General features: G+C 53.6%; 48 protein-coding genes, 1 tRNA gene, 2 rRNA genes and 1 pseudogene (1 of these 52 cut by a window edge). 33 read left to right on the top strand and 19 right to left on the bottom strand.

What is annotated here, in order from left to right:
* The 7 genes from MVK60_RS06275 to MVK60_RS06305 all read right to left on the bottom strand — a co-directional run.
* A 23S ribosomal RNA gene (locus MVK60_RS06275) occupies positions 1 to 1999 on the bottom strand; it reaches 1027 nt to the left of the window's first position.
* A gap of 120 nt (positions 2000 to 2119) precedes the next feature.
* Positions 2120 to 2196, bottom strand: a tRNA-Ala gene (locus tag MVK60_RS06280).
* A 52-nt stretch (positions 2197 to 2248) separates the two neighbouring features.
* Positions 2249 to 3734: ribosomal RNA gene (locus MVK60_RS06285) — 16S ribosomal RNA — on the bottom strand.
* Together the 16S and 23S rRNA genes with 1 tRNA gene alongside form the textbook arrangement of a ribosomal RNA operon.
* 378 nt (positions 3735 to 4112) lie before the next feature.
* Positions 4113 to 4379: a hypothetical protein gene (locus MVK60_RS06290; RefSeq protein WP_297437562.1), complete on the bottom strand. Its 267-nt coding sequence runs from the start codon at positions 4377 to 4379 to the stop codon at positions 4113 to 4115.
* Positions 4379 to 4606, bottom strand: a complete 228-nt coding sequence (locus tag MVK60_RS06295; RefSeq protein ID WP_297437564.1) for a hypothetical protein — start codon at positions 4604 to 4606, stop codon at positions 4379 to 4381. Before MVK60_RS06295 ends, MVK60_RS06290 begins: the two co-directional genes overlap by 1 nt.
* 75 nt (positions 4607 to 4681) lie before the next feature.
* Entirely contained in the window at positions 4682 to 5521 is an 840-nt protein-coding gene (locus MVK60_RS06300; RefSeq protein ID WP_297437566.1) for a ribose-phosphate diphosphokinase, read from the bottom strand.
* Positions 5522 to 5593: 72 nt separating this feature from the next.
* Complete coding sequence (locus MVK60_RS06305; RefSeq protein ID WP_297437670.1) at positions 5594 to 6295, bottom strand: DUF1614 domain-containing protein; 702 nt, start codon at positions 6293 to 6295, stop codon at positions 5594 to 5596.
* Between the two features lie 105 nt (positions 6296 to 6400).
* Between MVK60_RS06305 and MVK60_RS06310 the strand changes: the two genes are divergently transcribed.
* Together MVK60_RS06310 and radB are read left to right on the top strand one after the other, a co-directional pair.
* Positions 6401 to 7036: an MBL fold metallo-hydrolase gene (locus MVK60_RS06310; RefSeq protein ID WP_297437568.1), complete on the top strand. Its 636-nt coding sequence runs from the start codon at positions 6401 to 6403 to the stop codon at positions 7034 to 7036.
* A 15-nt stretch (positions 7037 to 7051) separates the two neighbouring features.
* On the top strand, positions 7052 to 7765 hold the full coding sequence (radB, locus tag MVK60_RS06315) for a DNA repair and recombination protein RadB (protein WP_297437570.1): 714 nt from the start codon (positions 7052 to 7054) through the stop codon (positions 7763 to 7765).
* 64 nt (positions 7766 to 7829) lie between these two features.
* Here radB and MVK60_RS06320 read toward each other — a convergent pair whose 3' ends face one another.
* Positions 7830 to 9245, bottom strand: a complete 1416-nt coding sequence (locus MVK60_RS06320) for a ribonuclease E/G (protein ID WP_297437672.1) — start codon at positions 9243 to 9245, stop codon at positions 7830 to 7832.
* On the bottom strand, positions 9211 to 9957 hold the full coding sequence (locus MVK60_RS06325) for a hypothetical protein (protein ID WP_297437572.1): 747 nt from the start codon (positions 9955 to 9957) through the stop codon (positions 9211 to 9213). The genes MVK60_RS06320 and MVK60_RS06325 overlap by 35 nt, the downstream gene beginning before the upstream one ends.
* A gap of 124 nt (positions 9958 to 10081) precedes the next feature.
* On the opposite strand from MVK60_RS06325, the gene moaA reads away from it, so the two are divergent.
* The 8 genes from moaA to MVK60_RS06365 all read left to right on the top strand — a co-directional run bounded on the left by moaA (position 10082) and on the right by MVK60_RS06365 (position 16550).
* Positions 10082 to 11005: a GTP 3',8-cyclase MoaA gene (moaA, locus tag MVK60_RS06330; protein WP_297437674.1), complete on the top strand. Its 924-nt coding sequence runs from the start codon at positions 10082 to 10084 to the stop codon at positions 11003 to 11005.
* Between the two features lie 37 nt (positions 11006 to 11042).
* Positions 11043 to 11966 (top strand): DUF835 domain-containing protein, encoded by a 924-nt coding sequence (locus MVK60_RS06335; protein ID WP_297437574.1) that lies wholly within the window; start codon positions 11043 to 11045, stop codon positions 11964 to 11966.
* Positions 11932 to 12954: a class I SAM-dependent methyltransferase family protein gene (locus MVK60_RS06340; protein WP_297437576.1), complete on the top strand. Its 1023-nt coding sequence runs from the start codon at positions 11932 to 11934 to the stop codon at positions 12952 to 12954. Before MVK60_RS06335 ends, MVK60_RS06340 begins: the two co-directional genes overlap by 35 nt.
* Before the next feature lie 193 nt (positions 12955 to 13147).
* Positions 13148 to 13705 carry a hypothetical protein gene (locus MVK60_RS06345; protein WP_297437578.1) on the top strand — a complete coding sequence of 186 codons (558 nt, stop codon included), beginning with the start codon at positions 13148 to 13150 and terminating at the stop codon, positions 13703 to 13705.
* Positions 13706 to 13765: 60 nt separating this feature from the next.
* The gene (locus tag MVK60_RS06350) at positions 13766 to 14557 is read left to right on the top strand and encodes a hypothetical protein (RefSeq protein ID WP_297437580.1); all 792 of its coding nucleotides are present in this window, start codon (positions 13766 to 13768) and stop codon (positions 14555 to 14557) included.
* On the top strand, positions 14554 to 15351 hold the full coding sequence (locus MVK60_RS06355) for a hypothetical protein (protein ID WP_297437582.1): 798 nt from the start codon (positions 14554 to 14556) through the stop codon (positions 15349 to 15351). Before MVK60_RS06350 ends, MVK60_RS06355 begins: the two co-directional genes overlap by 4 nt.
* Before the next feature lie 10 nt (positions 15352 to 15361).
* The gene (locus tag MVK60_RS06360; protein ID WP_297437584.1) at positions 15362 to 15784 is read left to right on the top strand and encodes a hypothetical protein; all 423 of its coding nucleotides are present in this window, start codon (positions 15362 to 15364) and stop codon (positions 15782 to 15784) included.
* On the top strand, positions 15756 to 16550 hold the full coding sequence (locus tag MVK60_RS06365; RefSeq protein WP_297437585.1) for an ABC transporter ATP-binding protein: 795 nt from the start codon (positions 15756 to 15758) through the stop codon (positions 16548 to 16550). Before MVK60_RS06360 ends, MVK60_RS06365 begins: the two co-directional genes overlap by 29 nt.
* A gap of 109 nt (positions 16551 to 16659) precedes the next feature.
* Here the strand turns inward: MVK60_RS06365 and MVK60_RS06370 are convergent, their stop codons facing one another.
* Positions 16660 to 18102, bottom strand: coding sequence for a replication factor C large subunit (locus MVK60_RS06370; protein ID WP_297437587.1), 1443 nt, complete (start codon positions 18100 to 18102; stop codon positions 16660 to 16662).
* Positions 18103 to 18108: 6 nt separating this feature from the next.
* A pseudogene (locus MVK60_RS06375) lies at positions 18109 to 19083 on the bottom strand (replication factor C small subunit); the annotation flags it as partial.
* Positions 19084 to 19213: 130 nt separating this feature from the next.
* Here MVK60_RS06375 and MVK60_RS06380 point away from each other — a divergent pair.
* From MVK60_RS06380 to MVK60_RS06400, 5 genes are all read left to right on the top strand, one after another.
* Positions 19214 to 20401 carry a glycine C-acetyltransferase gene (locus tag MVK60_RS06380; protein WP_297437677.1) on the top strand — a complete coding sequence of 396 codons (1188 nt, stop codon included), beginning with the start codon at positions 19214 to 19216 and terminating at the stop codon, positions 20399 to 20401.
* A 258-nt stretch (positions 20402 to 20659) separates the two neighbouring features.
* Positions 20660 to 20947 (top strand): hypothetical protein, encoded by a 288-nt coding sequence (locus MVK60_RS06385; protein ID WP_297437590.1) that lies wholly within the window; start codon positions 20660 to 20662, stop codon positions 20945 to 20947.
* Positions 20948 to 21284: 337 nt separating this feature from the next.
* Positions 21285 to 21632: a hypothetical protein gene (locus MVK60_RS06390; protein WP_297437592.1), complete on the top strand. Its 348-nt coding sequence runs from the start codon at positions 21285 to 21287 to the stop codon at positions 21630 to 21632.
* The gene (locus MVK60_RS06395) at positions 21610 to 22143 is read left to right on the top strand and encodes a hypothetical protein (RefSeq protein ID WP_297437594.1); all 534 of its coding nucleotides are present in this window, start codon (positions 21610 to 21612) and stop codon (positions 22141 to 22143) included. The genes MVK60_RS06390 and MVK60_RS06395 overlap by 23 nt, the downstream gene beginning before the upstream one ends.
* A 150-nt stretch (positions 22144 to 22293) precedes the next feature.
* A complete protein-coding gene (locus MVK60_RS06400) occupies positions 22294 to 22719 on the top strand; it encodes a hypothetical protein (protein WP_297437596.1) in 426 nt (141 codons plus the stop codon).
* A 7-nt stretch (positions 22720 to 22726) separates the two neighbouring features.
* Here MVK60_RS06400 and endA read toward each other — a convergent pair whose 3' ends face one another.
* Complete coding sequence (gene endA / locus MVK60_RS06405; protein ID WP_297437598.1) at positions 22727 to 23242, bottom strand: tRNA-intron lyase; 516 nt, start codon at positions 23240 to 23242, stop codon at positions 22727 to 22729.
* On the bottom strand, positions 23239 to 23742 hold the full coding sequence (gene rimI / locus MVK60_RS06410; RefSeq protein ID WP_297437600.1) for a ribosomal protein S18-alanine N-acetyltransferase: 504 nt from the start codon (positions 23740 to 23742) through the stop codon (positions 23239 to 23241). Before rimI ends, endA begins: the two co-directional genes overlap by 4 nt.
* Before the next feature lie 158 nt (positions 23743 to 23900).
* Between rimI and herA the strand changes: the two genes are divergently transcribed.
* The 4 genes from herA to nurA are packed head-to-tail and all read left to right on the top strand — an operon-like array spanning position 23901 to position 31035.
* Entirely contained in the window at positions 23901 to 25676 is a 1776-nt protein-coding gene (gene herA, locus MVK60_RS06415; RefSeq protein ID WP_297437602.1) for a DNA double-strand break repair helicase HerA, read from the top strand.
* A 12-nt stretch (positions 25677 to 25688) separates the two neighbouring features.
* Positions 25689 to 27026, top strand: a complete 1338-nt coding sequence (mre11, locus tag MVK60_RS06420) for a DNA double-strand break repair protein Mre11 (RefSeq protein ID WP_297437679.1) — start codon at positions 25689 to 25691, stop codon at positions 27024 to 27026.
* Positions 27023 to 29692: a DNA double-strand break repair ATPase Rad50 gene (rad50, locus tag MVK60_RS06425; RefSeq protein WP_297437604.1), complete on the top strand. Its 2670-nt coding sequence runs from the start codon at positions 27023 to 27025 to the stop codon at positions 29690 to 29692. Before mre11 ends, rad50 begins: the two co-directional genes overlap by 4 nt.
* A gap of 2 nt (positions 29693 to 29694) precedes the next feature.
* Positions 29695 to 31035 carry a DNA double-strand break repair nuclease NurA gene (nurA, locus tag MVK60_RS06430; RefSeq protein ID WP_297437606.1) on the top strand — a complete coding sequence of 447 codons (1341 nt, stop codon included), beginning with the start codon at positions 29695 to 29697 and terminating at the stop codon, positions 31033 to 31035.
* Positions 31036 to 31058: 23 nt separating this feature from the next.
* On the opposite strand, the gene MVK60_RS06435 is transcribed toward nurA, so the two are convergent.
* Positions 31059 to 32987: a hypothetical protein gene (locus MVK60_RS06435; RefSeq protein WP_297437608.1), complete on the bottom strand. Its 1929-nt coding sequence runs from the start codon at positions 32985 to 32987 to the stop codon at positions 31059 to 31061.
* Positions 32988 to 33090: 103 nt separating this feature from the next.
* Here MVK60_RS06435 and MVK60_RS06440 point away from each other — a divergent pair, with 103 nt between their 5' ends.
* Genes MVK60_RS06440 through MVK60_RS06465 form a run of 6 tightly spaced genes read left to right on the top strand, consistent with a single transcriptional unit; the run spans position 33091 to position 38512 of the window.
* Positions 33091 to 34095 (top strand): iron ABC transporter permease, encoded by a 1005-nt coding sequence (locus tag MVK60_RS06440; protein ID WP_297437610.1) that lies wholly within the window; start codon positions 33091 to 33093, stop codon positions 34093 to 34095.
* Positions 34092 to 34811 (top strand): ABC transporter ATP-binding protein, encoded by a 720-nt coding sequence (locus tag MVK60_RS06445; RefSeq protein ID WP_297437612.1) that lies wholly within the window; start codon positions 34092 to 34094, stop codon positions 34809 to 34811. Before MVK60_RS06440 ends, MVK60_RS06445 begins: the two co-directional genes overlap by 4 nt.
* Before the next feature lie 45 nt (positions 34812 to 34856).
* The gene (gene psmB / locus MVK60_RS06450; protein WP_297437614.1) at positions 34857 to 35459 is read left to right on the top strand and encodes an archaeal proteasome endopeptidase complex subunit beta; all 603 of its coding nucleotides are present in this window, start codon (positions 34857 to 34859) and stop codon (positions 35457 to 35459) included.
* A 34-nt stretch (positions 35460 to 35493) separates the two neighbouring features.
* A complete protein-coding gene (locus MVK60_RS06455; RefSeq protein ID WP_297437616.1) occupies positions 35494 to 36582 on the top strand; it encodes a hypothetical protein in 1089 nt (362 codons plus the stop codon).
* 2 nt (positions 36583 to 36584) lie between these two features.
* Complete coding sequence (gene thrC, locus MVK60_RS06460) at positions 36585 to 37715, top strand: threonine synthase (protein WP_297437681.1); 1131 nt, start codon at positions 36585 to 36587, stop codon at positions 37713 to 37715.
* A 5-nt stretch (positions 37716 to 37720) separates the two neighbouring features.
* A complete protein-coding gene (locus MVK60_RS06465; protein WP_297437618.1) occupies positions 37721 to 38512 on the top strand; it encodes an extradiol dioxygenase in 792 nt (263 codons plus the stop codon).
* Here the strand turns inward: MVK60_RS06465 and MVK60_RS06470 are convergent.
* Positions 38509 to 38964: an alanyl-tRNA editing protein gene (locus tag MVK60_RS06470; protein WP_297437683.1), complete on the bottom strand. Its 456-nt coding sequence runs from the start codon at positions 38962 to 38964 to the stop codon at positions 38509 to 38511. The genes MVK60_RS06465 and MVK60_RS06470 overlap by 4 nt on opposite strands.
* 64 nt (positions 38965 to 39028) lie before the next feature.
* Between MVK60_RS06470 and MVK60_RS06475 the strand changes: the two genes are divergently transcribed.
* The 3 genes from MVK60_RS06475 (at position 39029) to MVK60_RS06485 (ending at position 41321) form a co-directional block, all read left to right on the top strand.
* A complete protein-coding gene (locus MVK60_RS06475; protein WP_297437620.1) occupies positions 39029 to 39466 on the top strand; it encodes an aminoacyl-tRNA deacylase in 438 nt (145 codons plus the stop codon).
* A gap of 178 nt (positions 39467 to 39644) precedes the next feature.
* Positions 39645 to 40991 (top strand): cyclic 2,3-diphosphoglycerate synthase, encoded by a 1347-nt coding sequence (locus MVK60_RS06480; protein WP_297437622.1) that lies wholly within the window; start codon positions 39645 to 39647, stop codon positions 40989 to 40991.
* Positions 40992 to 41051: 60 nt separating this feature from the next.
* Positions 41052 to 41321 (top strand): PLDc N-terminal domain-containing protein, encoded by a 270-nt coding sequence (locus MVK60_RS06485; RefSeq protein ID WP_297437624.1) that lies wholly within the window; start codon positions 41052 to 41054, stop codon positions 41319 to 41321.
* Between the two features lie 308 nt (positions 41322 to 41629).
* Here MVK60_RS06485 and MVK60_RS06490 read toward each other — a convergent pair whose 3' ends face one another.
* Together MVK60_RS06490 and MVK60_RS06495 are read right to left on the bottom strand one after the other, a co-directional pair.
* Positions 41630 to 42043 (bottom strand): secondary thiamine-phosphate synthase enzyme YjbQ, encoded by a 414-nt coding sequence (locus MVK60_RS06490; RefSeq protein ID WP_297437626.1) that lies wholly within the window; start codon positions 42041 to 42043, stop codon positions 41630 to 41632.
* Positions 42044 to 42077: 34 nt separating this feature from the next.
* On the bottom strand, positions 42078 to 42992 hold the full coding sequence (locus MVK60_RS06495; protein WP_297437628.1) for a thiamine-phosphate synthase family protein: 915 nt from the start codon (positions 42990 to 42992) through the stop codon (positions 42078 to 42080).
* A 122-nt stretch (positions 42993 to 43114) separates the two neighbouring features.
* Between MVK60_RS06495 and pyrB the strand changes: the two genes are divergently transcribed.
* Entirely contained in the window at positions 43115 to 44041 is a 927-nt protein-coding gene (pyrB, locus tag MVK60_RS06500; protein ID WP_297437630.1) for an aspartate carbamoyltransferase, read from the top strand.
* Positions 44042 to 44173: 132 nt separating this feature from the next.
* Positions 44174 to 44629, top strand: a complete 456-nt coding sequence (gene pyrI / locus MVK60_RS06505; RefSeq protein ID WP_297437632.1) for an aspartate carbamoyltransferase regulatory subunit — start codon at positions 44174 to 44176, stop codon at positions 44627 to 44629.
* 59 nt (positions 44630 to 44688) lie between these two features.
* Here the strand turns inward: pyrI and MVK60_RS06510 are convergent, their stop codons facing one another.
* Complete coding sequence (locus tag MVK60_RS06510) at positions 44689 to 45279, bottom strand: hypothetical protein (protein ID WP_297437634.1); 591 nt, start codon at positions 45277 to 45279, stop codon at positions 44689 to 44691.
* Positions 45280 to 45403: 124 nt separating this feature from the next.
* On the opposite strand from MVK60_RS06510, the gene MVK60_RS06515 reads away from it, so the two are divergent.
* Genes MVK60_RS06515 through MVK60_RS06525 form a run of 3 tightly spaced genes read left to right on the top strand, consistent with a single transcriptional unit; the run spans position 45404 to position 47348 of the window.
* Positions 45404 to 46204 (top strand): hypothetical protein, encoded by an 801-nt coding sequence (locus MVK60_RS06515; protein ID WP_297437685.1) that lies wholly within the window; start codon positions 45404 to 45406, stop codon positions 46202 to 46204.
* Positions 46201 to 46773 (top strand): AAA family ATPase, encoded by a 573-nt coding sequence (locus MVK60_RS06520; RefSeq protein ID WP_297437686.1) that lies wholly within the window; start codon positions 46201 to 46203, stop codon positions 46771 to 46773. The genes MVK60_RS06515 and MVK60_RS06520 overlap by 4 nt, the downstream gene beginning before the upstream one ends.
* The gene (locus MVK60_RS06525; RefSeq protein ID WP_297437636.1) at positions 46770 to 47348 is read left to right on the top strand and encodes a hypothetical protein; all 579 of its coding nucleotides are present in this window, start codon (positions 46770 to 46772) and stop codon (positions 47346 to 47348) included. The genes MVK60_RS06520 and MVK60_RS06525 overlap by 4 nt, the downstream gene beginning before the upstream one ends.
* A 4-nt stretch (positions 47349 to 47352) precedes the next feature.
* Here the strand turns inward: MVK60_RS06525 and MVK60_RS06530 are convergent, their stop codons facing one another.
* Positions 47353 to 48375: a hypothetical protein gene (locus MVK60_RS06530; RefSeq protein WP_297437638.1), complete on the bottom strand. Its 1023-nt coding sequence runs from the start codon at positions 48373 to 48375 to the stop codon at positions 47353 to 47355.
* Between the last annotated feature and the right edge of the window lie 387 nt (positions 48376 to 48762).

Here is a 48762-nt window from a genome sequence, read left to right on the forward strand (position 1 = left end):
CCGGTGCTTCACCCGGTTGAACCCGGGCTTCACATACCGGCACTGGGCAGGCGTCGGCCCCAGTACAAACCCTTTCGGGCTAGCTGGGACCTGTGTTTTTACTAAACAGTCGGGTCCTCCTAGTCACTGCGACCTGCGGATTACTCATCCGCAGGCACCCCTTCTCCCGAAGTTACGGGGCCAATTTGCCGAGTTCCCTCGGCTGGGTTTCCCCCGACACGCCTTAGGCTTCTCACCCAGGGGCACCGGTGTCGGTTCTCGGTACGGTCGCGGTGGATCGTTCCCAGAGGGCTTTTCACGGGCCCCAGGGATCGGCGGAACCCCCCTTACGGGAGGCCATTCGCGCTTTCATCCGGTTCTCGCCATTACGGCACTCCCCGGACTTATACGCTTAGCCGGCCTTGTGGACCGGTCCTCCTACCCCGAGGCGTCACCCCCCGGGCTTGCGTTGCCGCACCTACCACCGCGGTACGGGAGTATAAACCCGTTTCCCTTTTGCGGGCGCCGAGTTACGGACCCGCTTAGGACCGACTAACCCACGGCTGACGAACATTGCCGTGGAACCCTGGCCCCTACGGCGGCCGGGATTCTCACCCGGCTATGCTGCTACTACCAGCAGGATCCACAATACCGACGGGTCCACCGGACCTTACAGCCCGGCTTCCACCCCACCGGCACGCCCGCCTACCCGATCACGGACCAATCGGTCCGTGCGCCGGGGTATCGGCAGCCGGCTTTAGCCCCGTCCATTTTCGGGGCCCCTGACCTCGACGGGTGAGCTGTTACGCACTCTTTAAAGGATGGCTGCTTCTAAGCCTACCTCCCCGCTGTCTAAGGCCAGGGACACCCTTTGGAGTAACACTTAGCCGGCATTTAGGGGCCTTAACCCCGGTCTGGGTTGTTCCCCTCTCGGTTGACGGCTTACACCGTCACCCTACTCCGGCCATCTACGACGGCAGTGGGTTCGGAGTTTGACAGGGAGCCGGGGGATTTCTCCCCCTAAACCCCCAATCAGTGCTCTACCCCACCACCTACCTCCGACCGGGCTATCCTAGGGGATAATTCGGCGGGAACCAGCTATCGCCGGCCTCGATTGGCCTTTCACCCCTAGCCCGAGGTCACAGGAGCGAATTGCACGTCAGCATCCCTATCGGGCCTCCATCCCTCTGTTGAGGGACTTCACCCTGCCCCGGGCTAGATCGACCGGCTTCGGGTCTCATCCGAGCGACTCCGGGCGCTTTCACACCCCGTCCCTCGGCAGCGCCTGCGGACCTGTCGGTTTCCCTGTGGCTTCGGGGTTGATCCCCTTAACCTCGCCGCTCGGATGAACTCCCTGCCCCGTGATCCAAGACGGACGGTGCAACCCCGGTCCTCTCCCCTCGTACTCCACGGTCACCCGTGTTTCCTTCAGGGAGACTCAACCCTTTCGGGCCGCACCCACCTATCGCCGCCTGGTTTCAGGCTCTTTTCACCCCCTGCCAGGGGTGCTTTTCAGCTTTCCCTCACGGTACTAGTTCGCTATCGGTCTTGGGACGTATTTAGGGTTGGGAGCCGATGCCTCCCAGCTTCCCGCCGGATATCCAACCGACGGTACTCAGGGACACCGCAGGAACTCGGGAACTTACGCCTACGGGGCTCTCACCCTCTACGGCGCTGCGTTCCAGCAGACTTCGGCTTCGTTCCCAGGGTTCCTTCGCGGGCCCTGCTACACCACATCCCCTTCGGGTTTCCCTGAAGGGTTCAGTTTGCCCTGTGCCGCTTTCGGTCGCCCCTACTAACGGCATCGCTTTTGCTTTCTTTTCCTGCGGGTACTAAGATGTTTCAATTCCCCGCGTTCCCCCTCCCGACTGGGAGTGCGGCAAGAGCCGCGGGAGGTCCCATTCGGGAATCCCCGGTTCGACGGCTGCCTGCGCCTCGCCGGGGCTTATCGCAGCTTGCCACGCCCTTCGTCGGCGCCCCAAGCCGAGCCATCCACCAGATGGCTTAGGTTCTCTGCCCCCTACTCAGAGGGCTGGGCATTTTTTGGGTCAATCGGCCTATGCACGGTCCTCATCGTGACCCCTATTCGAGGCCTAGGACCCTTCCACCCCGAGCCTAGCTCAGGATGTGCACTTGTTCGTGGTGGACCGGCCGGGATTTGAACCCGGGGCCTCCGGCTTGCAAAGCCGGCGCTCTCCCAGGCTGAGCTACCGGCCCACAGAAGCAGGCCCGACATCCCTTAAACCCCCCGGACGGATTTTCCGGCGATAGGAGGTGATCGAGCCGTAGGTTCCCCTACGGCTACCTTGTTACGACTTCTCCCCCCTCACGGAGCCCAGACTCGACCCGACCTCCCCGAAGGGAGATCAGGCCTCATCCAGACCCCGCTCGGGTGGAGTGACGGGCGGTGTGTGCAAGGAGCAGGGACGTATTCGCCGCGCGATGATGACACGCGGGTACTAGGGATTCCAGCTTCATGCGGGCGAGTTGCAGCCCGCAATCCGAACTGGGAGCGGGTTTAGGGGATTCCCTTCCCCTTTCGGGGTCGGTTCCCATTGTCCCGCTCATTGTAGCGCGCGTGTAGCCCGGGGGTTTCGGGGCATACTGACCTACCGTCGCCCGTTCCTTCCTCCGGCTTATCGCCGGCGGTCCCCCCAGAGTGCCTCCTCCCCAACGGGGAGGACTGGCAACTGGGGGCGCGGGTCTCGCTCGTTACCACACTTAAGTGGACGCCTCACGGTACGAGCTGACGGCGGCCATGCACCTCCTCTCGGCGTGTCCGGCAAGACCTTCAGCCTGGCCTTCATCCTGCCGTCGCCCCCGGTGAGGTTCCCGGCGTTGAATCCAATTAAACCGCACGCTCCACCCCTTGTAGTGCTCCCCCGCCAATTCCTTTAAGTTTCAGCCTTGCGGCCGTACTCCCCAGGCGGCGGGCTTAACGGCTTCCCTTCGGCACCGGGCGAGCTCGAAGCTCACCCGACACCTAGCCCGCATCCTTTACAGCCAGGACTACCCGGGTATCTAATCCGGTTCGCTCCCCTGGCCTTCGTCCCTCACCGTCGGACCCGTTCCAGCGGAGCGCCTTCGCCACTGGCGGTCCTCCTGGGATTATAGGATTTCACCCCTACCCCAGGAGTACCCTCCGCCTCTCCCGGTCCCAAGGCCAGCAGTATCCCCAGCAAGCCCCACGGTTGAGCCGTGGGATTTCGCCAGGGACTTACTGGCCCGGCTACGGACGCTTTAGGCCCAATAATAGCGGCCACCACTCGGGCCGCCGGTATTACCGCGGCGGCTGCCACCGGCCTTGCCCAGCCCTTATTCCCGGAGCTCTTTACACTCCGGAAAAGCCGTGGCGATGCCACGGCACTGGGGGTCCCCCCGTCGCTCTTTCGAGCATTGCGGAGGTTTCGCGCCTGCTGCGCCCCGTAGGGCCTGGACCCGTGTCTCAGTGTCCATCTCCGGGCTCCCACTCTCATGGCCCGTACCGATCTTCGGCTTGGTGGGCCGTTACCCCACCAACTACCTAATCGGCCGCCGGCCCATCCTCGGGCGGTCAAAGACCCTTTCGGCCTGAGGACCTTCCAGTACCTCAGGCCTACGGGGGATTAGCCCCAGTTTCCCGGGGTTATCCCCCTCCCGAGGGTAGGTTACCGACGTGTTACTGAGCCGTCCGCCGGTGCGCGCAAGGCGCCCCATGACTCGCATGGCTTAGTCGGACCCCCATAGCAGTGGCCTCCGGCAGGATCAACCGGAATTGAGCAAGGAGTACGGCCGGTGGGACTTCCCTCAAGGGGAAGTACCAAATATCCGTCCGGGGTTTAGTCGGGATGTCGGGCCTGCCTTACCCCCAAGGGACCCTCCTTCCAGAGTTTCCTTGGGAGCGCATCGTGCTGTGCCCATGGTTGGAGGGCGGGGTTCATTGTGGGTGCTTCGCACCCTGTCCCCCCGACGCCGCCGTCTTGGCACCTGGGCTTTGTCGCACCCTATTCGGGCGCTCCACCCAATAGCGGTGAACCCCACTGATACAAAATTTTTGCAAAAGGATGTTCCAGGGAGATTTTTGAAAAAGAAACTGTTAAAAATCCCAATTATATTCATGAATTTAAACATAAAAACGGCAAAATTTTTGCGGGTTAAAGCAGAAAGAAGAGTATGAGTACGATACCAGAAACCACCGAAACAATGACACTCATATTGAGTGCATCGTCGTGGCTCAACCCAAGACCCTTTCCAGTTGACAACCCAACGTAGCCACCGAGGACCGCCGTTGGGATAGAGGCCACAAACGACAACCAGCGTCCCCCAAGCGGCATCAACCTGTTCACAAAGAGAACGAAATCAAGGGACGCCAGGAGTGTCATAAGGATGAATCCTATTATGTAAGGAAAGGTTCTCTTCATCAGCGACACCACCCGCAGGCACCCGGTACAGTTATGTAGAACATCGAGACGGAAAGAATGCCAACCAGAAGGGCAAGCTTTCTGGTGTCCTCTTCCTCTATACCCATAGAGAGAATAAGGCGCTTTGATACGAGTAGGATCACCATGAGCGAGAGAACTATGGAGAGTCCATTCGCGAAGGAGATTACCGAACCCAGATCGTCAACCACGAGGAAGGAAACCACCATGAGAAGTCCGGCTCCAAAAAACGTCAGAAATGTTAAGATAGCAGTGAGAGAATATATCCCGACCATCGTCCTGCCTCACAGCCTTACTATCTTCGGCACGATGCTTATTCTTGAGACCGGCGTCGGTATGGTGTTCGTGACCGCAAGCTCATCCACGGCTTGGCTCACCCTCTCCACCGCTCCCTCCGCAAAGACACCGTGAGTTGCTGCAACGAAAACCTTCTCCGCACCCATCCCCCTGAGCAGGTTCGCCGCCTTGATCATCGTCCCGCCCGTGCTTATGATGTCGTCAACTATCAGGACGTTCCTGCCCTCGATGTCCACATCGGCCGGCCTCATCTCGACTTCCGTCGGGGAAATGCGCTTCTTCTCGAAGTGGCTGTACTCGAGGCCGAGCTTCTCGGCGACCGCCCTGGCTCTACCGAAAGCACCTTTGTCCGGGGCAAGAACTACCCCCTCCCCAAGCCTCTCAGCGAAATAATCAGCTATCGCTCCAGCTGGAGACAGATTCACCGCTTTACCTGGGAAGAACCTGAGCGTTTCCGGGTTGTGAAGGTCGAAGACGTAGAGCTCGTCGTAGTAGAGACCAAGAGCCCGCATAACGGCCCTCACGCTTATGGGCTCCCCCTCCCTGATGACCCTATCCTGGCGCGAGTACCCGAAATATGGAATCACCACCCGAAGATTCTCAACCCCGCGCTCCCTGAGTGCATCGCCGATGAGCAGGAGCTCAACTATGTGCTCGTCTTGAGGGAAGAACGTTGAGCTCACCACCGTGACCTCCTCAGCGCTTCCCAGAACGCGGACATACTTCTCCCCGTCGGGGAACTTCCTAATTTCAATTCCACCGATCTCCCCACCGAGGGCCGCCAGCTCGTCCCTAAGATGAAGCGCACCTGAACCAACGACGATCATGATACCACCCCCATACTTAACATGGACATGTGGAAGGTTTATCCTTAAAAATCCAACTATGACACCAACACGTTAAACAAGTAGGAGTGCTATCAGCCCCGCCAAGAAGATGCCGTCGAAGGTTCCCGCGCCCCCTATACTAACCATTGGGGCACCAAGCCTCTTTATCCTGTCCCAGTTCATCAGATCAGCGCCTACGAGAACCCCCATCGTACCGCTGGTGTACGCAACGAGTGGGGGATTGCTCCCACCCAATATCAGAGCTAGACCCAGGGCAATAAGGGGCGGTATGAGGGTGGGGATCGCGATACCGAGTCCACGAACGGGACGGGAGAACGCGTGACTGAGGAACGCCGCAATAGTTACCGAGATAGCGATGTTGAGGAGGAGCCTTGTCTCCCCCAGTAAAGATACCCTGGTCAGCTCGTACAGGACCACACTAAGTGGGACGAGGGCACCCCCAACGTTAACAGCTATTACAACGCGATGCTCTTCCATATCAAGATAAGGAACGGGATACGGTATCCCCATGAAGACGACCTGCCTGACCCGCAGTACCGGTTCGTACGTCCGTTCCTCCGCTATGGGAATGTTGATGAAACTGCCAAGGATCGAGAAAAGAAACAGCATCAGGGCAACGGCCGGCGGGATCCCCAACTTTGAAAAAGCAGCCGCAACTACGCTAGAAAACAGGAAGAACAGGAGGAGGAGAGCGAGGAACATGAGACCAATAACCGGGAGGGCGACCGGGGGAATGAGGATGCGCTTATTCATCGCCGACATCACAGAAAAAAGAACGTTTCAGTTTATAAAACCAACGTGGGGGACCGGCAAAAACTTTAAGTCCACCTCCCCCAATGGAGATTGGAGGTATGCCCGATGAAGATTATCTGGTACGGACACGCGTGCTTCTGGGTCGAGACCAACGGTGTGAGAATCCTGATCGACCCATATCCAGATGTTGATGATGATCGGATAGGAAAGGTCGATTATATTTTAATCACCCACGAACACAGCGACCACTACGGGAAGGTTGAGCTCCTGTCCAGGCTCAGGGACGCCACCGTCATAGGGCCACCACCCGTTTACATGATGGCCGTGAGTGATGGAATCACCAAAGTTAAGGAGATACACGAGGGCCAGACGCTTGACCTTGGTAACGGGGTCAGGTTAACGGCGTTCTACATGGAGCACCCATCCAGCCAGTACCCACTTGGATACCTGATAGAAGGAGAGAAGAACGTCCTTCACACCGGCGATACCTATACAACGCCCCACATGGGGAAGCTGCGCGGTAAGGTGGACATCCTGATGGTGCCGATAAGCGGACGTTCAACCGCAAACGAGAGGGAGGCGGTCCAGATAATAGAGGATATCCGACCGCGCATAGTCATCCCCATGCACTACGGCGTCTATGGAACAGCAGATGTTGAGAGACTGCAGGAGGAGCTACGGAAGAAGCGTGTGTGGGTTCTCCTTAAGATCATGAAACCCTACGAAGAGTTTTCCCCCTGAAGCGATGGTGAGAGAATGCTCACCACAGGCGTTGAATCGCTCGACGAGCTGCTGGGGGGTGGCTTTGCCCCAGGGGTCCTAACACAGGTTTATGGTAGCTTCGCCACCGGAAAAACAACCCTTGCAGTGCAGGCCGCCCTCCTAAGCGGGGGGAAGGTGGCGTACGTTGACACGGAGGGAGGATTCTCACCGGAGCGGCTGGCTCAGATGTCCAAGGCCAGGGGACTGAACCCGGAAGAATCGCTTGGCAGGTTTCTCCTGTTCATCCCAATGGATTTTAAAGAGCAGCGACGGGTTATAGGGGGTTTGAAAAGAGTTATAAACCGAGAGTTCTCCCTTGTAGTCGTTGATTCAATAACCGCCCACTACCGAGTTGAGGAGTCCCGCAGGAACCTCACGGCAGACCTTGGCAGACAGCTACAGACCCTCCTATGGGTGGCTCGAAAACACGACATCCCCATAATCGTAATAAACCAGGTACACTACGACTCCCGGGCCGGACGGATGAAGCCCGTGGCCGAGCACACGTTGAACTACAGGTGCAAGGACATCCTCAGGCTGGACAAGCTGAACGGTGGAGGGATGAGGGCGGCGGTACTGGAGAGGCACCGCTTCCGGCCGGAGGGGGGCATGGTTTATCTCAGGATAACGGAGAAGGGAATTGAAGACGCCTTTATCGACCAGGGACAAAACCAAGCGGGGCAAACGCCAAGAGGCATATCTTCATAGGGGCCCGTCTCTCAACATCATTGCGCGGTGTGGATAAGCAGATAAAAAGAGAAGAAGCCCCCGCTTAAATCCTGTCGTGGACTTCTTGGGCTATCCTCAGAACGGCTTTGTAAAGCTTGTCGCTGATTATGCCCTCATCGTAGTGCTCCCTGAGCTTCTCCTGGTCTATTATCTCTTTCTTACCATCAGGCCATTTGACGACGTCTATCTCCATGTCAACGTAGCGGGCACGGTCGGGGTATATCTCCACGGGTGTGTTGATGTTGTAGTACTCACCCTTTAGGTTGCCATCGCGGTCGTAGTATCTGTGAACAAACCACCACTTACCGGCCTCTATCTCTGTTATCACGTAATCTCCTGTCTCTATCGGGATGTCTAATCCATCATAAAACTTGCCGGGCTTAAGACGGCGCCGCATCACTATCCGCAGGGGATTGGTGCTCATCTCCATGATCTCGCCCGGGCCTATCCGAATCCTCTGCCCGTCAGGTTTGCAGTGGTCCAGCGTAAAGAGCCATCCCCTTCTCGGCCCTTTCTTATCGATTAGGGTCTCCCAAAACCCCTGATCGACCTTGACCCTCTGTCCGGGCACCCTGGAGAGGATACCCTCAGCGATATCAACGGCAAAGCTGAACTCAACGTCGTACGCCTTGAGCTGGTGATGGCCGTCGACAGTCGGAACAACCCCATTCCTGATCTCATCCAGCTTCCTCTTCGCACCCCCTCCAAACTCAACCTCGTAGATGTTCCTGCCCTCGATGACCTTCTCCGGAGCGCTGTAGAGGTCGGCTTTCTGGAGCCTGTCCGCAAACTTTGAGAGCTCCTCTATCTCCCCCCTGAGAACGTCCCACTCCTTGTAGGCAGCGGCAGTCCTCCAGAGGATGCCCCAGTCTCCAAGGTCAACGCTGAGGCCCAGTATCCTAAGGCGCTCACGCTCCTTCGGGTCCCGGATCTTCCGGGATATCTTGACGTGTCTCTGGGCCCCAACGGGCTTGGGTATCAAAACCGCATAGTCCCCGGGTATCGTCAGCGTAACGCTCAGATGCGGGAGGAGGTTGTGTTTCTTCACCTGGACCAGAACCTCGTCCCCTTCAATGGCGTGGGGCAGTTCCTCCACGAAGAGCGTGCCTATCGCGCTACCAATGTCCACGTAAACGTGGCGTTCATCCCTCTTAACCACTATGCCCTTGTATATACCGTAGAGCTGGTACGGGAGTTTTCTAAAAAACACGTCTATGAGCTCTTCCTCAAGCACATCTCTAACGGCCTCAACGCCGGTTCCAACGAGCACCACTCCGTGCCGGTCTTTCTTGTCGTACACGTCCACATCGAACTCGTCATATGTTTTCTCAAGGTTCAGACGTTCAACGATTTTCTGGCTTGGCTGGCTTATGCTGAAGCCCCTCTCAAGAAACATCCTGGTAAGGGCCGTGCTGTAGATGCCCCTAACCCTGACTGAAAGTTCTGTGCCTGTAAACACCTTCACCACCCCTCATCTTCTTTTCCACCACTCCGATGAGCGCGAGTCCTTCCAGTATCTCGCCGGCGTCCTGCACACCACTCAGTTTCTCAACGTTTCTCGCCTCAACCCAGAGCAGGCCCCGGGAATGCCAGTCCTTGAGGGTCTCCTCGACTTTGTGAACATCACCGGGTTGAGTGTAGAGCCGGAACATAAACCTTTTTACAACCTCGAGCTCGCCCTCGATTTCATCGATTTTCCTGAGCTTGTCCATTATACTCGGGGGTACCTTTTTTTCCTTTTCGCCCTCCATCAAAAGGGTCAGCCCCTCTACCTCCGCGTCCAGAGCGCTTAAACTCCTTCCGACGGCGTAGTCATAAACCCTGTGAAATCTGGAGAGCCTGTCCATCGCGGTTCCGAACTTTATGCGGGCGTCGTAGTCCGTCGCCTTCGAGAGGAGCGAGAGAACCTCCTCAAGGCGGAACTTCATCTGGTGCTCGTTGCGGTGAATCTCCTTGGTCAGTCCCTCGACCCTTCCTCCTACTCGCGCAAGCTCCCGGTAGAGGGCCGACGCAAGTTCCAGCTTTTCCAGGATGAGCGAGTAAAGCTCCCTAACATTCATTAAAAGGGATTCGTAGTCGGTTTCCTCATACATGGCCGGGAATTTGCGCTCAAACTCCGCATGAAGTGCCTCAAGGCGTGCGACCTTTGCCTTGAGTTCGTCAACGTCCATCGCCACCCCCCTGTATCCTCTCCAACTCACACTACTTGTAGTTTTCGATGGGTTGGGTAAATTAAAGCATTTACCCACAAGCTTTTTTTAAGTTCATTATGTACTACCTCCGGTGCTCTCAATGGTGCTTATAGATCGCTTCGGCAGACCAGTTACAAACCTCAGGATTTCCCTCACGCTGGACTGCAACTACCGGTGCTTTTTCTGCCACCGGGAAGGGCAGACTTCTGGAACATCCCTGGAGATGACGCCCGAGGAGATAGAGAGACTCGTCAGGATAGCATCTCACCTCGGAATAAGGAAGGTTAAGCTGACGGGCGGCGAGCCGACGGTAAGGGATGACATAGTCGAGATCGTGAGGAGGATAAAGCCCCACGTTATCGATCTCTCCATGACAACTAACGGGAGCCGGATGAAGGAGCTCTCCCGCCCCCTTGCCAAAGCGGGGCTGGACCGGGTGAACATATCGTTGCACAGTCTTAAACCGGACGTTTATAGGCGCATAACAGGCGTTGATATGCTGAACGTCGTCCTCGAGGGAGTGGAGGAAGCGGTAAGGTACCTCCGCCCGGTTAAGCTGAACATGACCGTGATGAGGGGACTCAACGAGGGCGAGATATGGGACATGGTGGAGTTCGCCGCGAAGACCGGGACGGTACTCCAGCTCATCGAGCTTGAGACCCCAAGGGAGCTCGAAGAGACGGGCTTCTTCAGAAAGTACTTCTACCCCCTCAAGCCCGTCGAGAAAGAGCTTGAGAAACGAGCCACAGAGACTCACGAGAGAAGGATGCACAGGAGAAAGAAATACCTCATCCCCACCGACCACGGCATCGCAGAGGTTGAGGTTGTTCGCTCCATGCACAACACGGTTTTCTGCGCCAACTGCACCAGATTGAGGGCCACTTCCAGCGGCAGCTTCAAAACCTGTCTCCTGAGGAGGAACGACACGGTAAACTTCCTGACCGCGATGAGAAACGGTGCAAGCGACGCGGAGATCGTCGATATACTGAAGAGAGCAGTGTTGATGAGGGAACCGTACTGGCGCTGAGGTAAAGCTTTTATTGATGACTTTTCTAAGAAAGGATATGTTGAGCACCGCTCAGATAGTTCAACTGGTGGCGGGCGGTTTTCTGCTGGCCCTTGGAATCACGGGCATAGCCATCTCCTACCTGGCCTCATTCAGGATAAAAAAGCCAGCCGCGGAACTGGCCAAGAGGATAATTGTATCATTTTTCTTCTTTGGGATACTCGGGGGCGTCTCGGAGATCCTGACCGTGATATGGGACTCCAACATGTGGGTTCTTATAGCAGTCTCCGTTACACTGGGTTACCTTGTGATGGCCTTCGCCGCCCTCAGATACCTCCGCATCCTCAGCGGTATTGGAAGCGTGAAAAAGAAAGCCCCTGCCGCATCGAAGGAAAAACTGCCAATCCCCCAAACATTCATGGTTTCCACCCCTGATGAGGCAAAGTACCTGCTGGGCACTCTCAAGGGACAATATGGGAAAGCCCTCCTGGCCATAGGACGGGACCACCCCCACGTGTGGGAAGAGAAGTACGGGTTAAAACCTGACAGATATATCTGGCTCACAAGAATTGAGCACGAAGTTGCTGTAAGCCCCAGCAGCTTGCACGTAGTAAACGGGGAGATAGTGAAGTTCCTGCGCAACAACCCCGGAGGGATCGTGTACTTTGAAGGCATAGAGGTTGTCCTCCTGTACCTCGACTTCAACTCGCTTGCAAAATTCCTCCTGGGGGTTAAGGACAGAGTGCTGGTCGAGAGCGCATATTTTATACTCCTGGCCTCTCCCGAAACCCTGAGCGAGAGACAGTACTCAATGCTGCTCCGTGAGTTCAAGCAGCCTAACGTCAAAGAACTCCTTGAGCGGCTCGCAGGGGTGACCCTATTCGGGGCGGTGCCCCCCACAAAAGGAGCAAAGGATAAATACACGAAGGACACGGAAGGAGAGGAAGATGCCGGCGGTGAAAGTTCCAAGGAGAGAAGCTGAGACGGTGAAAAGAAAGCTCAAGCGACTTGGACTCTACGACGGTAAAAGGAGGCCGAAGAGGGGAGACGGATACGTTCTCCTCCCGGTTATTAACGACCCCCTGATTGAAGAACTCGACTACGAGGTTCTCCCGTTGGAGCTCTCTCTCAGACCGGAGAGACAGCTATACAAGAACCTTGAGGGCATCCTCGCCGGGAGACTGAGCAGAGAAGAGCTGGAGTATCTGCGGCGCTACGATGTGATAGGCGACATAGCGGTCATCCAGATACCGTCCGAGATAGAACACAGGACCGAGGATATAATCTGGGGCCTGCGGAAGGTTCACCCGTTCCTGAAGGTTATCGCCAGGAAGGGTTTTCACAAGGGAGCCTTCAGAATAAGGGAGTACTCGATAGTCTGGGGCGAGAAGAGGCTGGAAACCGTCCACAAAGAGAATGGAGTATGGGTAAAGGTGGACCTCTCGAAGGCCTTCTTCAATCCCCGAATGAAGGGCGAGCGCTATCGTCTGGCTCAGCTCGTCCGCGACGGCGAGAGGATTCTAATTCCCTTCGCCGGCGTTCTACCGTATGCCCTAGTAATAGCAAGATACAGGAGGGTTAAAATCACCGCCATTGAGTTGAACAGGGAAGCCTACAAGCTAGGCCTTGAGAACATAGAGCTGAACAGGGAAAAGCTGAAGGGTGAGATAGAATTCATCCACGGCGACGCGTTCAAACTCCTTCCAGAGTTACCGACCTATGACCGCGTCATAAGCCCCACGCCGAGGGGCGTCGATGCCCTTAGATTGACGCTGGAAAAAGCGAATGGGTGGCTCCACTACTACGACTTCGTCCACGAGGAGAGGGTTGACGCTTTCAGAAGGAGAATCATCGGGGAGTGCAGAAGGCTCGGAAGGGACTGCTCGGTGAGGATAAAGAAGGTGAGCGACTTCAAGCCCCACGTCTTCAAGGTCTGCGCGGATGTGGAGATTAGTGTAAGGTCTGACTAAAACCCAATGTTGCATCGTCATGCAACTCCATTACTCTGGCTTCTTTTTGAAAGTTCTAAGAGAAAAAACCTCCATTAGAATGAATTTACACTTGAAAAAAAAAAGGAAGAATCTATACTTTAAGTAAAAGGAAATGTTTATAAGGCGAAGTTGCATAATATTGGCTGCGAACAACCTCACGGAGGTGAACCACATGAAGTGGAAGTCGTGGTTTGCAGTCCTGCTGGGACTGCTGGTGGTTGGAGTGACGGCAGGGGGTACAGGTGCTACAGTGTGGGGGATGTCAGCAGGATACGAAACAGGAGCAACCTCTGCAGGAATAGACCCCCATATACAGGTTTCAGGTTCCTATGGGGGTGTAAGTGTAAGCTTCAGTGTTTCATGGAACGACAACAATGGTGCTGCTTGGGGGGTGTATCAATATGGAAATTACGATGATACGATCCACAAGTTCATTCTTTTTACCCATGGGAACAGACATGCTGTCAGAGATTACAGCACCCCAATAATTCCAATAACCCACATAACATACTCTATTTTAATTAGTATGGGGTATACGTCAACATCTAGGGCAAGTTACGGATACAATGTTATAACTCCCTACACAGTAGTTGTCACAAAGACAGTTTCTCATCCGTTTACTGGATCCACCACCAAAACGATAGTAAATGAACACGCATCGCTACAAGGGTATGTCCCCGATATCAGCAGGATCCAGAGCATCAATCCGATAAATACAGATGAAAGATAATTTTAAAAAATTTATAATTTGAATTTTTTAATAATTAAGATAGAAATAGGGGGTAACGTGATGAAGCGAAATCACTGCATGATCATGATCATTATGACAATGATAGTGCTGGGATACCTTTCATATGCCCCATATGTTGGAGCTACGAGTGCAAACATAAGCTGGAACGGGTGGGTGATGGCAACAGGGAATATAAACGAGGGATATTCCTATAAGATCACCAACATGACAATCGCAGACAACGGCTCGATCTACACCGCAGTTCTGTGGCTGAGCGTTTCAAGATGCACAAACTTAAATATCTCATGTCCGATGACAAAAAGAGTTACATTCATGGTCAAGAAGAGCACTAATACATTCATTCTCGGGGGAAAACCCGCCTTTTTTGCATTCTACTGGCCCAATTACACCCTATCCAGGAGCTTTTATAATCTGGGTAACGAGTTGAAACCTTCAATAACGGAGGTGTACTTGAATAACGAGAGCAAGAAAAACTACGTAGGAAAGGGAATAGATCTCATCGGCCACCCAAGAAGGATTGAAACGTGCACAGGGGTTTCCCCTCCTCCAAACCTTACGTGTCTTGAAACAGAAACTCAAAACTTCACTCCCGACCTAATTTTCAAGGGGCCGTATCCAATTTTCGTCCAAATTTACTACAACTCCGATCCATTTGGAGTAATAAAGAATCGTTCTGTGACCCTGGTAGAGAACGTCATAAACTCTCCCCAAACAAAGGAGTTTTTGAGGTCCGTCCCAGACGTTTCAGAGAATAGCCCCGTTAAAGTGTACCTGGCAATCGCAGGTGCAGTAGTCCTTGCTGGACTGATAATATGGAGGTTGAAAAGATGAAACCTCTCAAATTCGTTGGAGTCGAGCTCAGGTCAATACCCCAACTTATTGTTCTCCTATTATCAGTCCCAGCCATCATGGGGTATCTTGTGTGGGACAAGCTCGCCAGCGTAACCATAAGTGTAAGCTCCTCTGTTTTTCCGGTTCCAATAACCTCCAACGTTCAATCTGAGGTACTCCTCAACATCACCAAGAGAACGGACATTTTCATGAATTTTGGTTTTGCCCAGTGGAAGGCATTTTACAATGCGATCTCAACGGTTATACTCTTTGATTTTATTGTAGGCGGCCTGCTTGGGGCCTTCATCCTTGGGATACCAATAGTCAGGGGGACTATAATACATGACATAGCAACGCTGGGAAGCAAGAGAAGAACTCTTACCACAAGAACCCTCTTCCTAACTCTCTGTGCCCTACTGTTTGCGAGTTTCTCGGCAGTTTTCTTATACTATCTCCCACCGCTGTTTGGTATATCGCCGGACTCCAGGTTCTTCCTTGCTGTATTTGGAACATCTCTCTTGGCTATGCTCTCGGCCGCTATAATTGTCCTGTTACTGACAACAGTCTCAAGGGAGCTAGTGGTTCCAGTTACCGGAATTTTTGCCGTGCTCATCGTGTCCCTTGTCAGTACGAACACCAACCACCTACTACTTCCGTTCAAGGACTTCACGTTTGCATTATGGAATCCCGCCCAGTTTGGTCATCCCGACAACTACATGTACGCGGGTTTTGTGTTGTACGGTTTTCTCACCTTGCTCGCGATTAAAGCCTTTGAAGGGGGTGATTTTTATTAGGGGGTATTTTATGGTGCTGTTTATAATGGCCGCCATGCTCTCAATCGGGGTCATTGGCGTGCTGTATATTCAGTCAACATCTTCACCGGTTCAGACTAGGGCTCTGTTTCAGATTCCCACTATCGGCGGAAAACAGATCAACGAGGTCCAAGTTAGTAGTAAGGAAATTGTACTTCCCATAACGGGGGAATACTCCGTTAAGATGAGGGGCAAAGCTGAGCTATACATCCAAACTGACTCAAAACTCTATAGAAATCCTGAAAAGATCACCATTGACAAGGTCAGAATAATTAGAGTTATACTCCTCAACCAGAGCTCGGACGTTTACGTCGAGCTCAAACACAGAGGGATACCAGATTACAAACTGCCCCTCTTCCTTTTAATAGCCGGCGGGGTGATGGGCCTTGCTTTTAGAGTGTTCAAATTTGAGTAAATCCTATGGTGACGTTAAAGCACTGGATGGCACTTCATTTTCCCTTGCCGAAGGCCTTTCGCTCATCCTTGGCCCCAACGGCAGTGGGAAGACAACGTTCTTAAAGATATTATCGGGGGTGGTCGAACCTGACCGTGGAGAAATTCTCATTAAAGGCGTAGACTACAAGAGATATCCAACATACAGAGTTGGATTTTCATTCGAGAAAACACTAATGTCCCCAAGGGTTAGGATCAGGGAGTATCTCGAAGCCATTGCCGATTACCGTGGTAAGGATAACGTTGATGAAATCATCGAGATGTTTGGACTTGAGGGGTACCAAGGAGCCATGTTCAAAGAGCTCTCCCAGGGGTACAAGCGGAGGTTCCTGGTTGCCACGGCATTTGCCGGAGATCCCGACGTTGTCTTCCTGGACGAACCGTTTAGCAACTTAGACATAGTTTCAAAGGTTGAGCTTAGCAAGACGTTCCAAGAGATAAAACGGAAGGTCAGCATCGTTATAGTGTCCCACATAATCTCAGGGTTAAGGAAGCTTGATTCTATAGTCCTTTTACACAACGGCAGGGTTATCCTGAACAAAATAGGGGGTGACGCCGGCACAATAGGTGGATTCAGGGCACTATTCAGCGATGGAACCGTTGTAGAAAACAACGTTAACGAACTTGTGAACCTAATCAGGATGGGAAAAGAACCAACACGTATCGAGCCGGTAACCCCAGAGGATATAATGTATGGGAAGTTAACCCAAACGGAGGACAAGGGATAGTCAGAGCAATAAATAGATCTCCTAAGAAAATGGAAATCCCCGGAAAATCCCTTTGAGGCGTGTCGCCAAATATAAAACAGAAAAATTGACAATGGGGAGATACAACATCTCATTTCTTCAGGAAGTCAAAAAGCGTCGCTTGCTTGCCCTTCTTTTTTGAGGACTCTTCTTTACCTTTCCCAACTTCCTCAACGGCCTCAATCTCTTCCTCAGCCTTTTTCAGTTCTTCTTCGGTGACTTCCTCTCCCTTTCCAGTTGCCCCTGCGGCAGCAACGTGCTCCTCAAGTTGGTTTCTCTCCCCCTTGAGCTTCTTTTGAATGTTGAGGGTCTTCCCCCATATCCTCCGGGCCAGCTCTCCCTTCCCAGCTAGGAACTCCACCTCTTTCTCCGTCAGGTCGAGGTAGACGACGAAGTGGGCGGCCATCTCAGGGTCGTGCTCGAAGATGGACCTCAGATAGTTGATGGTTTCGAGGGCCTCAAGCTTGGCCATGTGCATCTCGGCCATGACCTTCTTTACTATAGAGTCCCTGAGCGTACGCTCTCCCTTGCTCTCGGTGAGGAGCTTAATCGTCTTGGGTGGGTAGATTCTGACGAAGCCCTTCTTCTTTACCCCTGCAACGGCAACCCCTGCCGTCATCATGTCTGTTGCGTATTTCCAGAGGCTGTAGTTCCCAGTTCTCTGCGCCCTGCCGAGGTGTATGTCGGCCCTGCTGAGTGCCTCATAGGCCCTCGCTATGTCCTCTGGTCTGTAGTAGACGTAGGGGAGGTTTTCGTCTATCCACTGGAGGAGCTCGTGGGGGAACATGTCAACGCCGAGAACAACCAGCTTGGCCTTCTTAGCGTTGTCGGTTGCGAAGAGCTGGGCCAAGGCCTGAAAGACGCTCTTCTCAACATCCCTGTAGGCAAGGACCTCCATAGCATCTTCCGTCCCACCCGTGACGACGGTTTGAAGGTCGTTGACCGCGGCCCTCAGGTCACCGCTGGCCCTCTTGGCTATCTCGTAGAGGAGCTCCTTGGGAACGGTCTTTTTTTCCGCGTGGAGTATCCGGACAAGGGCTTTTATCACGTCCCTCTGGGTCAAACGTTTGTAGTTCACCATCTGAACCTTTGCCCGTATCTCACGGGGAACCTCCCAGTAGCGGTTGGCGGCCAGAATTATGGGGTTCCTCGCACGGTCTATGAGCTTGCCTATCTCCCGCGCACCTCCCGGCTCGATATTGTCGGCCTCGTCGAGAAAGATGAGTTTTCTGTGCCGTCCCAGGATGTCCATGGTGTAAGCGGCCTGAACGTAGCGCTCTATCTTCTCGTACGTTCTCTCATCACTGGCGTTCAGTTCTATAACCTCAAAGCGGTGCTCGCGGGCAAGTGCGTATACCGTGCTGGTCTTTCCGGTCCCGGGAGGGCCCGCTATCAAAAGCGCCCGTTTTTTGGGGATCCCTCCCTTAAGCCACTCTTCAATCCACGCCCTGATGGCGTCCTTAGCTTTCTCCTGGTTGATAACGTCCGCCAGCTTCCTTGGCCGGTACTTCTCCACCCACGGAACCTCGGTCATGGCCTATCACTTGCCCATTATGGTGAACTGAGCCAGTAGGGCCTCAAGCTGTATCATCTCGTTGGCGCCCTCAACGAGTCTGAAGTTGTACTCCCCTATCTTATCCGCCAATGCCACTTTTTTGTCCTCGGGTATCGGGAGGTTGAACACCTCCTTGTGCATCTGGATGAGGACGTCCTCACCGCTTAGACCCTGTTTGAGCAGTATCTCCCTGAGCTTCTCCCTGGCCTTCAGGAAGTCGCCTTCGAGGGCAAGCTTCATCATATCACGCACGTCCTCGGGTCTCGCCCTACTGGCAACGAGGAAGACGTTTTCGTCGGTTATCGTCGTGTCCAGCGCAGCAGCGGCCTGCAGGACGTTTATTGCCCTTCTCATATCCCCTTCGGCAACGTACAGGAGGGCCTGGAGGCCATCTTCGGTTAGGGTAAGCCCCTCGCTCCCGGCTATGTACTCAATGCGCTCCGCCACGTCCTCGTCGTTGAGGGGTCTGAAGCGGAAGATGGCGCACCTGCTCTGGATGGGCTCGATTATCTTTGAGGAGTAGTTGCAACTGAGTATAAAGCGGACGTTGTTCGAGAACATCTCCATAGTCCTTCTCAGGGCCTGCTGGGCGTCTTGGGTTAGAGCGTCGGCCTCGTCCAAGAAGATTATCTTAAAGCTCGCTCCACCTATCGGCTTGGTTCTGGCGAACTCCTTCACCTTCTCGCGGATGACGTTTATACCGCGCTCGTCGCTCGCGTTAAGCTCAAGGAAGTTCGGCCTCCAGTGCTCACCAAAGAGCTCCCGTGATAATGCCAGAGCCGCCGTCGTCTTTCCGACTCCAGGGGGACCTGCGAAAAGCAGATGGGGCATGGAACCGGTTTTAGCGTAGTGCTTGAGCCTTTTGACGATGTGAGCCTGACCCACTATATCGTCCAGCCTTTCGGGCCGGTACTTTTCAACCCACGGTTTTTCGAGGATTTTAACCTCATTAACCTCTTCCGGCATATTCATCACCCTGTCTAAGCCCTATGGTACTTGGTGGTATTAAGCCTTTTGCTGTCCTGATGGACACATCGGTTCGGGTGCAAAACTTTTATACCTCAATGACCAAAAGTCATCGGTGGTTTTCATGGCCAAGCTTGACTGGATTACTGAGGAACTGAAGGAGCTTAAGGAGAAGGGCCTCTACGTGACTATAAGGAAGCTTGAGAGCTCCCAGGGCCCATGGATCGTTGTCGACGGAAAGCGCGTTCTGAACATGTGTTCGAACAACTACCTCGGCCTAGCCGCACACCCCAAAATAAAGGAGGCCGCCATAAGGGCCATCCTCGACTACGGCGTCGGTGCGGGAGCGGTTAGGACCATAGCCGGAACGATGGAGCTTCACGTGGAGCTTGAGGAGAAGCTCGCCAAGTTCAAGAAGAGGGAGGCAGCAATACTCTTCCAGAGCGGTTACAACGCCAACCTTGGAGCTCTTAGCGCCCTTCTAACCAAGAAGGATGATGGTGTCTTCATCAGCGAGGAACTCAACCATGCAAGCATCATAGACGGAATGCGCCTCAGCGGCGCCCCAAAGGTCATATACAAGCACCTCGACACAGAAGACCTTGAGAGAAGGCTCAAGGAAAACAGGGACAAGAAGAAGAAAATCATAGTCAGCGACGGTGTCTTCTCGATGGATGGTGACCTAGCGCCGGTTCCAGAGATGGCGGAGCTGGCAGAGCAGTACGATGCGATGCTCTACATAGACGACGCCCACGGTGAGGGTGTCCTCGGAGACAGCGGAAGGGGTATAGTTGACCACTTCAAGCTCCATGAAAAGGTTGATTTCGAGATGGGTACACTGAGCAAGGCCTTCGGTGTCATAGGCGGCTACGTCGCCGGACCGGAGGAGGCCGTAGAGTACCTCAGACAGAGGGGAAGGCCGTTCCTCTTCTCAAGCGCACCGAACCCGCCCGACGTCGCCGCGGCCATTGCAGCCGTTGAGATACTCCAGCACAGCGACGAGCTCGTCAAGAAGCTCTGGGACAACACCCACTTCCTCCAGAACGGACTTAAAGAGCTCGGCTATGACATAGGCGGGACCAAGCACCCGATTACACCGGTCATGCTCTACGACGAGAAGACCGCCCAGGAGTTCAGCAGACGGCTGTACGCGGAGTACAACATCTTCGCACAGGCGATAGTCTACCCGACCGTCCCGCTCGGAACCGCGAGAATAAGGCTCGAACCTTCCGCCGCACACTCCAAGGAGGATTTGCAGTACGTTCTGGATGCCTTCGAGGACCTCGGAAAGAAGACGGGCTTTCTGAAGTGAGGTTTTGTCGTTCTTCTTTTTACCCTCTCATTTTAGTCTACACACAGGCAGTTGTGGCCTAAGGATCACCGGTTGTATCACCATGCAGCTCCCTTACTCTGGCTTATTTTGACTCATTCTAAGAGGAAATATCAAGTTAGAATAAATTCACACTTGAAAGAAAAAAGAAATAAATCTTACTAATGATAAAAAGAAAAAGTTATAAAGCAGAGTTTAATAGCAGACATTACAGGGTACAAACCATGAGAGGGGGATACCATGAAGTCTAAGGTTTGGAACGGGCTTATAGCCGGGACCACGGGCTTTTTTCTCATTTTGTTCCTTTGTTCGCGAGAATACTTTATAAGGCATCATCTAATACCCGTCTCTTTTGCGGTGCTTGGAGTGCTCGGGTGCTTAAGGGCATATGAATCATACAAGTCCGGAAACAGTTCAAGACTCCAGCTGTATGGAACGCTCGTGTTGGCGGTAACTTTTATCCTCATTGGCATCTGGATGGGTAGTGTGGCAAACAGAGTATTACTGCATACAGGAGGCGGCACGTGAGAGGCGTTGATGTCCATCCAATCGGCTTTATGAGGTGAATTAAAATGCTATTTCCCATTTTTCTTGTGTCGATAATGATTTCGTTTACGCCGGCAACTGCTGTAATTGGTGGTATTACTGCATTCATAGTGTATCGGATAATGAAGAAGAAAGCACCTAATTTGTATACAGAAGTAGCCTCTATTATCGGGTTATTAGTTGGGGCGGGGACTGGAGTGCTGATTTATGGTAAGGATCAATACGTCCATCAATGGCACTCCCTGTGGTGGATACCAAGCCTATGGCTCATAGGGTCGCTGATCGGATTAATAGTAAGTCTAACAAGGAGGTAGCGAAAATGAAGAATAAACCAGAAAAGGCAATATCTTTCATTGAGGGATTTTTTGTTACCTCCAACCCCTGGCTCGCCATTATAGCGGGCGCAATGGCAAGTCTGACCAGGAGGGAGAACAGATACTACTCAAAAGAAGAAACAAGCATTGCCTTTCTTATTGGGACATTAAGTGGTTTCCTTTGCGGCTTAGTTGGGTTCAGAGGGAGTTATTTCCAATGGTGGAATCCCTATTCGAAAGGTATCCTATCGTCTCTAATCGGAGTCAAATTATGGATTCCTGCTGTCATGATTGGACTTGCACTCCGGGAAATCCTCAGGGGGCCCAAAGATGAAGATGAGAAGAGAGGTTAAATGGATGTTGGCCCTTTGGGCATTAGGTGAAGGGGTATACTCATACCAGCTCGTGGGCTTTTATTACCTGCTGAGGGTTTTTAACGCTCCTCTGTCCCGTTTGTGGTTACCCCTACTGATTAACGGCCTCAGATTTACCCTCCAATCACTAATTTTACTTGGAGTTTTAAATCTGGTCTTGAAGAAAGTGCCCTCTCTCAAGCTTTACGCGCTTTATTCAACTCCCCTGGCAATTGCAGGACTCAGCAGTGCAGTGCTCCGATTAAGCCTTCCCTCAGAGATAGGGCTTAGAACTCTTTTAGAGCAACTCCTATTGCTTGTAGGGTTTATCCTTCTAGTCATTGGACTAATCAGGTACTATTCTAAAGAATTTAAAGAAAAGAAAATTAATTGCACACATTACCACACCAATCTTGGCAATAGCGGCATTTTGGATACTTATACCAATCCCACTTTGAGGTTAGATCATGAAGCGCTGGGAAAATATTTTCCATCCATTACTTCCTCCTGATGGCGTTCGCCTTTGACTTCTCACAGGAAGTAATCGCCAGAGGACATTGATTCGACGGTAACTCATCCAATTATCAGAAGGGGAAACCTCTTTATATCCTCAGCAACTCAGTCCACATTGAAGAAGCATACGTCTCATCGGGTGATAAGAATGGGGAGGGCTAATACCTTAATTTTCTCCTTTTTTCTCATTTCCATCCTCTGCACAGGTACTTACCTTCACTGGACGAATCAAAACTCCCAATTCAACTCCCTCATCGGCCAATACCCACACTTCCTCGGCGGGATTTTCACGGGGAATTCTACATACTACGAGTACTACCAGGTAAACGCCAGCGGGAAAGAGCGTTATTACCTCGTCGTCAGGGCAGAGAACAGCAAAGTGCTGAAAATCCGGGAGATTTCGTACAGCGACTACCTCGTCTACACCGGCAGAGCATTGGATATGGCGCGCTCATACGTTGCTGGAATAGTCACGGTTGATTTAAGCTCGGGAAACGTCACTCTAAAAGAAGTTCCCTTCGACGAACTCCCAAAATGGGTTCAAGGGGCCGTGAAAGTTCTGGGCGGAAAATAAAAGTGTTTCAAAACTTCACCCACTCCACCTTGTAGTACACAACGTCGTTGTCCTCGTCAACGACGGCCATCACCATGTTCTTCCTGACGCCGTGGGCAACCCTCACGCGCGCCGTTATATCATTGGGGCTAAAGCGGAGGTTCTCCGGAACCACCCAGATGAGCCACTGGGAATGCTCGTCCATCCCCCTCCTGTAAACGCGGAAGTGCGAGCCGAACTTCAGGGCAGACTTCACCGTGTACCCCCTGTCGCGCAGGTCGGTGTAAACCAGGAGCTTTATGTCGAACTGGTCGTCCTTTTTCCTGCCGAGTTCGACCAGCTCCTGGAAGGAAAGCTCTTCTTCACCGTCGAAAACCATTATCTTCCCCTTTTCCACCAGATAGGCAGCTTCTATCAGTGAAAGGAAGAGCTTCCCGTTCACGACCTCTCCGAAGTAGCGCTTGTTGTAAAACTGGTTTATAGCTTTTTCACGTTCGCTGAAGACTCTGTCCCCACTGAGCTGAAAGACTATCGGCTCCTTCAATTCCTCCCACCCCACTCCTCGACGGGAAGGAGCATGTAGTAGGCATCCTCGCCGTCGGAGTAATAGCCCATAACCCTCTTAATCCTCCTGAAGCCGAAGCGTTCGTAGAGTTTTATAGCGTTTTGGTTGCTCACCCTCACCTCGAGTCCGATCCATTTTGCACCCCTCGCCGCCAGCCTCTCTATGACCTCGGTAAGGAGGGCAGAACCTATGCCGTTGCCCCGGTACGCCGAGTCGACTGCTATGCTCATGATGTGCCCCTCGAGATCCGGCCGCAGATATGCCATGACGTAGCCGATGATCCTGCCGTTGTACTCGGCCACGAGGAACGTATCCGGGTTGTTCTCAAGGAAGACGAGAAAAACGCCACGTGGATACTGCTCCCTGAACGAGGCCCTCTCTATCCTAACGATCTCCGGCATGTCGAAGAGCTTCGCGGGTCTCACTACCACCATCGATAGGGGCAGTCGACCCCCGAATTCTCGGCTGGAGGTGCTCATGTTCTAAAGTACTCGGGAAGCTTTTTAATCCTGTCGGGGTTACCCAAAACGCAGAGGGGGTATCGGATTATTCAACCAGCCCTCAACACCGAAGGCGCTTTTCAAGAGGAAAAAGTAAACCTTATAGCCATCGACGGGAAACTAACGGCGGTGGTGACATGAGGATTAGGGAGGAAGAGGTTGGAATAGTGACTGGTGAAGCGAGCGTTAATTCTTTCCAGTTCTACGCCCAGCCGGACGTTGACTTAAAGTTCGGGGATTTCGTGGTTGCGAAGCTGTGTAAGGAGTCCCGCGAGAGAGAGTGCAGATGGAGCGACGATACTGAGTGGGTTATAGGAACAGTTCGTGGACTAAAGAACATAAACTGGCTCCTCAGTGAGGGGAAGAGCACCTACCACTCCCTTGAACTAGACATAAGGGAGTACGGTGAGAGCATAGGAGAAAACGAGGCCATGATCGTGAGCGTCCGGGTCCTCGGAAGGGTCAAGGTAGACGGCGAGCGGGCGGAGGTGGTCCCCAACCGCGTGCCCATCCCGAACGGGAACAGGGTTTACAGGGCCAGTTCGGAGCTTCTTAAGGCCATTTACTACGGGGGAAAAGCGTCCATAGAGTTAGGGAATCTCCTCCTGAGGGAGGACGTACCGATATACCTCGACGCAAACGAACTTGTATCAAGGCACTTCGCCGTCCTAGCAGTCACAGGAGCGGGTAAGTCCAACGCCGTTTCCGTGCTCATAGGTGAGACAGTTAACAAGCTCAGGGGGACAGTGGTTGTCCTCGACCCACACGGTGACTACACGAAACTCAGGCTGCCCGGAACAGGTAGGGAGTACGTGAAGCTCATCGAGGCCAAGATCACCCCGGAGGAGATGGACAGCGAAGAGCTGGCGGACCTTATAGAGGTCGCCAGAAACGCAACGATACAGAGAGAGTTCCTAGCAAAGGCCTGGGAAACCGTTAGACATGAAAACCAAGGCGTGGGGGGACGCGAGCTCATAGAGCGCCTGATGGAAACGATAAACGAGTGGATAAGAAACAGGGCCACGTATTTCTGGGACGAGGGGAAGGGAGGCTACATCACGGAGGATCTGAAGGGCGAACGTATAGAGACACTGCGTGGGGTTGTCTATAGAATAAGGCGATTTTTACGGAACTATGGTTCCCTTCTGACGAGTGAGGACCTGGTGTCCCAAATAGAGAGCGGAAAGGCCAACGTTATCGACCTGGGCCCCTTGGACGAGGGACAGATGAAGGTCGTCGTCGGCAAGCTCCTCGGGAAGGTGTTTGAAACCCGCCTAGACTACGAAAAGGCCAGAAAAACCATCTCCAGGCTGAAGGACGACCTAGCAGAGAACCACAACTCGGCAACAGCGGATAGGATAATGGAGCTGGAGTCGTTTATGAGGGCCATCGAAAGGAGGAGCCCTGCCCTCGCGGAACCTATACTCATAATAGTAGAAGAAGCACACATCTTCGCACCGCAGGGAGAACACAACGATGCTGTCCGTACACTTAGCAGGATAGCCCGTGAAGGACGTAAGTTCGGTGTGGGGCTGGGCATTGTCTCCCAGAGACCTAACAAGCTCAACGAAGACGTCCTAAGCCAGACAAACACCAAAATAATCCTCCGTATAGTCAACCCCAAGGATCAGGACTACGTGCTCAAGGCCAGTGAACAGCTGAGCTCTGACCTTCTGGGCGATATCGCCTCCCTCGGGAAGGGGGAGGCCGTCATAGTTGGCCAGGCAATAAGCCTGCCGGCCCTTGTGAAGATACACCACTTCAAGTCCCTCTGCGAAAAAGGGATATGCGGAGACTATGGTGGGGAGGACATCGGCATCGTGAACCGCTGGCTGGAGAGGGTAAAACGGGAAGAGGAGGAGAAGAGGCTTGAGGAGATCTACGAGGAGGAAGGCGTTGACATCGATTTCTGAGGTGTTCGCATGGTGAAGTTCGCCCACATCGCAGACGCTCACCTGGGATACGAGCAGTACCGTCTGCCCTACAGGGCCGCCGAATTCGCTGAGGCGTTCAGAAGGGCAGTCGAGATATCCGTACGTGAGGATGTCGATTTCATCCTAATATCCGGCGACCTCTTCCATCAGAGTCGGCCAAGCCCCGAAACCCTGAAAGAAGCCATAGAGATACTCTCGATCCCACGGGACAGGGGCATACCAGTCTTCGCGATAGAGGGGAACCACGACAGAACCCAGAGGCGGATCTCCGCCTACCACCTACTTGAGGGGCTGGGCCTCTTGAACCTGGTGGGCCTGCGCGATGAGGAGGTCGAGAACGAGCACCTGAGAAGCCGTCGCCTCGGAAACAAATTCCTTGTCAGAGGGATATTCGAAAAAGATGGGGGGAGCATCGAGATCCATGGAATGCGATACATGAGCGCCGCATGGCTCGAGAAGAATCCACTTGACAAGATATTCAAACCTAAAGGGGACGCCATCCTCATGCTGCACCAGGGGATAAAGGAACTGGTCGAGGATATGATGGGGATTCTGCCCGAGAGCCAGAGGGACTACTTCGAGTTAAGGCTGGGAGACCTCCCCAAGGGCTACCTCTACTACGCACTCGGCCACATACATAAGAACTTCGAGACAACCTACGACATCGGAAAACTGGTCTATCCTGGATCACTCCAGCGCTGGGACTTCGGGGATTACGAGATAAGGTATCGCTGGGACGGCAGGGCGTTTAAGGCCAGAGACGGCACTAGAAAAGGCTTTTACATTGTGGAGGACTGGAACCCAAGGTTCGTTGAGCTTAATGTCAGGCCCTTTGTTGACATCCGGATCGAGGCCGACGAGGAGACCGCCAAGCGTGAGCTGGAGCGCCTTGGAAAGGAGATACCAACGGAAGCCTTCGTACGCCTCGACCTCAAATGGGAGCGGCCCTTCGACGTGTCCGCGTTCTATAGCCTCCTTCCAGTTCGCTACCTGTACGTTAGAACGCGCTTTGAGAGAAAGTCGGGGAAAGGGGAGAAATCCAGAGAAGTCCCGAAAGTCGAGGACTACTTCCTCCCCATAGAACTGAAGGCCATAGAGCTGGCGGGGGTAAAGAAGCTGAGGAACGTAGAGGAAGTGATCGAACTCTTCCTCGAAGGTGAGTGGGAGCCGAAGGAAAATAGCACTGATGAGAAAGCAGAGAAGCCCAAAGAAACAGGAAAAAAATCCGAAAAAGAAGCCAAAAAATCGCTGGGGGAGAGTTACGGAAAGAAAAAAACGCCCCAGAAAAAAGGGAAGGACCTGCTCACATGGCTTGGTGGTGAGAGATGAGGATAGAAAAGCTCTTGGTCAAAGATTTTCGGTCCCACAAGTTTACAAAGGTAACCTTCACTGGGGGCATAAACCTGATAGTTGGGCAGAACGGGAGCGGGAAGAGCTCACTTCTAGACGCGCTTCTTGTTGGTCTCTACTGGCCCACGAAACCAAAGGACCTGAGGAAGGAGGACATCCTGAGAATAAGAGAAAGCGACGCCGATAAAACCTCCATGGAGATAACGGTCTTCTTCGAGAAGGGAGGGGTCAAGTACCAGGTACACCGAAAGATAACCAGGGGGATAGCGTACATCAAATACCTGGATGGCAACACATGGAGGAGTCTGGAGAGCGGTCAAAAGGGAGTACGGGACTGGATAGAGAAAACAATCCCTTACGACGTTTTTCTAAATGCGATATATATAAGGCAGGGGGAGATAGACGCCATCCTGGAGAGCGACGAGAGCAGGGACAAGGTCGTAAGGCAGGTTCTGGGTCTGGACAAGTATGAGAACGCCTACCGGAATCTGCTGGACGTCCGAAAGGAGATCGAGGGGAGAATAAGATCCATAGAGGATTACCTGAAGAGCACGGAGAACCTAGATGACCTCATATCCTCCATGGAAAAAGAACTCTCAGAAACCCTAAAGGAGGTAAGGGGACTCTCCTCGGAGATCCCAAAGCTCACGAAAAAACTCCAGAAGGCTGAGGAAGAATTGAAACGGCTGGACTCCCTTGAAAAAGAAATAAACTCCCTGATGCTCGCCATAAAGAAGAAAGAGGGCAACCTCAATGCTCTGGAAGCAAGACGTCTGGAGCTGGAGAAAAGGATAACAGAAGCACGGGAGCGTATCAGGGTCCTGGAGGAAAAGGTTAAGGAACTGAAGGGACTTAAGGACAGAGCAGAAGAGTACACACGGATCTCGGAGTTCAGGAAAGATTACTTGGACGGGAAGGCCAGGAATGAGAAGCTCATGGCGGAATATCGGGTCCAAATCTCGGTGATAGATGAGAGACTCAATGAACTGGGAGGCCTCAAAAAGCGCCTTGAGAAACTAATCGACAGGAAAGAAGAGCTGGAGAAAAAAGAGAAGGAACTTGAGGAAGACGTTAAAGCCTATGAAGAGGCCAGATCGCTGACCTCCAGTCTTGAAAGACTCCGGAAACGGTTGAGGTTGAAGCCCGAGGAAGTGGAGGAGCTTGCGAGGAGCATTGATGGGGCCCGGGATAGGAAAGAGGAGATACAGAGAGAGTTCGAAACCATAAACGAGAAACGTGGTGAGCTGAAGAACCTGGCAAAGGAGAGGAACGGGGCGATACTGGAGCTCCGGAAGGCCCGGGGGAAATGCCCGGTCTGCGGCAGGGAACTCACCGAGAAGCACAAGGAGGACATCATCAAGAGATACCATGAGGAGCTGAAAGAAGTCGCTGCCAAGGTAAAGGAGCTGGACGAACGTGAGAGGGCACTGAGAAAGGAGCTTGTACAGGTGGAGGAAGTCCTTAAAAGAGAGAAAGAGCTGATAGCCGCAAGGGAGATCCTGAAGCAGATTGAAGAGGTGGAAGGCAAGCTGAGCGGGTACAATCTGGGGTCACTTAAGAAAAGGGCGAGGGAATATGATGCTCTGAAGGGAGAGCTGGAAAAGATCAAAGGCGAGATGGAGGGCATTCAACGGGAGCTGGAGCGCGAGAGCACCCTAATGAGAAAGAAAGATGCACTCAACAGGAAGTTGAAGAAAGCTGAAGAAGAACTTCTAAGGCTGGACAAGGAACTAGAATCCCTCGGGTTCTCAAACATCGAGGGTCTGGACTCTCGGATAAAGGAGCTGGAACCGGCGTATCAGAGATACCTGGAGCTCAAGTCCGCACCCGCAGAGCTTGGAAAAGAGAGAAAAGCACTGGAGAGATTCGGGAGGGATATGGAGAGCCTGGTGAGGAGGCTCAATGAAGGGAGCAGAGAGCTCGAGTCATTGAAGAAGGAGCTGAAGGAGAAGAAAAGTGCCTATAACCCGGAAAAACATACCGAGGCCAGAAAGCACTTCATCAGGCTAAAGGAGGAGCTCGCCACGAAGAACGCTGAACTTGAAGGGGCAAAAAAGAAACACGACGAGATAATGGGGAGACTGAAAGAGTTCAAGGAGGAAAGGGAAGAACGTGAACGGAAGCTTCTGGACCTACAGAAGCTGAAAAAAGCCCGCGAAAGAGTACAGGAGCTGAGAGAAAATGTAAGACGATACAAAGCAATGCTGAGAGAGGACGCCCTGGCAAAGGTCGGTGACGTGGCCAGCAAGATATTCGAGGAGCTGACGGAGGAGAAGTACTCTGGGATAACGGTCAAGGCGGAGGAGAACAAGGTGAAGCTCGGCGTTGTTTACAACGGGAGGGAGCACGGACTGGGTTTCCTGAGCGGCGGCGAGAGGATAGCCCTGGGGCTGGCGTTCCGCCTTGCTCTGTCTCTGTATCTGGCGGGAGAGATGAGCCTGCTCATCCTGGACGAGCCAACACCTTACCTCGACGAGGAGAGACGGAGGAGGCTCGTGGACATAATGAGCCGATACCTGAGGAAGATACCGCAGGTCATAGTCGTCTCCCACGACGAAGAGCTCAAGGACGCGGCGGACCGTGTGATAAAGGTAAGCTTGGAAAACGGAGTCTCCGTGGTGAGGGAGGTAGAACTGGGGGTGTGAGCATGTACCGTCTGATAGACAGAAGGAGCGTTAACAGGATCAAGGAAATGCTGCAGAGGGGCTATGAAGAGGCGAGGGAGAGGATGGCTGAGGTGGAGTGGCGGCCCCTCCCGAAGGAGAGGGAGAGCTGCACGGTATACGCCGTTGATGGAAGCCAGGGAAAGCAACGACTCAGCGGGACAATATTTTACACCGTCTCCTCCTACGCCTTTGGAAACGGACCGAGCTACCGTCTGGTGTACACGAACGCCATGCTCTATAACCAGGGGATATCCGACCAGATAATCCGCCTCCAGATGGAAACCCTCGAGAACAAACTGGGATTCCTAGCCGCGGAACTCGGGGAAGTTGAGTACGTCATGATGGACGGAACGCTGACCGGCTCGCTCACAAGGCCGCCCGTTTATCCGGAGAGCGTGAGGGGGATAACGACCATAAAGAACGCACTGGGAGACGACGAACTTGGGAGACTGGTTGACGACTTCGTTGAAAGGCTGAAACAACACTACGTGGAACTTGAGGAGGAATTAAAGAGCACAGGTAAAGTCTCCACCTGGGTCATACTGGCCGATGAAGTCCTCGACGAGTACTCCAGCTACTACAGAGCCATGGTAGGACACAGGGAAAAGAACTTCGACGGTACTCTTCCAAAACAGCTCAGGGTATCGCAGAAGAAAATTGAACGGGCCATTGAGGAAGGTAAAACGGTGGAAGAACTCTATACGGAGATCCTGGAGGAGTATGGAGAAGACAGAATCTTAAGTCTTGAGGACGCCCGTAACTCCGTTCACGTCGTTCTCGGATACCTAGAGTATCTGTACTCGCTGGAGAAGCTATTAGAAAGCGGTCGGTTCGATCTCGTATACGTCGCCAAGAGCTTCTACAACAGGAAGCTCACCCAGAAGCTGGGCATAAACGTGGTTGATGTCCCGTACCTGGACGCATACCTGCGGAGGAAATTCGGGGAGGAGATACCCGGTTACTACATCATAACCCAAGGGGGCGGGCCAATAAGCCACCGTTTGCCCAAAGTCTTGAGAAGGCACTTTTCCACGGTCGAACAGTACATCAAAAGGGGAGTTGCCATGGCCTACGTAAGGACAATGAAGGGAGGGGTGATATACCTCCTCCAGAGCAACAGAACGATAGACGAAGAGCTCCTGAGCAGGGTACTATGGCACGAGAGTAATGGGTACTTCAGACCGCTGCAGAGGGCCCATGAGGGTGTTAAGATAGAGAAAAAGGCGTTTGAAGCCGAGCTGGCTGCACTGCTGAACATAATGAAAAAGGAGAGTCCGGAGCTCAGGGTCTTTCTGAAGTACGGACGCTCACCCCTGGAATGAAGGGACTGAGGACAAAGAGACGATCAGCCCTCCACGGTCGCCTCAAAAGAGGCCACCATGTCCGCGTAGCCAGGATCAACTCCCCTGAGATACCCTTTCACTTTTCCGGCCGTGCCCCAGCGATCAGGGCCTGCGAGGACAAGGACCACCTGTCCATCGGCCCACACATCGCTTTTGATGATTATCCCCCTCGTACCGGTCCGAATGGAGTTCTGCTCGTCCACGGTGAGGGCCTCCCTGACGTAGGCCCCAACGCCGTCGTACGCGTCAGGGCCACCGAGGATTATCACGAAGGGGCTCTGCTTGTAGGCATCAAACTGGGTCGCGGTCACCCTTTTGACCGAGAAACCCAGGTTCTCAAGCTGCGCGCCCAGGAGATCGCCCTTAATGTCCCAGTCTACGTTATTCGCCAGTATCACAACGTTGGGGGTCTTCTCTGAACCCCCTATAACCCAGCTAACTAGGTCACCAAGGATGTTAAGCTCCACCCCGTTCCCTTCCTCAAGGTCAAAGGAGGTATAGACCGCACGGTAGGGGCCGTCCATACGGAGGATTCCCCCCGTGTAGTCCACGGTGTGCGCAAAGACTTCCGGAAAATGCCTTCTTGCGGCCCACAGGAACCTCCACATCTCCAGGTCGGAGGGGGAAGGCAGAACGTTAACAACCCGGCCGTTCACGGAGACCGAGACGTGATCGTCCATAAAAACCGCGTTGGAAACCGCATCGGCGAGGGGAAGCTCGGCGGTCATGCTGAAGTTAAAAGACCTGCCGCTCATGCCGGTCATCACCGAGGCGAGCCCCCGCAACAAGGTGTCGTTGTCTTCCACGAACCTGTTAAGCGCCCTCCTAGCCATCGCGCGCTGACCATCGGACAGTATCACCTGCCACCCGACGGTGTCGTAGGAGGAGGGGGAGATCCCAGAATACCCAATCATTAAAGTAGAGCCAGTGTTCACGTAGGGGAGCATTACAGAAACGTTCTCAAAACCGCAGGATGAACGGACGACTTCTTCAAGCTGAAGCAACCCCATCCCCAGCATCCCCGCGATGCTCGGCTCGTTCGTTGCGTTGCCGATGTGAAGGGGATTGGCCCCGTCAAACAGCGTCCCCCCTGTCACTATCAAACCGGCGTGACTCGCCTTCAGGTAGCTCTCCAGGGCACGCATCTCATCGGAGTTGAGACCCCAGTTCGGGAGCCAGAGGTCGGCGAGTATTATCGCCTTCGGTCCGATTTTTGATATGGCCTGCGGTAGCTCCGAGGGGGAGATTACCGTTATATCGTACTTTGCCGCGAGCCGCTCCCAGTGATGTTCCCGTATCATCCAGTGGGGAACAAGTTTCAGCGGTGCCACCGCGGCTTCGTAGTCGGAGAGGTTGTAGTTGTAGAACTCCAGGGAGGCGTTTATCATGTCCACAACCGAGTTCAGGGAATCAAGGTAGGATCTGGCGTCCACAGACGGGTCAACGATGAGTACCCGCTCCCCGGAGGGGTTGACAACGTAGAACGTATAAACCGGACTCACGGAAACCTTTCCCGTCGGTCCCGTGACCACGACTTTAAAGTCCACCTTAACACCGGGCTGCTGGGCCGGTATGGTGAGCTTCTTGTAGTACACGTAAAACTTGTCGGGGTTATTGCCGTAGTAACGGTTTATTATGGACTGGTACACGTTCCAGCTCTCGCCGGCGGCGGCATCCTTAACGAAAGCGGTCTTCCATTCACCGTCGTTCACCCGGTAGTAAGCGGTGACGTTCTTCGGCGGAAACATGTCAGCAACGTAGAAGTACACGACCTCCTCGGCACCGGGTCCTATTGAGTGGCCACTTGGGACATTTCCAACGATTATCAGCGGCGGGTAAATCCTGCTCACGATAACGGTGGCCGAAGCGACTGCCATCACAGAGCAGAAGAGAATGAGAACAAAGAACAGTGCGGGGACCCTCCTTCTCATCATGTATCACCATCCAGAGTAGGTCACCGAAGTATTTATAGGTTCCTCAATCCCCGGAAGGTGTTCCGAAAGATTTAAACGAATGGACAAAAAATCCAGGCACATGAGAAAATGGCTCCCTGCGCTGGTATTCCTTTCACTGGTATCCCTTTTCCTGGGTGTTTACGTTGGTTCGGTGAGAGTCCCCGCGTCGCAGGTGAGCACCGGGATAGCCTACGGCGTGGCGAGGGCCCTTCACCTAACCGGGCCATCGAGACCCCCAGAGTCCTTCGTCATAATATGGGAGATCCGGTTCCCCAGGGTTCTGCTCGCGTACCTCGTCGGCCTGGCACTCGCGTCCGCAGGTGTTGCGGCTCAGGCACTGTTTAGAAACCCCCTGGCGGACCCGTACATCATAGGCGTGAGCGCGGGCGCCAGCATCGGAGCGGCGATAGCCTCAGTCTATGCCCCTTCACAGATGGGCCCCTTTGCCCTAGTCTTCGCGGTGTTCTCGGTTCTCGTTGTTTACAGCGCTGCAAAGGTCGATGGGAACGTTCCCGTGGATACATTGCTCCTGGCGGGGGTCGCGTACGGGTTCATGGCCAGCGCGGTAACTTGGTACATAATACTCAAAGAGGGCGAGAGGGCCCGTGTTACGTGGATGTGGATGATGGGAAGTTTCAACGGTGCATCCTGGGTCGACGTGGGGCAGATGGCCGTGGTGACCCTTCTGGGCACCGGTTTCTTAATATGGAAATGGCGCGAGCTCAATCTTCTGCTTCTCGGAGAGGAAAGCGTGGCCCTCGGTCTCGATGTCTCCCTCTACAGAAAGCTCACGGTTGGCGCGATTGCACTGTTAACGGCGTTTGCCGTCTCAACGGCAGGCATAATAGGGTTCGTGGGGCTTGTGGCGCCACACATCATGCGTATCCTCCTCGGACCCAACCACCGACGGCTGACGCCCGCCGCCGCGCTTCTTGGAGGAGTAATACTAGTTACGGCGGACCTCATAGCCAGGGTGCTATCAAGACCGACCGAGATCCCCGTCGGGATAGTGACGGCACTCATGGGCGCACCCTTCTTCCTTTACCTCCTGCGGAACCACAGAAAGGGGGTGTTCACCGCATGAGGGTCGAGGTGAACATCTCCTTTTCGTATGGCGAGGTCGAGGTTCTAAGGGACGTTGAATTCTCGGCCCGAAAGGGGGAGTTACTTGCCATAATCGGGCCAAATGGGGCGGGGAAATCAACCCTCCTAAAGTGCATGGTCGGCATGCTGAAACCCCGGGGGCACGTAACGGTGGACGGGGCGGACGTGCTCTCACTGAAACCCCGGGAGAGGGCAAAGATGATAACCTACGTCCCCCAGAGCTCCCTCCCAGAGTTCGCATTCACGATAGAGGAGTTCGTTGAGATGGGGACCTACGCAACAAGAGGGGACGTGAGAAGGGCCCTGGAGACGGTAGGGCTCTGGGAGCGGAGGGACGAACCCGTGACGAACCTCAGCGGTGGGGAGTACCAGCTGACCCTGATAGCGAGGGCACTGGCACAGGACAGCAGGGTGGTACTACTGGATGAACCCACCTCCCACTTGGACATAAACCACACCCTCCAAGTGATGGAGCTGCTCAAAAGGATGAAGGAGGACCACGTGACCATCCCCGTCCTCCACGACCTAAACCTCGCACTGACCTACGCGGACAGGCTGATACTGCTCCAAGGAGGTAGGAAAAAGTGGGAGGGAAAACCAGAGGAGCTCGAACCATCAGTTCTGGAGGAGGCGTATGGGGTTAAGGTCAAAATCCTGGAGATCGAGGGCGAGAGGCTGCTCCTAGCAGCACCCTAGCAAAGGTTTAAAACATGAGGGGGAAATAAGCTCAGGGGTGAGAGAATGGAGACCAAGAAGACCGGAACCACCACCGTGGGAATAAAGGTTAAAGAGGGGATTGTGCTTGCCGCCGACACCCAGGCTTCACTCGACCACATGGTCGAAACCCTTAACATCAAGAAGATAGTCCCGATAACCGACAGGATAGCCATCACAACAGCCGGAAGCGTTGGGGACGTGCAGGCACTGGCCAGGATGCTGGAGGCCGAGGCAAGGTACTACCAGTTCACGTGGGGCAAGCCCATGACGACGCGGGCCATGGCCAACCTGCTCAGCAACGTCCTCCAAGAGAACAAGTGGTTTCCGTACATGGTGCAGATAATAATCGGCGGCTACGTCGATGAACCAACGCTGGCGAGCCTTGATCCCCTCGGTGGCCTAGTGTTCGACGAGTACACGGCAACCGGCTCCGGTAGTCCCTTTGCAATAGCCGTTCTTGAGGACGGCTACAGCAAGGAGATGGGTGTTAAGGACGCGAGGGACCTGGCGATAAGGGCCGTAAAGACCGCTGGAAAGAGGGACGTTTACACCGGAAGCAGGAAGGTACAGGTCGTTGTCATAACAAACGCGGGTATGAAAGAGGAGTTTGTGGAGTTCAAGGACTGAAAGTCTTTTAACCTTTTTCACCCCACCATATCCCATGAGTGGATCCGGAAAAAAGCTGGTCGCAGTGGTGCTGGTACTCCTCTTCTTCACCATCACGTACGCCGCCGTTAGGGTAAGCTGTGAGACCGAACCCGTTCTACAGCAGGCCAAGGAGATCCTGAAGGAAGTTCAGGAGATAAGGGGGCTGAAGTTCAAGGAAGAACCCCAGATCATAGTGATAAGCAGGGCGGAGGCCCTGGCAATGTGGAAGCCCTCGAAGGAAGACCTGGAGACCCTGAGGATGATGGAGCACGTGTACAAGATGAGTCTCCTCATAAGGCCCAATTATCCTTTCTTACAGAGGAAGGAAGAGCAGAGGGCCGGTTGGATGGCGGCGACAGTGGGGGACAGGATATACATAATCAGGGAGAACTTTCTGGGCAACCCGGACACGGCCCGTAGGGCGCTGGCCCACGAGTCCGTACACGTCCTTCAGAAGCAGTGGTTCAACGCAAAGTACGGGGCAGGCACATTTGATGGAACACTGGCGGTAAGGGCGCTCGTTGAAGGGGACGCGGATCTGGTTGCGGACATATACTGTGAGAGAAACAGCATCCCGATCCACAAAATAACATCCCTGAGCGGCGATCCCGTAACCGACATAAACATCTTTCCCTACGTCTTCGGCGACTCCTTCGTACGCTACCTCTACGAAAAAGGCGGATGGAAACTCGTCAACGGGGCATACAAAAGGTACCCGGTGAGCACAGCGCAGATAATGCATCCACAACTCTACCTCACCAACGTGACACCCGTGAACGTAAGCGTTCAGTCGCCTGCGGGCTGGAATGTTCTCTACGACGACAGGATGGGAGAGTTCTATGTTTACATCCTGATGAGGGATCACGGGGTTGAGAACGATACCGCCTGGCGGATCGCGTCCTCCTGGCAGGGGGACCGCCTCATTCTGGCGAGGAAAGGTGAGGAATATCTCCTCCTGTGGAAGGTAAAGTTCCAGAACGGAAGCGCGGCCAGGAAGTTCACGGAAGAACTCCAGACGCTCATGAGAGGCAACACGTACGCGAACTACACGGTAAGCCTGGGGGGAGGTTTTGTCACCCTGAAATCGGAGAGGAGAGGATGATTATGAGACTCAGGTGTCCCATGTGCGGCAGACAATACGATGGGCCGGTTCAGAGGTGTGAGTGCGGCGAACCGGTCGAGTTCGAGAGACTCACCGGGGAACCATACATAGGGAAATCGGTTTGGGAACGCTTCTGGGACTTCTGGCCGGTCAAGCCTGAGCTGGGGCTTTCGCTCGGCGAGGGCGATACACCTCTCATCAGGTCAAAGCTAGGAGAGGAGCTCGGGATAAAGCTCTATCTCAAGAACGAGACCGTAAACCCGACGTGGAGCTTCAAGGACAGGGGCACTTTCTTGGCGATGAGCTACGCTCTCAAAGCAGGTTACAGGGCAGTCGGAACGGTTTCAACCGGCAACATGGCGGCGAGCGTTTCGGCCTACGCCTCACGCTTTGGGCTGAAGGTGAGGATTCTCGTCTCCGAGAGCGCGAGCGACGAGAAGCTGAGGGCCGTTTCGGTTTACGGCGGCGAGGTCATTAGGGTTCACGGCGACTACGGGAGGCTCTACTTCGAGAGCCTGAATCTGGGAGAAAAGCTCGGGATCTATTTCATGAACTCCGACAACCCCTTTAGAATCGAGGGCTACAAGGGCATAGCCTTCGAGATAGCAGAGGAGATAAGCCCTGACTACGTTCTAATCCCGACCAGCTCCGGCGGGCTCTTCCGGGGAATAGCCAAGGGCTTCATCGAGCTCCACGAGAGCGGACTCATCGATACAGTTCCCACCCTCATCGCCATCCAGGCTGAAGGCTGCCCACCGATATGTAAGGCCTTCCGCGAGGGGAAAACGAAAATAGAGCGCTTTCAGAGTCCCAAAACGATAGCCAAGGCCATAGCCAACCCATATCCGCCGAGCGGGAACGCGGTTCTGATGCTCATGAGGGACTTTAGCTGGAAATGTATGTCCGTTTTCGACGAGGAGATACTTGAAGCGCAGAGGAAGCTCGCCGACGAAGGTCTCTTTGTCCAGCCGGCGAGTGCTACGGGCATAGCGGCGTTGGAGAAGCTCGACCTTCCGGGAGGGACAAAGGTCGTCTCTATACTCACTGGTTCAGGGTTGAAGACGCTCAAAACCTCTCCAAAAGGCGAGATAAGAGAGTGCCCTCTTGAGGAACTGAAAAACTGCCTGAGGTGAGAAAAATGCTCGTTGGAATAGGATTGATGCCCCACGGAAACCCGGTTCTAGAACCGGAGGATGAGGAAACTGAAAAGCTGGCACGGGTGCTCGAAAAAATTGGAGAAACGTTTTCGGATGTCGACTCCTACGTGCTCATCAGCCCGCACAACGTCAGGATGAGCGAGCACCTGGGGGTGGTCATGGCCCAACACCTCATTTCCTGGCTCGGTTTCGATGGAGTTGAGCTTCCGGGGGAATGGGAAACAAACAGAGAGCTTGCGAGGCGTATATACGAGAAAGCCAGAGAGCACAGATTTCCAGTGGTTGACCTTCACTTCGCCAGCGGGAGCGGCAGGTATTCAAGATGGCCGCTGACATGGGGCGAACTCATACCACTCCATTTCCTGAAGAAGAAGCCGCTGGTCCTCCTAACACCCGCAAGAAGCCTGAGCAGAGAATCCCTCCTCGACTTCGGAGAGGTGCTAGGAAAGGTCATTGAGGAGAGCGGAGAGAGGATCGCGCTGATAATAAGCGCCGACCACGGACACGGACACGACGAAAACGGCCCGTACGGAAGGGTGAAGGAGAGCGAAACCTACGACAAACTAATCATGGAGCTGATCAACGAGAACCGCCTTGAGGAACTGCCAAAAATCCCCCAGGAGCTCGTGAGGAAAGCACTTGTGGACAGCTACTGGCAAATGCTCATAATGCTCGGAGCGATGAGAAAGACGGAATTCGAACTGAAAAGTTCAGCGTACGCCTGTCCGACGTACTTCGGCATGGCAGGAGTGCTGTGGGTGCGGAAGAACTAAAGAACTTCAAAGCTCACCTCAAGCAGCTCTCTGGCTCTCCTGAACCTGACCTTTCTGATTTTTATCTCCCCTATCTCACCTGTCGTTTTCGTGTGCCTCTCCTTGCAGGCGTTCACGTTCCAGCCCTCGATAACCACGACCCTGAGGGTTCTTACATCCTCCGGGATGGGGAAGAGGTCGTACATATCCTCGCCGAAGCGCTCCTCGGCCTCATCCCTGGGCAGCTCGTAAACCCTAACCGGGACGTTCTCCTTAACCTTCTCGTTGGCGAGGCGCTCTATTTCCTCTACCTCCCCTGGAGTGGGTTTTCTGCTGAACTTAACGGTTAACCTACCCCGGTTTCCTTTAACGTAAACGCTTGCTGTCCATCTGGCCTTTTCTCCAAGAACCTTGACGACCGCGCCCTTAAGCACGTGCAGGGCGGTATGGGTTTTGATCTCAACCGATAGCATAGGCATCATGGGACATCTGCAGAGGACTTATTAACGGTTGCGACGAAGTTGTACAGGGATCGTCATGGTGAAGCTTAAGGAAATCGCAGAGGAGTTGGGGGCGGAGATGCTCCACATTGGAAGACCCGTAAAGACCGTTGAGCAGGCCACGAGGGGAACCGGTGCATCCCCAAGGCAGGTTATAAAGTCGCTCGTGATAATAAGCGAGAGGGGGCCGCTACTCGTCATAGTCGACGGGGAGTCAATGGTCAGCATGAGAAAGCTGAGGAAGCTCTTCGGAAGCTGTCGCTTCGCGAGGCCGAATGAGGTTAAAGCACTCACGGGATACGAGGTGGGTGGGGTTCCACCTGTCGGGGTGCCGCTAAGAACGATAATTGACTCACGGGTTCTGGAGAACGAGTACGTCATCGGCGGAGGCGGCGCCGTGGATAAACTGCTGAGGATAAGGCCACAGAAGATCGCGGAGTATCAAAAGGCCGAGATACGGGAAGTAAAAGATTAAGTCTCCACGACATCCTGCCTCCCACGGTAGAAAAGATGCCGACGTTTGAAGGTTTTTCAGTCCTCTCAGGCCACTACCGAAGAAATCCTGCCAAAAGGTTTCTTTGTTCAACAAAAACCGTTATAAATGCCAAAAACGAGACTTCAGTGCCGTATTAAAAACTTTTGAGGTGGTCACCATGGCCGAAAAGAAGAGAAAGAGGGTTCTCATTTTGGGCGCCGCAGGTAGGGACTTCCACAACTTCAACACGTTCTTCAGGGACAACCCCGACTACGAGGTCGTTGCCTTCACCGCAACCCAGATTCCGGATATTGAGGGCAGGGTCTACCCCAAGGAGCTAGCTGGAGAGCTCTACCCGAACGGGATCCCCATCCTCAGCGAGGACAACATGGAGAAGATAATCAAGGAGCACGACATCGACGTCGTTGTCTTCGCATACTCAGACGTTCCGCACGAGCACGTCATGCACCTCGCGAGCAGGGCTCACAGTGCCGGTGCCGACTTCTGGCTCCTCGGCCCGAAGAGCACCATGCTCAAGAGCACCAAGCCCGTTGTAGCGGTTACAGCAGTCAGAACCGGCTGTGGAAAGAGCCAGACCAGCAGGAAGGTCGCCCAGCTCCTCCAGGAGATGGACTACAAGGTCGTCGCTATAAGGCATCCGATGCCCTACGGCGACCTCAGGAAGCAGATGGTCCAGCGCTTCGCCACCTACGAGGACCTCGACAGGTACGAGTGCACCATCGAGGAGCGCGAGGAGTACGAGCCCTACATCGACAGGGGCATGGTTGTATATGCCGGCGTCGACTACGAGAAGATCCTCCGCGAGGCCGAGAAGGAGGCAGACATAATCCTCTGGGACGGAGGAAACAACGACTTCCCGTTCTACGTTCCGGACCTCTGGATAGTCGTCACTGACCCGCACAGGCCAGGCCACGAGCTCAAGTACCACCCAGGTGAGACCAACTTCCGCGCCGCTGACGTCATAATCATCAACAAGATTGACAGCGCCAACAGAGACGACATCCAGAAGGTTCGCGAGGACATCGAGAAGATCAACCCGAACGCAGTCGTCATCGACGGTGCCTCACCGCTCTACGTGGACAAGCCGGAGCTCATCAAGGGCAAGCGCGTTCTCGTCGTAGAGGACGGTCCAACCCTCACCCACGGCGGCATGAAGTACGGTGCAGGTTACATAGCGGCAAAGAAGTACGGGGCCAAGGAGATAATCGACCCGAGGCCCTACGCCGTCGGCTCGATCGTCGACACCTACAGGAAGTACAGCCACCTCGACGTCATCCTGCCGGCCATGGGGTACGGCGAGAAACAGATCAAGGAGCTCGAAGAGACCATCAACCGCGCAGACGCCGATGTCGTCGTCATAGGGACCCCAATAGACCTCAGGCGCGTGGTTAAGCTCAACAAGCCGGCCGTCCGCGTCCGCTACGAGCTGGAGGAGATCGGCGAGCCGAAGCTCAAAGATGTGCTCAAGGAGTTCGTCGAGAAGTGTGAGAAGCTCAAGAAGTGATTTCTCCAGAACTGGGGAAAACCTTTTATTTATTTCCCTCGTTTTCGTTATGGTGATCCCATGGACGAGGTGGCATTCTTCGGCGCGATATATGCACTCGGCCTCCTCCTGATGATTCTCCAGCTCGCGGCTCTCGTGTGGGTGATCTACGACGTCTTCACGAAGCAGAAAAAGATGCCAGACATTGAGAAGGTCCTTTGGGTTGTTCTGGCGTTTCTATTCACGGTCCTCGGGGCACTGGTGTACTACCTCGTGATCAAGCGAGAGGATAAGTACGAAGAGAAACCACTGGAACCTCCGGAAACCCCGGAAGAACCCATAGTGTACTGACCGGAAGCCTTTTAGGGAGTGACGACAACTTATTCTGCCCGGGGAGTGCCGCCGAAGGCGGAGCCGATGAACTTGGGCGGGTTATTACCCCCTTTAAGGCTTTTTGTGATTCAGCTCAGGAAGGGTGACAGAGCGGAATTCCAATCGAGGTTTTTAAGCCCTGAGAACCCGCACTTCTCAAGTCGGGAACAATAAGTGGCATTCCGATGGGCAACCCTGGGCTTATGCGGGGAAGATAGAGATAAAGGCAGGTATTCAAGAGATGTAACCGTGCTCGAAACGGGGGTGTGCCTTTCTTTCTTTGGAACTCACTCCCCTACAACCTGTACTACAACGCGTCTGTGCCTTGGCCTCACATCAAGCTCCACGAAGAAGATTTGCTGCCAAGTTCCGCGCACGAGCCTGCCGTTAACGACGGGGAAGCACTCGCTCGCGCCGAGGAGCGTGGCACGAAGGTGGCTGTGGGCGTTGTCGTCTATCCTGTCGTGGAGGTAGCCTTTGCCCTTGGGGATAAGCTCCTTCAGAGCCCGCTTGAAGTCCTCAAGAAGGCCGGACTCGTGCTCTATCGTGACTATCGCTCCCGTTGCCCCGGGAACGAAAACGATGACCACCCCATTCTTGATCCCACTTCCTTCAACGACCCTCTCAACTTCCAGGGTTATATCAACCAGATCAATCTCGCCCCTCGTTGAGAAGTGAAGATGCTCCGTGTGGGTTCCCATACCATCACCGACCAGAACTCCAGGGCAGGACCTATTAAGTTTGCGGCGATGTTGTGAGTGGAATATACTTCATAAGCCTTTTGAGCTTTTCAATCACTTCAAACGGATCCCTGCCGAAGATATAAACCATAGGTTCCACGCCATGCCCTCCTCGATCGATCACCGCATCGTAAACATCATGTTTAAAGGGCCCCGTGATCTCTTTTATCGCGTCCTCCCCTTTTCTCCCTCCGGTCTCTACAACGGCCACCCGGAATCCAGCTTTCTCTAGGGCATGCCGTACATCACCGTCGTATCTGATGTTGAGGACGCTTCTCAGCTCGGGACGGAATTCAGCGAGTTCCACAAGGATTCGGGAGGTGAATCTGCTCGCTCCAAACTCCGGAGGCAGGGCGTAGGGCTTCCCCTTGGCATTGGTAATCCTCCCTGGGACAGCGGCAACATCCTCCACACCATTTGGCAAGGGTAGAGCGTAGGCAAAGTTACTTCTAACCTCAGGGATGAGCCCCGAGAATGCCTCAAGCCTCAAAAGGTTGCGGAGGGCAAGATCGAGCTTTTCAAGAACATCACCACGGCCCCTCCGTACCGAATATATCGAGCGGCATGCCTCCTCACTGATGCCGGCGTATCTCGAATAAAATCTGCAGAGGAACCCGCTCTGGAACAGTTCCACAAGGCGCCTGGAGAGAAGAACAGTAGCCTCCTCTTTACTCCCCCCGTAGAGGATGAACTTTGAAATTTCCTCAGCCACATCCCCAATTTTTTCGGCCAGCTCCTCAGGTGGTTTTTTGTACTTTCCTGACAGATACTTGCTAACCATTGCCTGGGTTATGCCTAGGTAGTCTGATATCTCGGATTGCGTCATTCCGGCGCGGTACAGCATCTCAGCTATCCGGGCACGCAGAAAAGGCATGACCTCATCCGCTATGTAGACGGCGGGAGTCCTCACAATGATCACCCTTAACAACTCAGTTATTAAAATCTACACTCAGGGTTTAAATCATTGCCGTTTACAGGTTTATGTTAAAAAAGGCTTAAAAACCCATCGATTTTTACATCAGAAGGGCTTCTATGAACTGGAAAGGACGCAACGTGATAAGCGTTAGGGATTTCTCCAAAGAGGACATTGAGTTTGTTTTAGACGTTGCCGAAAGGCTTGAAACGGAACTCAAAGAGAAGGGCTCGCTCGACTACGCGAAGGGAAAAATCCTCGCGACGCTCTTCTTCGAGCCATCAACGAGAACCCGTCTGAGCTTTGAGAGCGCCATGCACCGCCTCGGCGGCTCGGTTATAGGCTTTTCCTCTGCATCGAGCACGAGCGTCAGAAAGGGGGAGAGTTTGGCGGACACCATAAAGACCGTCGAGCAGTACAGCGACGTCATAGTCATACGCCATTCGATGGAGGGAGCCGCGAGGCTCGCCGCGGAGGTGGCGGAGATACCGGTGATCAACGCCGGCGATGGGAGCAACCAGCACCCGACTCAAACTCTGCTCGACCTCTACACGATAAGGCGCGCCTTTGGAAGGATTGACGGCCTGTCCATAGGCATGCTCGGCGACCTCAAGTACGGGAGAACCGTCCACAGCCTGGCGGGGGCTCTGGCCTTCTACAACATCGAGCTCTACATGATTTCACCCGAACTGCTGAGGATGCCGAAGCACATCGTCGAGGAGATCCGCGGAAGAGGAGTTAAAGTCCACGAAACTACCAATCTTGAGGGGGCTGTTCCGGAGCTCGACGTGCTCTACGTGACGAGAATCCAGCGCGAACGCTTCCCGGACGAACAGGAGTACCTCAAGGTCAAGGGGAGCTATCAGGTTAACTGCGAGCTTTTGAAGAAAGCAAAGGAAACGCTCAAGGTCATGCACCCGCTCCCGAGGGTGGACGAGATTCACCCAGAGGTGGACAAGAGCGAGCACGCGCTATACTTCAGGCAGGTCTTTTCAGGTGTTCCCGTTAGAATGACCCTTTTGGGCCTAACGCTGGGGGTGCTCTGAATGGTTGCAAGTTTTAGGCTGCATCCCACCTTTGATGGTTCGGGGGATGCAATCAGGGTCGAGCACGTTGATGAGACCCCAACACTTTCCGCCAGCGCTTGCGAAGGCAAGGGCTGTTTGGGGGTGCTGTAAATGCCCGAGCTCAAGGTTGAGGTAATCCCAGAGGGGACTGTGATAGACCACATTCCCTCAGGAAAGTGGCTCAAGGTCATCGAGATTCTCGGCCTGACGAAGCCCAACGGAGGAACGCTCCTCATAGCCTCAAACGTCCCCAGTAAAAAGCTCGGCAGAAAGGACATCGTCAAGGTCGAGGGTCGCTACCTAAGCGAGGAAGAGGTTAACAAGATTGCCCTCATAGCTCCAGACGCGACCGTCAACATCGTCAGGGACTACAAGATAGTAGAGAAGTTTAAGGTCGAGATTCCGGACGAGATAACCGGAATCCTTCGCTGCGCGAACCCCAACTGCATCAGCAACCACGAGTACGTGAAGCCACGCTTTAGGGTCGAGAGCAGGAAACCGCTCAAGCTCCGCTGCCACTACTGCGAGAGGATCTTAGAGGGTGAGGAGATACCCGGCAACCTCTGAGGAGGCTGCAACCTTTCTTTTTCCTTTGTGGATGGCATGAACCGGGGAAATTAGCCAGCCTACTCCATGATGTGGGGAAGCCTCCTCAGCACGGGCAACGTCACCGCGAGGCTTACGAAGACATCTATTATGCTCTGAACGGCATTGGGGAGGCCAATCGCCACCCAGAAGGGAACGTGGGTCCACTCCTCAACAACCTGAACAACCCTTTCATGGGGTATCCCGAGGAACATCTGAATGGCGAAGTAGTAGTTGAACGCCACCATCAGCGGAATCCTAATGGAGACCCCAAGGAGGTACGCCAAGACCCCAAAGAGCACGACACCTCTCCTGTTCGCCCGTTCAAAGTCAAAACGGGTTATCAAGCGTGCCGCTTCAAAGCCAAGTAGAACCGTTAGAGTTGCACTGGCCTTCATGAAACCCCCAAGCCAGCTGCTGGGAGACACCAGGCTCAGGCCTATGAAAAGCAGAAAAACAGCGGTCAAACCTCCGAAGAATCCGGTCATCAGGTAGACCATTACTATCGGAACCGCCACCAGGTCAATCTTCATCCCCCACATGGTTGGCATCTCAACGGGAATAACCTCCAGCATGAGCGAGAGACCGAGCATGATTCCCACAATGGCTATCTCCTTGGAGCTCATCCGCATCCAGCACCACCGCGCCAACTCTGTTCCACAATTTATAAATTTTTGTTCCATATCTGGAATATACGTTCGGGAATCCAAAAAGAACCCTTAAAAGCAGAGCCCTGGAGATACCTTGGAGGGGGCCATGTTCACGGTCGAGGGAATATCAGAGCTGGTCATGGAGATAAGGCGTGAGAACGGTTTTCCCGATACCCCGTTCAGGATAGATGAAATCAGATACGAGGAAGAGGGGGACAAGCTCTTCATAATAGCCCACGACAGGACGGACAAGAGCGTCATTATAGGGAACAGCTTCGTCATCGGAAAGCTCCGCGAGAGCCTTGGAGTCAGACAGGTTACGGTTTATTCCAGCCTCGACCTTGGGATAAAGAGGAGAAAGCTCGAAAGAAATGCTGGGAGGATTAAGGGAACTCATCTGGAGTTTCTGCTGCCCGTGGTGGAAGCCGAGATGAAGTTTCCACCGCGGAAATGGCCGGCTGTGAAAACGGACAGAAAGGGGCTGGTTTTTCTGAGCTTCAACGCAAAAGCCCTCCTTGGATTTGCTGAAAGCTTCTGCATGGAGTATATAGCAGTGGGCATAAAACATACCTTTCCCAGACTTCCTTATGAGGCTGTTGAAGGCCACCCGCGGGAGCTTTTCCACCCGGATGAGGGGAAGCTGCTGGAGCTGGCTGAAGGGACTGGTGCGGAGATAATAATGTCCGATTTTCCCTTTGACCTGAAGTTTGCAGATGGCACAGCTCTCCTCAACCCCATGCGCTTTTTTCATATAGGTTTCTTTGAGCTGAAGTATCTCTTCGGGTTTGAGAAGCCGGTGATTTATGATAAAAGATCTCTCATTGACTTCATAACCGCCCTTGTCTATGAGGGGCTGATGGAGTCCACTGACGGGGCAAATCTAATCTGGAGGATGTGGAGAAAATGATAGTCGGTGTCGTTGGAAAGATCGCGGCAGGGAAAACGACGGTTGCAAAGTTCTTCGAGGAGAGGGGATTCTGCAGGGTTTCCTGCAGCGACCCGCTGATTGATTTGCTGACCCACAACGTTTCGGACTACTCGTGGATTCCAGAGCTGCCAGAGAAGGCCGAGCCGACACGGGACAGGCTCATAGAATTCGGGAAGTACCTCAAGGAGGCCTACGGCGGGGACATCCTCATAAGGCTCGCCGTGGACAAGATGAAGCACTGCAAGAACATTGTCATAGACGGCGTCCGCTCCGAGGGGGAGATAAAGGCCGTGAAGGGACTCGGCGGGAAGATCATCTACGTCGAGGCAAGGCCAGAAATAAGGTTCGAGCGCCTGATGAGGAGAAAGGCCAGCAAGGACAAGGGCATAAAGAGCTTCGCCGACTTCAAGGCGATGGACGACGCCGAGGAGCGCTTATATCACACGAGAGAGCTGAAGGGTTTGACCGACTACGTGATAATCAACGAGGGAACTCTGGAAGAGCTGAGGGAGAAGGTCGGGGGGATAATTGAAGAGGTGATCGGATGAAGCTTCTCATCATCGCCCCCTGCCTGCTGAGTCCCTTCTACGTCTACCGCGGACCTAAGGAGAAGGAATATATGACAGCGAGGCTCCTGAGGGAGCTGATCGGAGAGCTCGGTGATGGCTGGCAGGTTTTGACATACCCATGCCCCGAGTACGAGCTGATCGGCTGGCCGCGGGCACCGGCGAGCAGGGAGGTCTACGAGAGACTCGGCATGCGTGAGAGGGCCAAGGCAATAGCCGACTTCATCGGAAGGGCCCTGACCGAGGAAAAGCCCGAAAAGATCGTCTTCATCGGCGTTAGGGGCTCCCCTACCTGCGGGATCTTCCACACGAGTTCAAGCGACCCGGAAAGCTATCCCTACAGAACGATGCAGGAGTTCTTCTACATGGACAAGGGGGAGAGGATAGAGCGTTCGAGGGAGATAGTCAAAGAACAGGGTTTCAAATTGGTGAAAGTGCCCGGAATACTGTTTGAAATTCTAATGGCGAGGTTCCCAGAGGCGGTTTACGTCGAGTTCGACAAGGATGACATAGAGGGTAGTATAAAAGAAATGGAAGAAAAATTGAAAACCTGTTAGCCGGTTATCCAACTTTCAAAAGCCATGTAAACCCCATGCTAGCTGTATGTTCCTCCGTTCTCGATAGTATATTCCACTCCAGGTAAGATTTTTGAAAAGTAACCTGAAAATCAACTTCGACTATCCTGTGCCACTTCCCGTCGTGGAGGGCCTTTTGGTCAAAGCTGGCAACCGAACCAACCATCGTGCTGAAGGTTGTTTTTGCACAATCTGCATTGGGGTTGAATTCCAAAACCCAATCAGCTCCTGGATTGACGCCGTTCGTATAGGAAAGCATTTTCTCGTCGGGTATCACCACAGTGTAGGATATGGAAGCTCCCTCGGCCCCGACCCCTGTTGTTATCGTGGTCTCCCCCGGTATCGTCGTTGGGTTAACCGCTCCCAGGGTTGGTTTGAGGGAGGGATCAAGGTCCCATTTGTGAGATATCCTTGCTTCCTTCGTCTTGAACTCCTCGTAGTTGTTATCATCAAAATAGTCCTTTAGCTCAATTCCGGGTTCTATCTGATAGTAACTGTTTGTCAAGCCTGTGGTGCCATCTCCGGCAACGGCTATCCATTCTCTGTTGGGGTTTCCATCGTTCCACAAGCCCCAGACATGGTAAACCATGTAGATGTTGCCGTAGGGAGGGTCTATTCTCTGATCCTCAACTGGTCCAAAGTCGTGCCAGTATGGCGTCGAGGTGGTTTGGGGAATGATGGTTTCCCCACCTGTCGCAACGTCAACCGCTTTGCCCTCGTAGCCTTTGGGCATCCCCAGTGGGATTGCCCTTATGTCAGGGTGAAAGTACGGTTTCTCCCTGGCCCAGTTTCCGAGGTTTTTCACCACTTCATCCCGTGATATAAGGCCCAGCTTGGAGACCGGAGCCCTTATTACCTTCACCGCTATCCTGTCGTCGTTAAAGAACTTTATGCCATAGCCAACTATCACCGTTCCCCTCCCGTTCAGAGGGATCGCCAGGACGTGAATTTTTCCACCAAACCGCGAGGCGATGACCTTGAGTTCGCCGGCAAGAAGGGAGGGATCCAAGGCCAAGCCACCCCTGCCGGTGATGAGAAAGGTCGTTGAGTTCTGGGACGAAAGCCTTACAAGGCTGATGGATGGGGCCAACGGTGGATTTAAAATCTTCGAATCGTTGTTGTTTGGAAGGCCATAAACAAATAGAAGTCCTCCTAAAAAAAATTCCTATAAGGAAACCTGCAAGCAACTTCCGCAAGGATGTCACCTCCTAAAGAGCATCATCAATATTATTAGAACTTTAAAGGATATATATATTTCGGTTCAAGAAATAGATTGCAAGAAGGTTAAAACAAACTCACTTCGTCGGTTAGGCCCTCTTTATTGCTCCCCTCATCAGCCCCTCCGCCGTCTCCATCAGCTTCTTAGCCTTCTCCTCCGTATGTGCCTCAAGGGTTA

This window comes from Thermococcus sp., assembly GCF_026988555.1.
Classification (GTDB): domain Archaea; phylum Methanobacteriota_B; class Thermococci; order Thermococcales; family Thermococcaceae; genus Thermococcus.

Excerpts from the sequence above, each read along its gene's own strand:
- MVK60_RS06350 (WP_297437580.1), top strand. The coding sequence starts at position 13,766 with ATGAAGCGAAATCACTGCATGATCATGATCATTATGACAATGATAGTG.
- MVK60_RS06480 (WP_297437622.1), top strand. The coding sequence starts at position 39,645 with ATGGCCGAAAAGAAGAGAAAGAGGGTTCTCATTTTGGGCGCCGCAGGT.
- MVK60_RS06440 (WP_297437610.1), top strand. The coding sequence starts at position 33,091 with ATGAGAAAATGGCTCCCTGCGCTGGTATTCCTTTCACTGGTATCCCTT.
- rimI (WP_297437600.1), bottom strand. The coding sequence starts at position 23,742 with ATGAGCACCTCCAGCCGAGAATTCGGGGGTCGACTGCCCCTATCGATG.
- nurA (WP_297437606.1), top strand. The coding sequence starts at position 29,695 with ATGTACCGTCTGATAGACAGAAGGAGCGTTAACAGGATCAAGGAAATG.
- MVK60_RS06360 (WP_297437584.1), top strand. The coding sequence starts at position 15,362 with ATGGTGCTGTTTATAATGGCCGCCATGCTCTCAATCGGGGTCATTGGC.
- MVK60_RS06305 (WP_297437670.1), bottom strand. The coding sequence starts at position 6,295 with ATGAATAAGCGCATCCTCATTCCCCCGGTCGCCCTCCCGGTTATTGGT.
- MVK60_RS06355 (WP_297437582.1), top strand. The coding sequence starts at position 14,554 with ATGAAACCTCTCAAATTCGTTGGAGTCGAGCTCAGGTCAATACCCCAA.
- MVK60_RS06400 (WP_297437596.1), top strand. The coding sequence starts at position 22,294 with ATGGGGAGGGCTAATACCTTAATTTTCTCCTTTTTTCTCATTTCCATC.
- MVK60_RS06455 (WP_297437616.1), top strand. The coding sequence starts at position 35,494 with ATGAGTGGATCCGGAAAAAAGCTGGTCGCAGTGGTGCTGGTACTCCTC.
- MVK60_RS06370 (WP_297437587.1), bottom strand. The coding sequence starts at position 18,102 with ATGACCGAGGTTCCGTGGGTGGAGAAGTACCGGCCAAGGAAGCTGGCG.
- MVK60_RS06335 (WP_297437574.1), top strand. The coding sequence starts at position 11,043 with ATGTTGAGCACCGCTCAGATAGTTCAACTGGTGGCGGGCGGTTTTCTG.
- pyrB (WP_297437630.1), top strand. The coding sequence starts at position 43,115 with ATGAACTGGAAAGGACGCAACGTGATAAGCGTTAGGGATTTCTCCAAA.
- MVK60_RS06325 (WP_297437572.1), bottom strand. The coding sequence starts at position 9,957 with ATGGACGTTGACGAACTCAAGGCAAAGGTCGCACGCCTTGAGGCACTT.
- herA (WP_297437602.1), top strand. The coding sequence starts at position 23,901 with ATGAGGATTAGGGAGGAAGAGGTTGGAATAGTGACTGGTGAAGCGAGC.
- pyrI (WP_297437632.1), top strand. The coding sequence starts at position 44,174 with ATGCCCGAGCTCAAGGTTGAGGTAATCCCAGAGGGGACTGTGATAGAC.
- MVK60_RS06395 (WP_297437594.1), top strand. The coding sequence starts at position 21,610 with ATGAAGATGAGAAGAGAGGTTAAATGGATGTTGGCCCTTTGGGCATTA.
- MVK60_RS06490 (WP_297437626.1), bottom strand. The coding sequence starts at position 42,043 with ATGGGAACCCACACGGAGCATCTTCACTTCTCAACGAGGGGCGAGATT.
- MVK60_RS06510 (WP_297437634.1), bottom strand. The coding sequence starts at position 45,279 with ATGCGGATGAGCTCCAAGGAGATAGCCATTGTGGGAATCATGCTCGGT.
- MVK60_RS06385 (WP_297437590.1), top strand. The coding sequence starts at position 20,660 with ATGAAGTCTAAGGTTTGGAACGGGCTTATAGCCGGGACCACGGGCTTT.
- MVK60_RS06380 (WP_297437677.1), top strand. The coding sequence starts at position 19,214 with ATGGCCAAGCTTGACTGGATTACTGAGGAACTGAAGGAGCTTAAGGAG.
- MVK60_RS06475 (WP_297437620.1), top strand. The coding sequence starts at position 39,029 with ATGGTGAAGCTTAAGGAAATCGCAGAGGAGTTGGGGGCGGAGATGCTC.
- MVK60_RS06465 (WP_297437618.1), top strand. The coding sequence starts at position 37,721 with ATGCTCGTTGGAATAGGATTGATGCCCCACGGAAACCCGGTTCTAGAA.
- radB (WP_297437570.1), top strand. The coding sequence starts at position 7,052 with ATGCTCACCACAGGCGTTGAATCGCTCGACGAGCTGCTGGGGGGTGGC.
- thrC (WP_297437681.1), top strand. The coding sequence starts at position 36,585 with ATGAGACTCAGGTGTCCCATGTGCGGCAGACAATACGATGGGCCGGTT.
- MVK60_RS06525 (WP_297437636.1), top strand. The coding sequence starts at position 46,770 with ATGAAGCTTCTCATCATCGCCCCCTGCCTGCTGAGTCCCTTCTACGTC.
- MVK60_RS06340 (WP_297437576.1), top strand. The coding sequence starts at position 11,932 with ATGCCGGCGGTGAAAGTTCCAAGGAGAGAAGCTGAGACGGTGAAAAGA.
- MVK60_RS06390 (WP_297437592.1), top strand. The coding sequence starts at position 21,285 with ATGAAGAATAAACCAGAAAAGGCAATATCTTTCATTGAGGGATTTTTT.
- MVK60_RS06485 (WP_297437624.1), top strand. The coding sequence starts at position 41,052 with ATGGACGAGGTGGCATTCTTCGGCGCGATATATGCACTCGGCCTCCTC.
- MVK60_RS06300 (WP_297437566.1), bottom strand. The coding sequence starts at position 5,521 with ATGATCGTCGTTGGTTCAGGTGCGCTTCATCTTAGGGACGAGCTGGCG.
- MVK60_RS06345 (WP_297437578.1), top strand. The coding sequence starts at position 13,148 with ATGAAGTGGAAGTCGTGGTTTGCAGTCCTGCTGGGACTGCTGGTGGTT.
- MVK60_RS06310 (WP_297437568.1), top strand. The coding sequence starts at position 6,401 with ATGAAGATTATCTGGTACGGACACGCGTGCTTCTGGGTCGAGACCAAC.
- MVK60_RS06295 (WP_297437564.1), bottom strand. The coding sequence starts at position 4,606 with ATGGTGGTTTCCTTCCTCGTGGTTGACGATCTGGGTTCGGTAATCTCC.
- MVK60_RS06445 (WP_297437612.1), top strand. The coding sequence starts at position 34,092 with ATGAGGGTCGAGGTGAACATCTCCTTTTCGTATGGCGAGGTCGAGGTT.
- MVK60_RS06290 (WP_297437562.1), bottom strand. The coding sequence starts at position 4,379 with ATGAAGAGAACCTTTCCTTACATAATAGGATTCATCCTTATGACACTC.
- MVK60_RS06515 (WP_297437685.1), top strand. The coding sequence starts at position 45,404 with ATGTTCACGGTCGAGGGAATATCAGAGCTGGTCATGGAGATAAGGCGT.
- MVK60_RS06470 (WP_297437683.1), bottom strand. The coding sequence starts at position 38,964 with ATGCTATCGGTTGAGATCAAAACCCATACCGCCCTGCACGTGCTTAAG.
- MVK60_RS06435 (WP_297437608.1), bottom strand. The coding sequence starts at position 32,987 with ATGAGAAGGAGGGTCCCCGCACTGTTCTTTGTTCTCATTCTCTTCTGC.
- MVK60_RS06520 (WP_297437686.1), top strand. The coding sequence starts at position 46,201 with ATGATAGTCGGTGTCGTTGGAAAGATCGCGGCAGGGAAAACGACGGTT.
- psmB (WP_297437614.1), top strand. The coding sequence starts at position 34,857 with ATGGAGACCAAGAAGACCGGAACCACCACCGTGGGAATAAAGGTTAAA.
- rad50 (WP_297437604.1), top strand. The coding sequence starts at position 27,023 with ATGAGGATAGAAAAGCTCTTGGTCAAAGATTTTCGGTCCCACAAGTTT.